Genomic DNA, 56,629 nt, shown 5'->3' on the forward strand with positions numbered 1-56,629 from the left:
GCGTAGGTAATACCATGGGTAGTTCGCTACCCATGCCCTGCAGAGGGAAACATCCCCTCTGCAGGGCAAAACAAAGACCCCGGTGCTGCAAAGTGCCGGGGTCTTTGTTTTGCCTGTGTAAAGACTCATGTCAAGTCCTGTATTAGCCTTGCATGGTCTGTATTTGTTATGATTTTGTGAAAGTCACCATCAAATTTTTATCCGGTTGATAATGAAATGAAAAAAATCAGTCGCAATGATTCTTGTCCTTGCGGTAGCGGCAAGAAATATAAGCAGTGTTGTATGCTTAAAGATGAAATGGCACATGCACAGGCTGAGCAGCAAAAAAAGCAATCGCAAGCTCAGGTGAACAAATACTTTGCTGAAGCTTTGATTCTGCATCGTCGGGGGAAACTCGATGATGCCTGGCAGCTTTATCGGCTGGTATTGCAGCAAATTCCATCACATGCCGATGCCTTGAATATGTCTGGCGTGGTCGCTTATCAAAGAGCAGATTTTCCCCAAGCTGAAGAGCTGATACGCCGGTCTTTGCAAAGCAATCCGGATAATGCGCACGCTCTCAATAACCTGGCTTCAGTACTACTTGGTTCCGGTCGACTGGAAGAAGCGCATATCTGTGTACAAGAGGCGTTAAAACGCAAATCTGACTATGCTGAAGCACATAATAACCTTGGCAATATTTACAAAGAGCAGAGTAGGCAGGACGAGGCTGTACATGCCTATCGGCAAGCGACTACCTTGATGCCCAATCTGGCTGAAGCATGGAATAATCTGGCCCTGATTTATCAAAAGCAAAAGAAGCTGGATGCAGCGACTCAGTGTGCAGAGCGTGCGGTAGTTCTGCAACCGAATCTGGCGGACATCCACAACAGCTTGGGCAATATTTATAAAGATGCAGGGCGGACAGCACAGGCTATCGCCAGTTATCAGCAGGCACTGACCCTGGACCCACAACTGGGGAATGCCCAGCATTTCCTCCATGTTTTGTCTGGTCAATTGAGTGCACAGGCACCTGTCAGTTATGTCAGCAAGGTATTTGACGACTATGCCGACCGTTTTGATCAGCATCTGCAGCAAGTGCTGGAATACAAGATTCCCTCATTGATAGCGCAAGAATTGAAGCCGGTTTTTGCCTCGTCACCTGTACCCTGGCGTGTACTTGATCTGGGTTGTGGCACGGGCTTGGTTGGCCAAGAGCTTGCTCCCTTTATCTCCTATCTGGTTGGTGTCGATTTATCGGAAAAGATGCTGCTTAAAGCACAGGATAGGCAAATTTATCACAGGCTGGTGCAATCAGACTTGATAAGCATGACACACCAGGAACCTTCTACCAGCTATCACTTGGTGACCGCCGCCGATGTTTTTGTGTATCTGGGGCAACTGGACCAGATCATGGCAGAGATTAGCCGTCTATTGCCTGCAGGCGGGATATTTTGTTTTTCAGTGGAGGCTGATAATGACGTCGCACCCTCATCAGCAGGATATTGCTTGCGCGCGAGCGGGCGCTATGCGCACCAACTTGCTTATTTGCAAAAATTGGCCATGACAAATGGTTTTACGGAGGCAAGATGTTTGCCGCAAACCATCAGGATGGAAAATCATCAGCCCATTCCAGGTTATTTGCTGATATGGCAAAAGCAGGCATAACGCCAGGCACTTTTGTATTTAAGATGAATGTAGGAAAAAAACGCTGCTGTATCAGCCTGCTGATACAATATTGAACTTGATTTTTTATCGAATGCCTCTATTTACATTGTACTAATCACTGTCATGTCGATTGTTTTTAAATCGGACATGAAAGAATTCTTTGCCATGGGACATCATTGGCGTTCAACCCACGTCGTCAACGGACTGGGCTTTTTCTAGTTATTGGAGTTTTACTATGTTTCAAAATGCTCAAACCCTGGACAAGAACCTGCATGGCTCTTTGCGCCTCAAACCGGCTGCAGATTTTGCTTTTGCCCGTGATTTGACTACCGCACCTCTGGCACCAGTAGAAATCGCTGAAGCAGCAGAATATTACCCTGTCCTGTTCACACAAAGTGGTGTACTGAACCTGATCGCCGTACTGGGCTTGAGAGAGCGTAATGTCTTTTTGAATGAAAAAAATCAATGGACAGACAGCTATGTACCTGTACATGTGCGTCGTTATCCTTTCATCCTGGGCCGCCTTGGCCAAACGGATGAATATGTGCTGGCTGCAGACATGGACGCCCCACAATTCAATCAAACTGAAGGTGAGTTGGTATTCACAGAGAAATCTGAGTTCAATCCCCATTTCTCCAAAGTTCTGGAATTGCTCAATAGCTACGAAAAGAACTTGCGCGAAGGTCGTGCGGTACTCAGCGAACTGGAAACAACCGGTGTGCTGGTCTCCAAAGATTTGCACTTCCAGGAAGGCAATGCAACACACTTGATCGGTGGTTTCCGTACAGTTGATCGTGAGAAGGTATTGGCGCTTGATGATGCAACATTGGCCCGCTGGGTGCGCAATGGCCTGATGGCTATCCTGGAATTGCACTGGGCATCTTTCCGTCATTTACCAAAAGTGGCGCTGGCTTCTTCCCGTCCGGATCAAGTCCAGTGATCTGTATTTGACTTGACATAGAATGCGCATGGAAAATGAGGCTGAGATGCCTCATTTTTCTTTTGGATCAAATTACAGGTGATACTTTGAAATTACTCCACGTAGGCTGCGGCCCCCAAAACAAGTCCGGTACCACGCCTTTCTTTCAGTCAGATGAGTGGGAAGAAATTCGCTTTGATATTGACCCTACCGTCAATCCCGACATTCAGGGCACCCTGACTGATATGAGTGCTGTTTCAACGGGCTCTATTGACGCTGTCTTTTCTTCGCATAATATCGAGCATCTGTATCCACACGAAGTGCCGGTTGCACTGAAGGAAATTTTGCGTGTGCTGAAGGATGACGGCATATTTGTTGTGACCTGCCCCGACTTGATTTCCGTTTGTAAACTGGTTGTCGAAGACAAATTGCTGGAACCTGCCTATGTGTCACCGGCCGGCCCGATTGCTCCACTTGATATTCTGTATGGTCATCGTGCCGCGATGGAAAGAGGAAATCTGTTTATGGCGCATCGCTGTGGTTTTACCCAGAAAGTGCTGATGAATACTCTGGCAGAATCCGGTTTCAAGACGGTTGTGGCGGCATCCCGGCCATCGGCTTTCGATTTATGGGCTGTAGGGACAAAAAATGCGCGAACCGCGGAGGAAGTCCAGAATCTGGTACTGGCGCAGTTAAAGTAACATCCACTATTTCACATATAAAACATGGGAGTACCTGCAAATTCATTCTGGATAAAACGCGTTCTGGTTAGAATCCGAGCAAGCACCGAGCAGCAGAGTCAACATGAAATTGCTGATCATATACCGTAGCAGGTAACATATTGAGGCTGGGGCCATGTTGCCTGTGTAATTAAGTGAAGAAGAATGATATCTGCCAATGAACAGGCATAGAGCTTATCCTGCTAAGCAGCAAAAAAAGACAACAAATCCCCAGGCGATACGTATTGCCGGTTTGTTGCAGCAAGCCATAGGCCTGCACCAACAAAGTAAACTGGCCGAGGCGGCCACGCTCTATGAGCAGGTACTGAGTCTGCAGGCGAATAATTTCGATGCCCTTCACTTGCTTGGTATCCTGCAGCGACGGCAGGGGCAATTTGCCTTGGCGCTGGACTTGATTAGCAGGGCTATTGCCGTTAATCCCAAACATGCTGCCGCCTATTCCAACCGCGGCAATGTTCTGCTTGACCTGGGACAGCATATGTCTGCCCTGCAAAGCTATCAGCAAGCCCTGGAAATAGAGGCAGGTTTTGTTGAAGCACTCAATAATCAGGGCTTGGCACTCGCCTCTCTCGGGCGCATGGATGATGCCTTGCAGTCATATGACCGGGCCATGCACGCCAAGCCGGATTATCTTGATGCCTTGTTCAATCGCGCCAATATTTTACTGGCACTCAAACGCTATCCAGAGGCTATCCGTGATTACGATGCGGTACTGTCGCTGCAGCCTGCGCATGTAGAGGCGCTCAACAACAAGGGTAATGCCTTGCAGGAAAGCGGCGATATACAGGCATCGGTAGCCTGTTATCTGAGCGCACTCACTCGTGCACCACAGCAGGCTGAAATCTATGTCTGCCTCGCCAATGCTTATAGTAAACAGGGCAAGGTAAATGAGTCTGCTGCACAGTATTACCGGTCTTTGCAATTGAAGCAGGACGGTTTTGGCGCACAGAATGCTGCCTTGCAACTGGCCATACTTCATTATTTGCATGGCGATGCCAACCAGGTTGCACCCTTGCTGCAATTGGCAAAAGGCATGCTGGCTTCTCCCACGCAACTGAGCGATGGTTCGAGGATATATTGCAGCTTCATGGTGAAGCTGGCGGACTGGTGGTCAACTGTTGGCATAAGCTGCTTCACTCAGCAGCCGCAAAACATCATGTACGTCATCGGTGAAAGCCATATGCTGTCCAGCCATAACAGCATAGTGACCTACCAGAGGCAACAGTGGCGCTGCAAAGGCAACTGGATAGAAGGTTGCAAACAATGGCATATCGGCAGCCCGGTGCATAATCACTACAAAGAACTGATGTATGCTTATCTGCAATCTTTTCCTGATGCGAGTACGGTCTTGTTGAGCATAGGCGAAATAGACTGTCGGCTTGATACTGGGATATTGCCCACGTGGAAAAAATCGCAGGATAAAAGTCTGATGGAGATTATTGATGCAACGATCAATGCTTATCTTCAGACACTGGTCAAGATGAATCAGGGCAAGCAACACAAATTTATCATCGCTGGTGTGCCGGCTGCCAATATCAGGTACGACCTGTTGCCAGAAGGCGAGCGTAAGGAATTTCTGGGTATGCTGGCAAGTTTCAATCAACGCTTGAAGAATTTATCCCTGGCTGCAGGAATGGATTTTCTTGACGTTTTTTCCATGACTGATGCTGGCGGAGCAAAATCTAATCAACAATGGCATATCGATGAACATCACCTAAGGCCAGATGGCATGGCTGCGGCCTTCGCAAACCACCTTGTTGCCAGCTAGAAATTACAACAGAGAAGCGCACAACTGACCGGGTTTTATCAAGCGGCTGGAAAATGCAATCGTCCACATGTGCGCAACGATGTGTTTGCAGAATATAAGCCTTGATTCAGGTTTATACTGTTGCAATTAAAATTGCACGCCATTATTTGAAATCAGTTCTATGAAAATCCTGTTCGTCCATCAAAATTTTCCCGGTCAGTTTGTTCATCTGGCACCTGCGTTGGCTGCTGATCGAGGCAATGAAGTGGTGGCCCTGAGCATGCACAAAGGAGCGCCTTCCTTATGGAATGGCGTCAAGATTTTTCCTTACCAGGCTACTCGTGGATCATGTGCGGAAATACATCCCTGGCTGGCCGATGCTGAACCTAAAGTTATTCGTGGTGAAGCGGCAATGCGTATGGCCTTGCAATTGCGTGAGCAAGGTTTTGAGCCGGATGTGATTATTGCCCATCCGGGCTGGGGTGAAAGCCTGTTTCTCAAACATGTCTGGCCCAAGGCAAAAGTCGGTATTTATGCCGAATTTTTTTATCATGTACGTGGTGCAGATGTTGGTTTCGATCTTGAATTTTCGGGCAACAGCATAGAGCAGGCGACCAAAGTGCAGCTCAAGAACATCAATAACTTGCTGAACATGGAGTTGGCCGATGCGGCGATCTCGCCTACCCACTGGCAAGCCAGTACATTCCCCTCTGCATTCCGTGATCGCATCAGTGTCATTCATGACGGCATCAATACCAACCTGGTTGCCCCCAATCCGGCAGTTGCGCTGAGTCTGGGGAGTGGTCTGACCCTGACCCGTGACGATGAGGTCATTACCTTCGTCAATCGCAATCTTGAACCATATCGCGGCTATCATATTTTCATGCGTGCTTTGCCGCAGATATTGACTGCCCGTCCGCATGCACAGATCCTGCTGGTTGGTGGCGACGAAGTCAGCTATGGCGCGAAATCTCCAGATGGCCAATCATGGAAAGATATTTTCTTTAATGAAATACGCCCCCAGTTATCTGAAAGTGCCTTGAAGCGCATACATTTCCTCGGAAATATCCCGTATCAACACTTCATTCCCTTGTTGCAGTTGTCACGCATCCACGTTTACCTGACTTATCCTTTTGTCCTGTCCTGGAGTTTATTGGAAGCAATGAGTGCAGGTTGTGCCATCGTGGCCTCTGATACCCAGCCTTTGCATGAGGCAATACGTCACAATGAAACTGGCAGGCTGGTCGACTTCTTTGATGCACAGGGCCTGGCAAAAGAAGTTTGTGATTTGCTTGAACAGCCCGAGGAAAGAGCGAGGCTAGGCGAGAACGCTCGCAAATTTGCCTGTGAATTTTATGACCTGGAGAAAGTGTGCTTACCTGCGCAACTTGAATGGGTTTACAGTTTGGCCAGAGATACACAAATTAACAAATCTGGTGATATATCTGCACAATCACTTGTAAACACGGTAGTAATTGAGTTAAAATAACACTGTAGCCAGCAAGACCATTAAGAACTCGGCGCCCCGCAACGGATATTGTGGGGCGTTTTTTTTGTTCCTGGCTCTTGCCTGAAGTCATACTGGCTATGACATAGTCGGTTGCTTCTCAAGGAAAGGCGCTTTGCCCAACATCAGCAGAATAGCTGACATCCGTATCTGATGTGATGGTCGCAGCAGATGTCGCACCCGATCATAAGAATCTGCCCCCCCTTGTTTTAGAAAAAGTTCTGTAAAAACAAAACCTTACCCAATTTCCTGTCCATGTGCGCTGCCATGAATGAATTGACAATATGGGGAGTACCTTGTTGATTTCAATAGTTGCCATAGCTAAAAAACAGGCAATATGAGGATACAGGTGGGGGTATATAAAAAATCCGCGTATTGATACACAAAACACGTTTTAAAAGCGTAAAACTTGTGTTACGCTTTCGAAAAATGTGACGTAGATCACATTTAATTGATTTGTGAACGGTGATAATGCCGCCTTGCTCTAAAAATGCATTTGAAACTGTCCTTGTCTTTATCTGCAAGACAGAATCACTCGGCGGCTACCTTTTAAATTGCGTTGTTTTTAGCACTTTAATGTGCAAAGAATACAAATGATCTCGAAACTAAAACTTCCACAATCTGAAATTGCCCAAGTCTTGCTGACTTTTAAAAGTGCATTCAGGACCGTTGGCATTTTCAGTGCCATCATCAATTTATTGATGTTAGCACCTTCCCTGTACATGTTGCAGGTTTATGATCGTGTTTTGCAAAGCCGCAACGAAATCACTTTGTTGATGTTGACAATGCTGATGCTGGGTGCTTATGGCTTGATGAGCGCGCTGGAATACATACGCAGCTTCGTTTTGATACGTCTTGGCGCCAAGCTTGATATGCAGATGAATAAGCGTATCTACACTGCCGCATTTGAGCAAAACCTGAAGCGCGGTGGCGGTAATGCCGGTCAAGCATTGCAAGACCTGACGCAGATACGTCAGTTCCTTACAGGTGCTGGCTTGTTCGCTTTCTTTGATGCGCCGTGGTTCCCGTTCTACCTGGCAGTTATCTTCATGTTCGACGCCTACCTGGGCTTGTTTGCCCTGGCTGCCGTGATCATCATGGTGATCCTGGCGTATGCCAATGAAGTGGTCTCCAAGAAGCCTCTGACCGAAGCCAATACCATGGCCATTATCTCCAGTAACCTGGCTACCAACAACCTGCGCAATGCAGAAGTGATTGAAGCCATGGGCATGCTGCCTAACCTGATGTCGCGCTGGTTCAAATTGCATGGCCGCTTCCTGCAATTGCAGGCAGAAGCGAGCGAAAAATCCGGTATTGTTACTGCTTTAAGTAAATTTGTACGCGTTTCCGTACAGTCCCTGGTGCTGGGCTTTGGTGCCTTGCTGGTTATCGAGGGCAAGATGTCACCGGGCATGATGATCGCCGGTTCCATTTTACTTGGTAAAGCGACTGGCCCTATCGATCAGCTGATTGGTGTGTGGAAGCAATGGAGTACTGTCAAGGGTGCTTATGGTCGCCTCAATGAATTGCTCGGCTCCAACCCACCACGCCAGGCTGGCATGGACTTGCCCAAGCCGCAGGGCGCCCTGTCTGTAGAAGGCGTGACTGCTGCGCCTCCGGGTTCTACCGTTGTTGTCTTGAAAGGCTTGACCATGGCCTTGCAGCCTGGTGATGTACTCGGCGTGATCGGACCTTCAGGCTCCGGCAAGTCCACACTGGCACGTTTGCTGGTTGGCGTATGGCCTTCACAGGTAGGTAAAGTCCGTCTTGACGGCGCTGATATCTACCAGTGGAATAAAGACCAGCTTGGCCCCAGTATCGGTTACCTGCCGCAGGACATAGAATTGTTTGCAGGTACCGTAGCAGAAAATATTGCACGTTTTGGTGAGGTTGATTCGGAAAAAGTCATTCTGGCATCCAAGCGTGCTGGTGTGCATGACCTGATCCTGCACTTCCCGCAAGGTTACGACACTCGCCTGGGTGACGGCGGCGCCGGTTTGTCCGGTGGACAGAAACAGCGTATAGGCCTGGCTCGCGCCATGTATGACGATCCGTCCCTGCTGGTACTGGATGAACCGAACTCCAACCTGGATGACGCTGGTGAGCAGGCACTGGTCATGGCAATCAATGATCTGCGCCAACGTGGCAAGACCATCGTCCTGATCACCCACCGTACGACCATACTGGGCGCAACCACCAAGCTCTTGCTGTTACGTGATGGTATAGGCCAGGCCTTTGGCCCGCGTGACCAGGTACTGGCTGCCCTGAACCAGGCAAATCAACAGCAAATGCAACAAGCACAGCAAGCGGCAGCGGCTCAGCAAGCTGCCCAGGCGGCACAGCAGGCACAGGCGCAAAACGGCCTGCAATCAGCTTCATCTGAACCGCCGGCAGATACCCAGGCAAGAATTAACGCCAGTGTCGATGAGCAGGCAAGTGCGACAGCCGAAGAACAGGAATAATCATGAAAAACGCATTGGTTAAAAAGAGCAATGTCACTGACGTGGCAACGCAGAACGTAGAAATTCTGGAAGTCAATACAGATGCCCGCGTGTATTCCAGAATGGGCTGGGCCATCGTCATTATCGGCGTGCTTGGTTTCCTGATATGGGCATTTACAGCACCGCTGGACAAAGGCGTGCCCATGAGTGGCAATGTCGCCGTTGCATCCAGCCGCAAGGTAATACAGCATCAGACAGGTGGTACCGTTGACGAAATCCTGGTCAAGGACGGTGATGTCGTCAAGGCAGGTCAGACCTTGTTGAAAATGAATAGTGTTTCAGCAAAAGCAGCGGCAGAAGTAACCCGTGTGCAATTGTTCACCGCCAAGGCCGTTGAAGCCAGGCTGCTGGCTGAGCGTGATGGCGCCAAGAGTATCAATTTTCCGAAAGAGCTGAACGACGCAAAAACGGATGTTCGTGTTGCCAATAGCGTATTGCTGCAACAGCAGTTGTTTTCCAGCCGTCAGATTTCCTTCCAAAGCGAAATTGGCGCGATTGATGAAAATATTGCCGGCCTGAAGTCGCAATTGAAAGGCCTGGAAGATTCCATGGTCAGCAAAAAGCAGCAACAACAGTTCCTGAAAGAGCAACTCGATGGTTTGCGTGACCTGGCCAAAGATGGCTATATCGCCAGAAACCGCCTGCTTGACCAGGAACGTACCTATGCCCAGGTGAATGGCAGTATTTCTGAAGACCTGGGTAATATGGGTCGTGTATCGCGTCAGGTCATGGAATTGAGCCTGCGTAAGTCACAGCGTCTGCAGGATTACCAAAAAGAAATCCGTACCCAGCTGACCGATATCCAGAAAGAAGCAGAAGCCTTGCAAAATCGCATGACAGCGCTTGATTTTGACCTTAACAATATCGCCGTGAAGGCGCCGGTGGACGGTACTGTTGTTGCACTCAATGTATTTACCAAAGGCGCTGTTGTGCCGGGTGGTTTTAAACTGATGGAACTGGTGCCGCAGGATGACGCGCTGATCGTTGAGGCCAGCCTGCCAGTCAACCTGGTTGACAAGGTGCATGCCGGCCTGAAAACTGAATTGATTTTCTCCGCATTCAACACCAACACTACACCGCATATCCCAGGCGTCATTACCCAGGTATCAGCTGACCGTACTGTCGATGAAAGGACAGGTCAGGCTTTCTATAAAGTGCGCGCCGAAGTGGCCCCTGAAGGCAAGAAGATGATTGCCAACCTGAACATCCGCCCTGGTATGCCGGTTGAGATGTTTGTCAGCACCGGTGGTCGCACCATGATGAACTACTTGCTCAAACCAGTGATTGACCGCGCCCATTCTGCCATGACCGAGGACTGATCATGAAAAAATCATGGAAACGCCTTAATGTGATTGCTGCTGCCTGCGGATTCTTGATGGCTACCGCAGGTCAGGTACAAGCCATGGGACTGTTACAGGCTTATGAAGCAGCACTGATGAATGATCCAGCCTATCGTGCGGCAGTATCTGAAAATATAGCTGGCAAGGAATATAGAAACATAGGCCGGGCTGGATTGCTGCCAACGATTCAATATAACTATGGGACATCAAAAAACAGGGCGGAACAAACACAACCTAATCCCTTTGTTGTTGCTCAACCTGACAGGCCTACGATTACTTCGGATTATGATTACACCAGCCTGACCAATACGTTGTCGCTACGTCAGACTTTGTTTAGCCTGGATACAACAGCCCGTTACAGGCAAGGTATTGCACAGACCAATTACAGTGATGCGATCTTTTCAGCTCGGAGCAAGGACCTGATCATACGTTTGGTCAGTGCTTATGCTGACGCAAAATATGCAGAAGATCAGCTTGATCTGTTCCGTGCACAGCGTGATGCCTATGCGGAACAAAAGCGTATCAATGAGCGCATGTTTGAAAAGGGTGAAGGTACCAAGACCGATATGCTGGAAACACAGGCAAAACTGGATATCGCGGAGTCACAAGTCATTGAAGCGCAAGACAATCTGCTGAATGCCAGAAATACTTTTTCAGCAATTGTTGGTAAGGACGTGACGCAGTTGGATGGCTTGCGCCCGGAGTTCAAGGTTATGCCGGGTTCACTGTCCGGTTTTGATGAATGGATGCAAGTGGCAATGGATAATAATCCTGAAATATCTGCTGCCCAATATACGGTTGAATCTGCGGAACAAGAGATCAGCAAGAGCAAGGCCGGACACACTCCGCGCCTGGAACTCAATGCTAGTTACAACCGCGCTATTGCTGATAGCCTGACCAATCGCACGCAGGACCAGACAATAAAAAGTATAGGCGTGAGTTTGATTATCCCAATTTACTCTGGAGGATATGTCAACGCAATCAGCAATCAGGCCGTGGCAAATCGCGATAAGGCCAAGGCGGATCTTGAGTCGACACGTAACCGCATATCGATAGAATTGCGTAAACAATATAATGCGGTACAGACAAGTGTGACCAAGATTGGCGCTTTGCAGAAATCCGTTGATTCCTCGACATTGTTAGTTGAGGCGACAAAGCAAAGTGTCAAGGGTGGAGTGCGTATTAACCTGGATGTCTTGAGTGCAGAGCAGCAACTAGTAGCAGCCAAGCGTGATTTGGCTCAGGCTAAGTACAATTATTTGATTAGTTTCCTGAAGTTACGAGTTGCTGCTGGTACGGTAAACATGGATGATATGCAGGCTGTAGCGAACTATTTTTCACCAATGAATTAATCCGGGGAAAATTTTCAGTAAAAAGGCAGTCATTTGACTGCCTTTTTCCGTTTTAAGTCCTGCGACTTCTTTTCATTTAGCCTGCCAGTTTCTTCTTCAGCAATTCATTGACCTGAGCCGGGTTGCCTTTGCCCTTGGTCGCTTTCATCGCCTGGCCAACCAGAGAGTTGAATGCTTTCTCTTTACCCGCACGGTATTCATCAACGGATTGCTGGTTGGCGGCCATGACTTCGTCAATGATTTTTTCCAGAGCGCCGACGTCAGAGATTTGTTTCAGGCCCTTGGCATCGATGACCTGATCAGCCAGATTCGCGTCAGCAGAGGGTGCTTCCCACATTGCCGCAAACACTTCCTTGGCGATCTTGTTGGAGATCGTGCCATCAGCGATACGCTGCAACAATAACGCCAGTTGTGCTGCCGTCACAGGGATGGCGCTGATATCGAGGCCTTCACGGTTCAGGGTGGCTGATACGTCCCCCATCATCCAGTTGGCGGCAGGTTTGGCTTGTGCCGCACCTGCGGCGGCAACTACCGCTTCAAAATAGGTTGCCATGCCCTTGGATTGGGTCAGGACGGTTGCATCATATTCGGGCAAACCCAATTGTTCAATAAAGCGCTGGCGCATGGCGGATGGCAGTTCAGGCATGGTGGCGCGTACCTGCTCCACCCATTCGCGGCTGATTTTCAGCGGTGGCAGGTCAGGGTCAGGGAAGTAGCGATAGTCCATCGAATCTTCCTTGTCGCGCATTTTTACAGTGACCTTTTTATCCGGGTCATAAAGGCGTGTTTGCTGCACGACCTTGCCACCGTCTTCTATTAGCTCTATCTGACGGCGCACTTCGTAATTGATCGCTTCTTCGAGGAAGCGGAAAGAGTTCAGGTTTTTGATTTCGCAACGCGTGCCAAATTCCTTTTGTCCGACAGGGCGTACAGAAACGTTGGCATCGCAACGGAAAGAGCCTTCCTGCATATTGCCGTCACAGATATCGAGCCAGACGACCAGCGAATGCAGGGCCTTGGCGTAAGCAACAGCTTCGGCAGCACTGCGCATGACTGGTTCGGTCACGATTTCCAGCAAGGGTGTGCCTGCACGGTTCAGGTCTATGCCTGTCATACCCTGGGCTGCACCGTGAGTGGATTTGCCAGCATCTTCTTCCAGGTGGGCACGTGTCAGTTCTATATTCCTGAATTCAGTCTTGCCATCTTTTTCAAACACGCAAGGCACGAAACCACCCTGTACTACCGGGATTTCAAACTGGCTGATCTGATAGCCTTTGGGCAGGTCAGGGTAGAAATAATTTTTGCGGGCAAAGATGGACTCAGGCGCGACTACCGCACCGATAGCCAGGCCAAACTGTATGGCTTTTTCGACGGCGCCCTTGTTCATGACTGGCAATACGCCAGGCAGTGCCAGGTCAACCGGGCTGGCCTGGGTATTGGGTTCAGCACCAAACTGTGTTGAAGAGCCGCTGAAAATTTTTGAGTTGGTCTTGAGTTGCGCATGCGTCTCAAAACCGATAACGACTTCCCATTGCATAATATTTCCTCGTCTTATCTTATTGTGCCTGCTGATTGACATATTTACAGAGCAGGCGGCACATCATTTCATTACTCGTATGTACAGAGCCCGGTCCTGGTATTTACCGTCAGCTCTGAAAAATTCCTGCGTGAGCCGCATAGCGCAGGGCAAGTGGGCTTGATACGCAGGGCATCACCTTCACGTTCCAGGCGTATGCTGCATTGTGAGCCTCTGTCCACATCATAACCGCGCTTTTGTCTTGCTGACTGCGCATTCTTGAGTCGTATGCGCCAGCCCTTTTCTGTCAGTTCTGCTTCCAGGCCATCTTCAGTATCTATGCTGCAGTCATGTCCGCGATTACTGCGAAATACTGAAGACTCCCATTGAAACTCAGTGATCTCAGTACCATGCAATTGCATGCGTGCCTGATCGCTGTAAATCAGGCGCTCGCCGCTCGCATCTTCCTGCAGCGTTTGTGTGCAGGCGATATGCGTGTCCAGTGTCTGTGCCGACAAGGTTCCGCCTATCAGCAACATGGCTACACCCAGGAAGTTTTTCAAGCTCATACAGGGCTGCGCGTATGCCAGTCAGTTGCTTGCTGGAATTGGTGAGCGACATTGAGTAATTTCGCTTCATCAAAATAATTGCCGATCAACTGCAAACCTACCGGACGCTTGCCATTCTTGTCACCCTGGCCGAAACCGCAAGGGATGGACATGCCAGGCAAGCCAGCCAGGCTGGTTGACAGGGTAAAGATGTCAGCCAGGTAGTTGGCTACCGGGTCGTCGGCTTTGGAACCCAGATCCCACGCAACGGTTGGCGCCACCGGTCCCATGATGACATCACACTTTTCAAAGGCAGCGGCAAAATCCTGGGCGATCAGACGGCGTATTCTTTGTGCCTGCAAATAATAAGCATCGTAGTAACCGTGCGACAATACATAAGCACCGACCAGGATACGGCGTTTGACTTCGGCACCAAAACCTTCGGCGCGTGACTTCTTGTACATGTCTTCGAGGTCTTTGTAGTCGGCGGCACGATGACCATAACGCACGCCGTCAAAACGGCTCAGGTTGGAAGACGCTTCTGCCGGCGCAATCACATAATATACAGGGATGGACAGCTCGGTTTTTGGCAGGGAGATTTCTACCAGCGTTGCACCCAGTTTTTCGTACTCTGCCAATGCAGCGCGTACCGCCTGTTCCACATCTGCGGCCAAACCAGCAGAGAAAAATTCCTTGGGTACGCCTATGCGCAGGCCTTGCAGGGATTTGTTCAGGTCACGGTTGAAATCTTCTTTTTTGCGTTCGAGAGAAGTTGAATCCTTCTCATCGAAGCCTGTCATCGCATTGAGCAAAATACCGCAATCTTCGGCTGTCTGGGCGATCGGGCCACCCTGATCGAGTGAGGAGGCAAAAGCGATCATGCCATAACGCGACACGCTGCCATAAGTTGGTTTAATGCCCGTGACGCCACAAAACGATGCTGGCTGGCGAATGGAGCCGCCGGTATCGGTAGCAGTCACTGCAGGCGCCAGGCGCGCCGCAATCGCTGCGGCCGAACCACCGGAAGAACCGCCGGGCACTGCAGTTTTGTCCCAGGGATTTTTGACGGCGCCAAAATATGAATTTTCATTGGCAGAGCCCATGGCGAATTCATCACAATTCAATTTGCCCAGAGTGACTGTACCGGCTTTATTGAATAACTCAACCACGGTTGCATCGAAAGGGCTGACATAATTTTCAAGCATGCGCGAACCGGCAGTGGAACGCCAGTCACGGGTGACGAAAATATCTTTATGGGCGATAGGTACGCCCGTCAATACACCGGCATCGCCACTGGCCAGACGGGCATCTGCTGCTGCCGCCTGTTGCAAGGTCCATTCAGGATTCACATGCAGGAAGGCATTGAGGTCACTGGCAGCAATACGGTTCAGATAATGCTGCGCAAGTTCGGTGGCGGAAACCTGCTTGCTTTGCAACAGGGCGGATAATTGCGAAATTGTCTTGGTATGCATAAGTGGAATATGACTTATTCAGTCTCAATAACCTGGGGTACGAGGTAAAGGCCATCCTGGGTTGCTGGCGCTGGTTTTTGATAGTCTTCACGACGATTGCTTTCGCTGACCACGTCTTCACGCAAACGCAAGGCCATCTCTGGCAGCAGGGCGGCGATAGGGTGGCTCAAGGGGGCTACACCAGTGGTGTCGACAGCCTTCAGCTGCTCAACCAGGGAAAAAATACCATTGAGTTTTTCCAGCGTGGAAACTTGTTCCTCTGCCGAAGTCTCCAGCTTTGCCAGATTGGCAATTCTTTTCACATCTTCAAGTGTCAGTGACATAGTTCAAGGGCGCTGTTAAGGCGCGAAAAATAGTGTCAAAAAATACAAAATTCGACGGCTCACCAAAAGCTTGTTTTTAGGTGTTGGTATCGAATAAATTTAAACAGATTATAAGGTAGAATGGCGGGTTAATGCCCTAAATGGCTTGCTAAATCCCCTAACTTGCCCGGAGTCTGGCTAGCTGGCTGGTTTCCGGCGGAGTCGGGTAGGGGTAAAAATTCGGTCGCGCAGCCCTATGACAGGGTTGTGCCCACAATCAGTTAAATACAGGACAATACATGTTTGGTTTTTTACGTAGTTATTTTTCAAATGATCTGGCGATCGATCTGGGGACGGCCAACACACTGATCTACGTCCGCAGCCAGGGTATCGTGCTTGATGAACCATCCGTTGTGGCCATCCGCCAGGAAGGCGGCCCTAACGGCAAGAAAACTATCCAGGCCGTTGGTAAAGAAGCCAAGCAGATGCTGGGCAAGGTGCCGGGTAATATTGAAGCTATCCGTCCTATGAAGGACGGTGTGATTGCCGACTTTACCGTCACCGAGCAGATGCTCAAGCAATTCATCCGCATGGTGCATGATACCAAGTTCTTCAAACCTTCACCGCGCATCATTATCTGCGTACCTTGCGGCTCTACCCAGGTAGAACGCCGTGCGATCCGTGAATCAGCGCTGGGCGCAGGTGCATCCCAGGTATACCTGATTGAAGAACCGATGGCTGCAGCAATCGGCGCTGGTTTGCCGGTATCTGAAGCAACCGGCTCTATGGTGGTTGATATTGGTGGCGGTACCACGGAAGTCGGCATCATTTCGCTTGGCGGCATGGTCTACAAAGGTTCTGTCCGTGTTGGTGGCGACAAGTTTGATGAAGCCATCGTCAACTACATCCGTCGCAACTACGGCATGTTGATCGGCGAACAGACTGCCGAAGCGATCAAGAAAGCCATCGGCTCTGCCTTCCCCGGTTCTGAAGTCAAGGAAATGGAAGTCAAGGGACGTAACCTGTCAGAAGGCATTCCACGTTCATTCACCATCTCCAGCAATGAAATCCTGGAGGCATTAACTGATCCTCTCAACAACATCGTCTCAGCAGTCAAGAATGCGCTGGAACAGACTCCTCCAGAACTCGGTGCTGACATTGCCGAGAAAGGCATGATGCTGACCGGTGGCGGTGCACTCCTGCGTGACCTTGATCGTTTGCTGATGGAAGAAACCGGCTTGCCAGTGATTGTGGCTGAAGACCCTCTGACTTGTGTGGTGCGTGGTTCAGGCATGGCATTGGAACGCATGGATAAACTGGGTTCGATTTTCTCTTACGAATAAAAAGCTGCAGGTTTACAGGGACGCCTGGTGCTGCATCTGTGCCCGGCCCCCTTGGCTGATGTCGCATTCATCCGGTCATGCTGACTGGAAAAGAGTATATTGATTCGCTGATTGAGCCGTTTATTGAGAAACACCGGTAAAGTATGGACTACAGCCCGCCACCACTCTTCAAGCAAGGCGCATCTGCGCGTGCGAGGGTGGTTTTCTTTGCCGTTCTGGCGATTTTTATATTAGTCGTTGATGCCCGCCTTAAGTCATTGACCCTGGTCAGACAGGTGCTGGGCAGCATCCTGTATCCGATACAGATGGTTGCCGTCATGCCACGTGACGCCACCATGCGCATGGCAGATTATTTTGTCTCAGTGAATGCGCTGGAAAAAGAGAACCTGCAACTAAAGCGACAGCAGACCCAGAATGCCATCACCCTGCAGCAATCAGGGCAACTGCTGGCAGAAAACACTCACCTGCGCAATTTACTCGAGGCGCGTGAACGTCTGCAGGTGAAATCCGTCATGGCAGAAATCATTTACGATGCCCGTGACCCGGCGACCCGTAAGGTAATTATTGACCGTGGCATCAAGCATGGCTTGACTGTCAGTCAGCCGGTCATTGATGACAAGGGTGTGGTCGGGCAGGTCACCAGGGTTTTCCCACTGACTGCCGAAGTGACGTTGCTGACTGACAAAAACCAGGCCATACCCGTACAGATTTTACGTAACGGCTTGCGTAGCGTTGCTTACGGACGTGGCCAGTCGAGTTACCTGGACATGCGCCTGACCGCCAATGCCGACATACAAAACGGTGATCAACTGGTGACCTCAGGCATAGACGGCGTGTACCCGTCTGGTTTGGCCGTAGCCAAGGTCGTGCAGGTAGAAAACAAGGCAACGACGACGTTTGAAAGCATCTTGTGTGTGCCGACAGCCGGCATAGATCGCAACAAGCATTTGCTGGTCTTGCTGGTCGCGACCGACAATCTGTCGCGTCCGGATACCGAAGATGTGCGTGCCAAAAAAGAAAAAATCAATCGCAAGGTGACGCGTGATGCAGCTGCACCGACATCGGACATCAAACCGGTCGATCAGCCCATGAAAGACTTGCCGGTGACTGACAGTCCAGCCAGACCTGTTGCGCCGGTGACGGCTGTACCTGCATCCACGGCCAGGGAGAAAAAACCGTGAATAGTCCCCATTACATCCTGTTGCCAGTTAATCCGGTATTTATTGCCGTCAGCTTTGCAATTGCCTTCTTCCTCAATTTCCTTCCCTGGGGCAACTGGATGGCGGTACCGGACTTTGTCGCGCTTGTCCTGGTGTTCTGGACCATACACCAGCCACGCAAGGTCGGTATAGGTGTGGCTTTTGCAATGGGCTTGCTGATGGATGTCCACGATTCCATCAATCTCGGTGAAAATGCCCTGGCCTATACCCTGTTGTCTTATTTCGCCATCATGATACACAGGCGTGTTTTGTGGTTTCATCCACTGACTCAATCCCTGCATGTGTTCCCTCTGTTTCTGTTTGCCCAGGCGGTCCAGTTGCTTGTTCGTTTGCTGGTGGCACCAGATGCCCATTTCCCTGGCTGGACCTATTTCACGGTCAGCCTGGTAACGACAGTGCTGTGGCCGGTCGCAACACTGTTATTGCTGGCTCCCCAACGGCGGGCGATAGATAAAGATGACACGCGTCCTATCTAAGAGCCTGTTCGGGATCTTACTGCGCGAGCGCGGGTTGTGGCTTATGCGGGGCTCATGTGCTGCTCAAAATGCTCATGTACTACAGTACATTCCGCTTTTTGCGCTGCTCTTCACCCTGCTGACGCTCGCTCGCTACAGATCCCAAACAGGTTCTAAGCTGCCGCTACGCTATCGCTGCCTGCTTCAATTTTTTTGCTATGACTGAACTCAAGAACACGGAACGCGAATTGCATCATTTCCGCATGCGCCTGTTATTCATAGGCACATTCGTCTTCCTTTGTTTTGCAGCCCTGATTACCCGTTTTGTCTGGCTACAGATCATCAAGCATGATGACTATGCCCTGCTGGCAGACGAAAACCGCATAGACATCGTGCCGGTGGTTCCTAACCGAGGTTTGATCATGGACAGGAACGGTGTCATCCTGGCGCGTAATTATTCTGCCTACACGTTGGAAATCACGCCTTCCAAGATACGCCAGGACATGGATATTCTGATCGATCAACTGGCCTTGCTGGTTGATATACAGCCCAAGCATCGCAAGCGTTTTCGCAAGCTGCTGGAGGATTCCAAGAATTTTGAAAGCCTGCCCATACGTACGCGCCTGACTGATGATGAGGTTGCCCGTTTCACGGCGCAACGCTTCCGCTTTCCTGGCGTTGACATCCAGGCGCGCCTGTTTCGCCAGTATCCGCAAGGGGATTCTGCTTCACACGTCATTGGCTACATAGGCCGCATTAGTCCCAAGGATGCTGAAGTCATCGATGAGATGGAAGATGCCGCCAACTATAACGGTACCGATTACATCGGCAAGGAAGGCCTGGAAAAAAGTTACGAAAAAATCCTGCACGGAAACACCGGCTTTGAAGAAGTCGAAGTGTCTGCTGGTGGGCGGGCCGTGCGCGTACTGTCACGTTCTGCGCCGACTTCAGGCAAGAACCTGATCCTGTCAGTTGACATAGAATTGCAAAAAGTCATAGAAGAAGCATTTGGCGACAGACGTGGCGCCCTGGTGGCCATTGAACCGGCAACCGGTGATGTGCTGGCCTTTGTATCCAAGCCGACGTATGACCCGAATCTGTTTGTTGAGGGTATCGATCAGCAGAGCTGGAATGAACTCAATACTTCGGAAGACAAGCCATTGCTGAACCGCCCTCTGACGGGGGCCTACCCGCCAGGCTCTACTTACAAGCCTTTCATGGCGCTGGCTGCGCTGGAACTGGGGAAACGCACCACGACACAGGCAATTTCCGACCCTGGTTACTTCACTTTCGGTAATCATACCTTCAAGGATGATAAAGCAGGCGGTCACGGCATGGTCGACATGTACCGTTCCATCGTGCATTCCTGTGACACGTATTATTATTCCCTGGCAAACGACCTGACCGTTGATGTCATGCACGATTTCATGGCGCCCTTCGGGTTTGGCCAAAAGACAGGTATAGATCTTGAACATGAGCGTACCGGCCTGTTGCCTTCGACGGAATGGAAGCGTACTGCCTTCAAGAAGCCTGAACAAAAACGCTGGGTGCTTGGTGATACGATTTCCCTTGGTATTGGTCAGGGGCAGAACACCTTTACTCCCTTGCAAATGGCGCATGCCATGGCGACGCTGGCAAACAATGGCGTGATCATGAAACCGCATCTGGTCAAGATGACGGAAGACCCGCAGAGCAGGCAGAGAACGCTGACCGTACCTAAAGAAAGCGGACGCATTCCACTGAAGCAGGAAAATGTCGACTTCATCAAGAACGCCATGGTGGGCGTGACCAAGGAAGGTACCTCGGCGCGGGTTTTTGCCAATACCGAATATGTTTCTGGCGGCAAGACCGGTACAGCCCAGGTCGTGGGTATTAAAAAAGGGGAGAAATACAACGCCAAAACCATCGCGGCACGGCATATAGATCACTCGCTGTATATCGCTTTTGCACCTGCTGACAAGCCCAAGATAGCGCTTGCCATCATTGTCGAAAATGGCGGCTTTGGTGCTGAAGCAGCGGCACCTATCGTGCGCAAGGCCATGGATTATTATTTGCTGGGCAAGCGTCCGCAAGACAAAGACAAGGACCATGCACCACCGCAGCCCAAGCCGCAAAGCGACATGGCCCTGTTCCGCTCCGACGCGGAAATCAAGGCACCTGCCGAGCCTGACCCAGGTCCAAAACCCGGCGGCGAAACCACAGGCAACAAGGATTGATCATGCAAAAACGTCACATCAACTGGCATTTTATCCGCTCACATATCCTGGTGTTTGATGCCACCCTGGCGATCCTGATCTTCCTCATCATGTCCATAGGCATTGTGACCATGTACTCTGCCGGTATGGATTTCCCTGGTCGGGTCGAAGATCATGTCAGGAATATCCTGGTGTCTTTCTTCATCATGTGGGTAGCCGCGAACATACCGCCGCAAACCCTGATGCGCTTTGCCATCCCTATCTACACCTTTGGGGTGGCGCTGTTGATTGCCGTGGCCCTGTTCGGACTGGTCAAGAAAGGCTCGCGCCGCTGGCTGTATGTCGGCATGCAGATACAGCCGTCAGAGATGATGAAGATCGCCACGCCCCTGATGCTGGCCTGGTATTTCCAGAAACGTGAAGGTGCTCTGCGCTGGCGGGATTTCGTTGTCGCTGCCGTGATACTTGGCATTCCGGCTGCTCTGATTGCCAAGCAGCCCGATCTGGGTACCGCCATGCTGGTGGTGGCGGCAGGTTTTTCCGTGGTGTTCCTGGCGGGGCTGTCCTGGAAGTTTCTGGTTTCACTGGGTGCGGCGGCGGCGGTCATCATTCCCACCGTGGTCTGGCCCATGCTGCACGACTATCAGCGTGACCGTGTACTGACCATGCTGGACCCGAATCGGGATCCGCTCGGCAAGGGTTTCCACATCATACAGTCAACCATTGCCCTGGGTTCTGGCGGCCTGCATGGCAAGGGATTCCTGAAAGGGACGCAGGCGCATCTTGAATTTATCCCGGAGCATACGACAGATTTTATTTTTGCCGTGTTTTCAGAAGAGTTTGGTTTTGTCGGTAACGTCATCCTGGTGGTATTGTACTTCCTGCTGATCCTGCGCTGCCTGATGATCGCCTCCAACGCCCCCACCTTGTTTGCGCGTTTGATGGCTGGTGCCGTGACTATGATATTCTTTACCTATGCCTTCGTGAATATGGGCATGGTCAGCGGCATCGTGCCGGTAGTTGGGGTACCCTTGCCTTTCATGAGCTATGGGGGTACCGCATTGGTAACCTTGGGTATGGGATTGGGATTCATGATGAGTGTACAGCGCAATCGAAAACTGGTGCAGACATGAGCCCGTCGCAGAAGAACGCGCGACTGCTGATGCTGGGAGCAATTGCCAGCCTGCTGGCTGCCTGTGGCAGTGCCCCCAAACAGCCCGTCATCATTGCCGATACCCAGAAACCATCGACGACCAGCAAGCCGGGTAATGGCCAGACTCCGGCACTGCCTAAGGCCAGTTCCGGGCGCGGCGCCTATTACAAGGACGACGGCCCCGGCGATAACCCGCCCGAAGGCCTGGAAAATACCGTAGACCCTATACCGATGGTGGAAGATTTTTCCCGGTCCGGCAACAAACCGTATGTTGTATTTGGCAAAACCTATACACCGATTGCAGACAATACCACGCCATTCATACAGCGCGGTGTCGGCAGCTGGTATGGTAAGAAATTCCACGGGCAAAAGACGTCGTCTGGCGAGCTGTATGACATGTACAAGATCACGGCTGCCCACCCTGTTCTGCCGATTCCCTCGTATGCGCGGGTGACCAATACCAGTAACGGCAAACAGATCATCGTGCGTATTAACGACAGGGGGCCTTTTCATTCCAGCCGTATTATCGACCTGTCTTACACCGCCGCCCTGAAACTTGATGTGATCGGCAAGGGCAGCAGCCAGCTCGAAGTGGAGCGCCTGTTACCATCCGACATAGAAAGAATGGCGGAAAACCGCAAAAATCAGCCGGTGCAGGCAAGCAGGCAAGAGGCGGCAGTGACTACCATGCCGGTTGCAGCGAAATCTGCCCCCGTAGTGCGTAGTCTGGAGCGCAGCAGCGACAAGCCGCAGGCAGGCATGAGCATGGAAGAACTGCTTGCCGCACAAGACAGCAAACCTGTTGAGAAATTCACTGCTCCTGCAGCCGGCCCGGTGAATGCTGTTGCCAGTAACAATGCTGCCAATAATACGACCAACACTACCAGTATCCCTGCTACACCAGCTACCCCAGGCTACTACATACAGTTTGGCGCGTATGCGATCAGGGCCAATGCAGAAGCCATCATGAATCACCTCAAGGGCCGGGCTACCAGCCAGCTGCCTGGTTTTGACATTGTCCAGCAGGGCAGCTTGTACAGGCTGGTCAGTGGTCCGTTTGCCAATCGTTCTGAAGCCAGCGCAGCGATTGCCCAGGCAGGGGAGCTGGGCATAGGCAAGCCGCTCGTCGTGCAGCGCTAGCATCTGACCCAGGTCGTCCCGGTTTTGTCAGTCCTGGCTGTCTGTGGCTTTCATTTCAAGCGCCAGTTGATACAGGGCGTTTTTCTTTTGACCGGTCAATTGGGCTGCCAGTGACGCTGCCTGTTTGACTGAGCATTCTTCCAGCAGGATGGACAATACTCGCCTGGCTTCCAGGCTTTGCTCGTCTTCAGCGGCTGCGGCGGCTTCGACAAGGATTACATACTCGCCTTTTTCCCTGTGATTGTCGGCAGCCAGCCAGGATTGTGCTTCCACCAGGCTGCATCGATGAATTTCTTCAAACAATTTGCTGACTTCACGCGCCAGCACGACGCGGCGGACTCCGCCAAACACTTCGCACATGGCAATGATAGTCTCTTGTATGCGGTGTGGCGCTTCGTAGAAAATCAGGCTGGCGGGCAAGGACTGTACTTCACGCAATACGGTTTCACGTTGCCCTGCCTTGGCTGGCAGAAAACCGACAAAGTAAAAGCGGTCATGGATCAGACCACTGGCTGACAGGGCGCTGATGGCCGCCGAAGCACCGGGCAGGGGCGTGACCGGCATGTGGGCAAGTTTGACTGCATCGACGATTTTGGCACCAGGATCGGAAACGCCCGGTGTGCCGGCATCTGACACCAGGGCAATACGCTCACCGGCTTGCAGGCGGGCCAGGATTTTTTCTGCCACCTCACGTTCATTATGTTGATGAGCCGCGATCAAAGGCTTGCTGATACCATAGCGTGCCATCAACTGAGCGGTATTGCGGGTATCTTCACAGGCAATCGCATCGACCAGTGACAGCAGATGCAAGGCACGCAGTGAAATATCCGCAATATTTCCAATTGGCGTGGCGACTACATATAATGTGCCGGCCGGATAATTTTGCCGGGTGACTGCTTCCATGATGCTGGCATTGGTAAATAATGCGTTTTCAGCTGTACTCATGCCTTTTCCTGATGTTGTAGATGAATTAGCCGAGATTGTACGCCAATGAGAACCACAGATAGCGCTGAAGCAAATACCGGTCCGTCACGCAATGATACCCGCACGGCAAAGCGTCGCAGTGGTGATGATGCAGAGCAACTGGCCTTGGTCTATTTGCAACAGGCCGGCTTAAAGCTGGTTCAACAGAATTTTCTCTGTAAAGGCGGGGAAATTGACCTCATCATGCAGGATGGCAAGGTTTTGGTGTTTGTTGAAGTCAGAAAGCGCAGCTCCATGCAATTTGGCGGCGCCATTGCCAGTATCACACCTGCCAAACAAAAACGCATGTCACATGCTGCCCAGGTCTATTTATTGAGCAAGAAAATACAGCCGGCTTGCCGTTTTGATGTGATTGCCATTGATCAGGGGCACATCAACTGGCTGAAAAACGTGATTCTCTATTGAAACTGAGGGGGAACAGCCTGATATCTGAGCCATATCTGCCTGATTTTGTCAGGTCAGGCCCGGGCTACCGTATAATCTGTGGCATCTTCACTAAGCAAGCATTATGACAAATCAACGCATACTTGCGCACTTCCAGGAAAGTGCCGAACTCAAAATGCGGGCTGCGACCGAACTGGCCGAGCCTATTTCGCAAGCCGTGGAACTGATGTTCTCGGCACTGTCTAATGGTAACAAGATACTTGCCTGCGGGAATGGTGGATCGGCTGCCGATTGCCAGCATTTTGCCGCCGAGCTGGTAGGACGTTTTGAACGTGAGCGCCTGCCCTTGCCTGCCATGGCGCTGACGACCGATACCTCCATTCTGACCGCTGTCGCCAATGACTATAGTTTTCAGGAAGTATTTGCCAAGCAGGTGCAGGCATTTGGCCAGTCTGGCGATATCCTGCTGGCTTTGTCGACATCCGGCAATTCAGTCAGCGTGGTGAATGCCATCAATGCCGCCCTGGAGCGCGACATGCGTGTCGTCGCGCTGACTGGCAAAGGAGGGGGGGAAATTGCGAACCTGCTGAGCGACGTTGATGTCCACATATGCGTACCGCATGACAGGACTGCTCGCATACAGGAGGTTCATTTGTTGACCATACACTGTTTGTGTGACGGCATAGATGCCGCATTATTCGGAGGTGATGCAGAATGATAAAGAAATCCTGGAGCAAGCTGACCAGACCTGTGGCAATAATAGGCCTGTGCTGCGCAACGGCACTGAGCCTGCAAGGCTGTGTGGAGATGGTGGTGGGGAGCGCGGTGATAGGTACTTTTGCCGCAACCGACCGTCGTACTTTTGGGGCGCAAACCGATGACAAGGCGATCGTCATCAAAGGTGAAACCCGTGTTTCGCGCCTGCTGGGAAAAAATGGTCACGTTGACGTGAACTCTTTCAACCGTCGCGTCCTGTTGACAGGTGAAGTGGTCGATGAAAATGCCAAGCAGGCTGCAGAACGTGAAATGCGCGCGATAGACGGCGTGGTTTCAGTGACCAATGAATTAATGATTGCTCAGGCTTCTGATCTGTCCTCACGCTCCAACGACGCCCTGTTGACCACCAAGGTCAAGGCCACTTTTGTCGACGCCAAGGATGTTTCCGCCAATGCTTTCAAGGTTGTCACTGAAGCCGGTGTGGTCTACCTGATGGGCCGTGTCACGCAAGGCGAAGGAAGCCGTGCTGCCGACCTGACCAGCAGCATCAGCGGCGTGCGCAAGGTAGTGAAAGTATTTGAATATATCAGCGAGGCTGAATTAAAGGAATATCAGAGGACGCCAAGCAAGCAGACAAACAATAGTGATAATTAATAGTAAAAATTAAACCAGCAAGACCGACAAATTGTCGGTCTTGTTTTTTCTGGAGAAATCATGATTGCATTGATCGTTTTTTTAATTATCATCGTTGTCATCGGGTTCTGGGTCGTCGGTGTTTATAATCGTCTGGTCAGCCTGCGTAATCGCTTCAAGAATGCGTTTTCGCAAATCGACGTGCAACTCAAGCGGCGCTACGACCTGATCCCGAATCTGGTCGAAGTCGCCAAGGGTTACATGAAGCATGAGCGCGAAACCCTTGAAGCCGTGATTACCGCCCGCAACACTGCCGTACTGGCCAGCAGCAAGGCTGGCTCAGATCCGGCAGATGCCGCCGCAGTCCAGCAACTGGCGGCAGCAGAAGGTACGCTGACGGCTTCACTGGGCAAAATGTTTGCCTTGTCAGAAGCTTACCCGGACCTGAAGGCCAATCAGAACATGATGCAACTGACAGAAGAGCTGACCGGTACCGAAAACAAGATAGCCTTTGCCCGCCAGGCGTATAACGATAGCATCATGCAATACAACACCGGTATAGAGCAATTTCCCGGTTCGTTGATTGCCAACATGTTTGGCTTCCGTATGGGCGAGCTATTGCAGGCAACCGAATCGGCCGAAGAACGCAAGGCAGTCAAGGTAACGTTCTGATCGGGCCAGACAGTTAATTTGCCCCATGAATTTTTTTGAACAACAGGACCAGGCCCATCGCGAGAGCAAAAAATTATTGCTGCTGTTTTTTCTGGCGGTGATAGCGATCGTCCTGGCAGTCAATGCTGCTGCGGCTGGTCTATGGTTGTGGGGATTTGGCGGACGTTTTTTTACCCTGCGCGATTATCCGCCCATCTATTTTTTTTATTGTACGGCAGCCACCCTGTTGTTCATCGGCAGCGGGACACTGTATGAAATGTACCGCCTGCGTGACGGTGGTGATGCTGTTGCACAAATGGCCGGTGGTCGCCTGGTGATGCCGGCATCACAGGACCTGCAAGAACGTCGCCTGCTTAATATTGTCGAAGAAATGGCGCTGGCCGCCGGCATTGCCTGCCCTCATGTGTATATCCTTGATCATGAAGAGGCCATCAATGCGTTCGCTGCCGGTTATCACCAGAACGAAGCGGTAGTCGCCGTCACCCGTGGCACCCTGAACCGTCTCAGTCGTGATGAACTGCAGGGTGTCATCGGGCACGAGTTCAGCCATATACTGAATGGCGACATGCGCATGAATATTAAGCTGATTGGAATCCTGTTTGGCATACAGATGCTGGCAAGTTTGGGCCAGGAATTGCTGTACTGGGGGTCGCGTTTTGGCGGTTCTCGTAGCCGTAATGACAAGGGACCACCGGTGCAATTGATCATGCTGGTGTTCGGTGTTGCCTTGTTTGTCATTGGTTATGTAGGCATATTCTTTGGTCGTCTGATCAAATCGGCAGTATCACGCCAGCGTGAGTTCCTGGCCGATGCCAGTGCCGTACAGTTTACCCGTAACCCGGACGGTATAGGCGGCGCCTTGCGCAAGATAGGCGGCTTGAGTCGGGTGAATGAATGTGGTTCACGTATAGAACATCCCAGGGCCGAGCAGTTTTCCCATATGTTCCTTGGTGCGGCCAAAGTCAGTCTGATGTCAGGCCTGTTTGCCACCCATCCCCCATTGCAAGAGAGGTTGCGCCGTGTTTATGGAAAAAGCATGCCTTTCATCGAAGTCTCTGCCGCACGTGAATCTGTGCCAGACCCGACAGACACAGATGCCAGTGGTTTCGGTTACGGCAATGCGATGCCTGGTCAGTTTGGTGTGGCCAGCTCCGGGCAGGGAGTACCTGTGCAGCCTGTCATGGGGACGACCGACAGATTTGCCGATACGGGTCTGCCGATGAGCGTAGATGTACCGCAAATACCAGCCATAGCCCCGGCATTGGGAGCGGCCATCAGACAGGCTGCACGTGACACCTCTGGCGCCTGTTCCCTGGTCTATGCATTGCTGCTTGATCGCCAACAGGCTGGCCCCTATGCCTTGCAATTACAGTTATTGCAGCAGGCGGCACCGGCTCAGGCTGTGCTCGCAGAAGCGCTGTTGTCAGAAGTGGAGGCCATGCCGCGCAGCATGCGCCTGCCCATGCTGGATATGGCAATGCCAGCCCTGCGCCTGCTCGATGCTGCACAGAAGGCGCAATTACTGGGGCTGGTCAGTCGTTTGATCGCGGCCGACCAGCGCGTGACGCAAGCAGAATTTGTGTTGCAAACCGTGCTGGAAAGGCGCCTCGGCGTCAGGGCGGGGCGGGTTGTTCCCATCAGCTTTGGCAGCTTGTCTGCATTGCGGGCGGAAACAGTATTGCTGTTTTCGCTTGCTGCACATACGCAAACAGACAGCGAGGCTATACTGTCTGCCTTTCAAAGGGCTGCGATGAGTGTGCCTGAACTGGGGTTGACGACAGCAGATTTGCACGCTGCCGACAGTCTGGATTTCTCTGCCGTACGGCAGGCGTTGTTGAGGCTGAATCAACTGGCGCCGCTGGCCAAGCCTTTTTTGATACGTGGTTTGCTGGCGGCGTTAATGGCCGCTCCGGCAGAAAAAATGCAGCCTGAATCAGCGGACCTGTTACGCGGTATCTGCGCCGCGATTGATGCTCCGGTACCAGATCAGGTATCAGCAACGTACACAAGTTGAGCTGCCGTCAGCCTGTCTGTGCTTGCGCCTATAGTGTTCAGGTGCGTGCTCAGGTGCGACCGACTATCGATGCCGTCGCCATTAGTTCATCAATCAGGGCCAGCAGGGTCTTGCCTGGCATGCCATGCGGGTCGAGCACAGGCAAGGGCGAATACTTGAGCAGTATCGATGGATTGATCTTGCTCATATTGGCTTGCCCCATGGTCCAGCCTGCATAGCGGCGCTCAAGTATTTCTTCATAGTCGAGCAGGATGACATCAGTGTGCCGCGTGTCACGCAGGATCTGGCCATACAGGGTATTGACCGCTTCCCGCCCGCCTTCGAGAACCTGCATGAATACCTGATCACTGTGGCACAGCACACCAGTGATGCCATGGGCGGGATTGTGGGACCGTGACTGGTTGACGATGGCCTGCACGACATCACAGATTTTATCGTCGACGGCACGGCTGGCATAAAGTAGGCGGACTAGCATGGTCTATCCCGGTTAGCGTTTGATCAGAGATAAAAATTCACGACGCAGATTCGCATCCTTGAGGAAGGAACCGTGCATCACGCTGTTAATCATGGCAGCATCCATGTCTTTCACACCGCGCCAGTGCATGCAGAAGTGGTCGGCTTCCATCACCACGGCCAGTCCATCGGGCTGCATTTTTTCTTGCAGGGCATCGGCCAGTTGCACAACTGCCTCTTCCTGAATCTGCGGGCGGCTCATCACCCATTCGGCGATGCGTGCATATTTGGACAGGCCGATCAGGTTGGAGTGCTCATTGGGCATCACACCTATCCAGACCTTGCCGATAATCGGGCAGAGGTGATGTGAACAGGCGCTGCGCACCGTTATCGGGCCGATGATCATCAATTCATTGAGGTGCGAAGCATTCGGGAATTCGGTGACAGAAGGCATGGGCACATAACGGCCCTTGAAGACTTCATGCAAAAACATCTTGGCGACACGACGGCCCGTGTCCTGGGTATTGTGATCGCTGTCGGTATCGATGACCAGACTTTCCAGCACGGCGCGCATTTTTTGTTCAACTTCGGCCTGTAATTCATCAAGTTCGCCAGCTTCGATGAAACGGGCGATATTGTCATTCGCATGAAAACGCGTGTTGCTGGCAGTGATGCGTTCACGTATGCGTTGCGAGACGGGGATGTTGACAGCTTTATAAGCAAGGGGCGTATCGTTGGACATGCTATAAACCGGGATGTAAAAAGCTTATGGTAACTGAATTACCGGACTGGTGTTGTCGGCGGCATTGTTCAACGCTTCGCGTTCGGCTTTCCAGACAGGCAGACAGTGCGGGCAGAAGCAAAGCGCCTCTGATTTCAATTCACCACCTGGCAGATTGGCAAAAGATATCGGTGGCAGGGCCGTGCACCAGCAGGCCTGGCCGGTATTGTCCGCCATGGCGCAGGTAAATTCTGTCTGACAGCGCGGGCAGATGCTCATGGATTGTCCTCGTGCTTGCCGCGCTGCTGATTGTTCTGTGCCGGCAAGCCTTCACGGGCCGTTTGCTGCATAGCCTTGCGCAAAAATGACATCTGACCGTTAAAGCCGGTACAGGCGCGACAGATCGCCAGGTGCATTTTTAATTGCGCGCGTTCAGACGCACGGAGTGGACGATCCAGGCCTTCGGAGATAAGCTGATGTGCCTGTTTGCAAACGATAAAGATACTCATATTTCCCCTTTAGCTACATTGCCTGCCAAACCAGTTCAGATCCAGGCATTCACGTAACCGCAGTCGTGCACGATACAGTACTACCCAAAGATTAGACGTAGTCAGTTCCAATTCCTTACAGATTTCTTCGGTTTCCAGTTCCAGCCATTCGCGCATCATGAACACCCTGGCAGTTTTTGTTGGCAGATTTTCCAGACAAAGCTCAAGGACACGAAAAAAATCCTTTTGCTGCAAAGTGGCTTCCGGCGCACCCCATGCTGTCGGGACATTGATCACATGACCGTTGGCATTGAATAAACTGTCTATCAAGTCATCTTCGGATTCGTCATCGCTGATTTCCAGCGGTTTTTCACGTTTCAGGGAACGCAGATGGTCGATGATCTTGAACTTCAGGATGCCCGTGACATAGGTGCGCAAGGAAGAGTTGCCTGCAAAACTGTCAGGCTTTTCCAGCACGGCGAGCAGGGCTTCCTGCACAGCATCTTCGGCCGCAGATTCATTCCGTAATTGCAATTGTGCAAAGCGAAACAGGCCGGGACGCAGGTTTTCCAGTTCTAGGTGCAAATCTGTGATCGATGTCATAAGTCTCGTGCTGAATTGAAAAAGCTTTCGCTGCAAATCCTGTAAAATTCGGGTTAGCTGAAGTAACCCCCTATATGATACCTTCTGGACACCGTCATTATGAGTGATTTGAACGCAAACCCGGCAGAAACTGCTGAACACCAGGACAGACTGGCAGGCGTGGAGCCGGCAATCAAGGCCGAGATCCTGGCGGAAGCCCTGCCTTATATCCGTAAATTCCATGGCAAGACCATCGTCGTCAAATACGGCGGCAATGCCATGACAGAAGAGCGCCTGAAACACGGTTTTGCCCGCGATGTCATTTTGCTCAAGCTGGTCGGCATGAACCCTGTGGTAGTTCATGGCGGTGGTCCGCAAATTGACAATGCACTCAAGAAAATGGGCAAACAGGGTACCTTCATCCAGGGCATGCGTATTACCGACGAAGAAACCATGGAAGTGGTGGAATGGGTGCTCGGTGGCGAAGTCCAGCAGGATATCGTAATGTTAATCAATCACTACGGCGGCCAGGCAGTCGGTCTTACCGGCAAGGACGGCGGTCTGATCCGCGCCCGCAAGATGATGATGCCGGACCGAGAAAACCCGGGCGAAATGCTCGATATCGGTTATGTCGGTGAAATCGATGCGATCAATCCTGCCGTGGTCAAGGCTTTGCAGGACGATGCGTTCATCCCGATCATCTCTCCTATTGGTTTTGGTGAAGATGGTCAGGCTTACAACATCAATGCTGATCTGGTCGCCGGCAAGATTGCTGAGATCCTGAAAGCTGAAAAGCTGATCATGATGACCAATATTCCTGGCGTACTTGATAAACAGGGCAACCTGGTGACCGACCTGTCGGCGCGCGAGATTGATGAAATGTTTGCCGATGGCACGATCTCTGGCGGCATGTTGCCAAAAATTTCATCGGCACTTGATGCTGCCAAGTCTGGCGTGAACACCGTACACATCATTGATGGCCGTATCGAACATTCGCTGTTGCTGGAAGTGCTGACCGAGCAGGCTTTCGGTACCATGATACGCAGTCATTGATGGAGCAGGGTTTGAATAGCGGAGCTGCTGCCTGATGCAAAGACGTTCCGCACCCTTGTGGCTGTTTGATCTGGACAACACGCTGCACAATGCTTCACATGCGATTTTTCCCGCCATCAACCGCAACATGAACGCCTTCCTGGCACGTGTGCTCGGTGATGGTGAGACACCGGCAGATGCCGATACCGTGAACGCCATCCGACAGGAATATTATCAGCGCTATGGCGTCACCATGCTGGGCATGGTCAGGCATCATGGTGTCAGCGCCGACGAATTCCTGCATGAGGTCCATGATTTCCATGACCTCAGCAGCATGATACGTTACGAGCGCGGCTTGAAAAAACTACTGGACCGACTGCCGGGCAAGAAAATATTGTTGACGAATGCACCACGAGCATACTCAGGCAAGGTGCTCAGGCACATGGGTTTGCACAAACATTTTGATGCGCACATCCCGGTGGAGGCCATGCGTGTACACGGGCAATTGCAGCCCAAACCGTCGCGCCCCTACCTGCGCAAACTGCTGGCCAGTTATGGCGTGCAGGCGGGTGACTGCATACTGGTCGAAGACAGCATAGATAATTTACTTGCTGCCAAGCAAGAAGGGCTGCGCACAGTCTGGGTCACAGGGTATACTCCTGCCCATCAGCGCAAAAGGGCGGCGGCCTGTGCCGATGTAAAAGTGCAGTCGGTCTTGCAGCTCGCCGGCCAGCTTCATCGTCTGTGCTCCTGAGATCCGGGTTTCTGCAGCGGCAAATGGCCTGATACAGGGATTGCGCAGTAGCGGCACGGTCTTTACAATCTCGCCGCGTACGCGATCAATTTATGCCCGCACTTATTTTTTCTTCCTATTCTTGAGACTATGGCCAGCACCAAACCCGGCGAACGCAAATTACAGATACTCCAGACGCTGGCGGCGATGCTTGAGCATCCCAAAGGTGAGAAAGTCACGACCGCAGCCCTGGCTGCCAAAGTGGCCGTGTCCGAGGCTGCCCTGTACCGTCATTTTGCCAGCAAGGCTCAGATGTTTGAAGGGCTCATAGAGTTCATCGAAGCTTCCATCTTCGGCCTGATCAACCAGATCAATGAAAGTCAGGAGGATGGCCTGGTGCAGGCGCAGTCCATCATCAACATGCTGCTCAATTTTGCCGAGCGCAATCCTGGCATGACGCGCGTATTGATAGGTGATGCCCTGGTCAATGAAGATGAACGCCTGCAACTGCGCATGAATCAACTCGCAGAAAGACTGGAAATGGCCTTTCGTCAGTCCCTGCGTCTGGCGGCAAGCCAGGGGCATTTTGCTGAAGAAGAAGCACAGGCCAGGGCCAGCCTCCTGTGCAGTTTTGTCATGGGGCGCTGGCTGCGTTTTGCCAAGACCGGTTTCAAACTGCTGCCTACCGAACAGGCTGCCATGCATATCGCTTTGTTGTTGCGTTAGCGGACTGTTACATTCCGCTGTCGTAAAAGTTGCCTTGATTTGCGCTTATCCGGGTCCTGGCGCATCATAGCCATTTGCGCAAACTGGGGCTGTAGCAATCAATGAAGCTAGCTCAACAACCTGGACGTTTATTCTTGTGGCGCGGGTCAGCACTGGTGATTTCGCCAGGCATCGATTCCAGTCTGCACACACATTTTGCCCTGCAACTGACTTATGGCTTGCAGCGGCCATTCCGAGTCCGTCTCCAGACAGACCAGCCATGGGAAGTCACACGCAGCGCCTGTTTTGCACCGCACCAGGCCCACCAGATAGACAGCGACGGCGGCCTGCTTGCCCATCTGTTCGTGGAAATGCCGGAAATGCTTAATGCCGACTGTACTGCAGTGCCAGCGGCTTTTGCCGGGGTGCCTGCTTTTCAGCGCATGGCAGACAGCTTGCAGGATGGACGGCATCAGATGCTGGACATGGCGGTGGCCACGCAGTTGCGGCACACCTGGCTGTCTTGCGCATTGCCCGAAAGCCAGCTTAAACCTGCACTGGATGGCAGGATAACAACCGTGCTTGAGCAAATTGCAGCAAGCCGCGGCCTGGACTGTAATGGCGAAAACCTGGCCAGATTGGTGCACCTGTCCGAAAGCCGCTTCACTCATCTGTTTCGTCAGCAAACCGGCATGTCCCTGTCACGTTACCTGCTATGGTCACGCATGGTGGACGCGGTAGCCAGTGTAGCAGCCGGCAATAATATGACGGCAGCCGCCCATGCTTCCGGCTTTGCCGACCTGGCGCACATGAGCCGCACCTTTCGCAACATGATGGGGGTACCACCGTCAGAATTACAAAGAATGGCGATTGCGTTCAAGCAGGACCAGTCGGCATGAATTAATCTGAGGGTATAACAACACCCAAGGAGATATGTCATGGAGCAGGCAAAGCAAAGACCAATAGAGCAACTTCTGGCGAAATACAGCGAAAGCCACCTCAACCCCACCAATGAGCTTATTCACTTCGTCTGCGTGCCGGTGATCGTCCTGTCATTTCTGGGCATGATCTGGGCAGTGCACCCGCTGGCGGCGCTGGCGACGACCGTGATTTCCCTGCTGTATTACATCACTCTGTCGGTGCCGTTTGCTTTTGGCATGCTGGCGATGTCGGGTACGATGCTATGGATATTGTCGCAATTGCCACAGCATCTGATGTGGCAGATTTCCCTGGGGATTTTTGTGGTTGCCTGGATAGGCCAGTTCATCGGTCACAAGATAGAAGGCAAGAAACCTTCATTTTTTGAAGACCTGCGCTTCTTGCTGATAGGCCCTTTGTTTGTGCTGAGCTTTTTGTATCGCCGCCTGCATATTGCTTACTAAACTGTTTGATTGTACTTGTCTGATCACTTTGCCTGACTCGTAAAGTTTCAAATACTCAGTTGCACAGCTTGTGAAGTCTTGGGCAAGTCCTTGCTATAGAGCCGCCAGGTATTGCGTCCACCAGCCTTGGCGGCTTTCAGGGCGATGTCGGCATTATGCAGGAACAACCGCTGTTCTTTGGCATGCAGCGGACAGCAGGCTATGCCTATGCTGGCGCTGAGCAGTATCTGCTGGCCGCGCAGGGTCATCGGCTGGTTGATAGCCTGCACCAGGCGGTCCGCCAGGTTCTGTACGACTTCTATACTGCCTACCCTGGGCATGATGGCAGCAAATTCATCACCATCGACGCGGCATAGGGTATCGGTGCTGCGCAATACACCACACAGGCGGTTGGCCATGGTGGACAGTATCAGGTCACCGGCATCATAGCCAAAGGTTTCGTTCAGGCCCTTGAAATGATCAAGATCGATGAACATCAGGGCGGCCAGCTCATTGTTGGCAACCGCATCTTCCAGGCAGTTGCTGAGCAGCCTGTGGAAATAATGCCGGTTTGGCAGTTTGGTCAGACTGTCATGATTATTGAGTATGGCCAGGCGGCTGTCGGCTTCGCGTCTCTCACGCGCTTCGCTTTGCATGTCGTTTTCCCAGGCTTCCATGCGCGCCAGCATCAGGTTGAAATGCATGTTGAGGCTGCCAAACTCATGCTCAAGGTCTTGTGGTGCACGCAGACTATAATCACCCAGGGTGGCGACTTTTTCTGCGACGACACTTAAATCCATGATGGTATGCATGGAGCGTAATTGCCGGTTGGTCAGCCAGTAAGTCGCTGCGGCGGTGATAAAGGCAAAGATGAAACCGGCAATCAGCAGATACAGCAGGATATGCTGATACATGGGCCAGGCACTGATCTGCAGTTGCACTTGTCCGATCACGGTGGTGCCACTCAGGATAGGGGCAATCGCCAGCAGCTGGCTGATATGCAGTTCCAGCGTGCCATGCCTCTGCAAGGTGGTTGATACGATGCCACTGGTCTTGATCAATTGCCCCTGGGCACTCCAGGCTAATATGGGCTGCCCGGTCTTGTCATAGATGGTGGCGGCCTGTATATCCGGTGTGCCGGTAGCATTGAGCAGCAGGCTTTGCAATTGCCTGGCATCACTGGCAATCATGGCATCAGCCATATTGCCGGCCAGTGTTTCGGCCTTGTACATGGCTTCATTATGCAGATTCTTGTACATCAGACAAAAAGACAATACCAGCCCCAGCAGCAAGGCTGCCAGCATCGCCACCGACATGCCGAACAAGTTATGACGGAAAATCCGTCTTGCCATAGGTAATCTGAAATATGTATTTTGCATGAAGATTTGTGGGAACTGCTTCGGTAATGAGCTATTGTGTATCAATAGTGGATCAATAAGTCATCAATGGTGACCAATATGCAGCGACTATACCTTTGTGCCTGAATGATGTCATGAAAAAATGCCGTGATTCAATTGCCCGCGCTTTTATGCATACTTTCTTTACCCGGGTATGCAGATTCCGGCATCTGCGGGTAAACTGCGGCACATCTTCCTGTTTGCCTGAATACGCGTGTCAGATTTTTCCAACAATCCGGTGTTGAATTTTCCTCTACCCCAGCCCGGGGACTGCTTTGCCCTGCTTGATGATGCTCATGCCGATGCGACACAATCACGCCTGTACTGTGATTTGCAAGCCATGCTGGAATGCCGCTCTGCTGAAGACTGGCCGGTATTCTGGAAGAATGCAGAAAATGCCTTGCAGCAAGGTTGTTATGCCTTGTCCCTGCTTGACTATGAAAGTGGTGCACAACTGCAAGGGATAGCGGCGCGAGAAACACCGCCGCTGTCACGTATCCTGCTGTTTCGTTCCTGCCACCTGCTCGATAGCGGGCAGGTCCAGACCTTTCTTGAAGCGTTGACAGACTTGCACGCTCAAACGACAACAGACGGCATGGCTGATATTGCCGGTATTGCCAATCTGCGTGCGAATGTTGATGTGACTGACTTTGAAACCGGCATCAATCGCGTCAGGGAATATATTGCGGCGGGCGACACCTATCAGGTGAATTTCACCTATCGCCTGCATTTTGAAACCTATGGCACGCCCCTGGCGCTGTACCGGCGTCTGCGCCAGCGCCAGCCCGTACCCTATGGTGCGTTGATTTGCCTGCCGGATGGCGAAGCCATTCTTTCACTGTCACCAGAACTGTTCGTGCGCCAGCAACAAGGCAAGCTGTTGGCCAGGCCCATGAAAGGCACAGCCGCTGCCACCGGCGTTGCGGATCAGGATCAACGTCTGGCAGCAGAATTGCAGGCCGACACAAAAAATCGTGCAGAAAACCTGATGATCGTCGACCTTCTGCGCAATGACCTTGGACGTATCGCCAAAACCGGTACGGTCAAAGTCCCCAAGCTGTTTGAAGTGACACGTTTTTCCAGTGTGCTACAGATGACCTCGACGATAGAGGCACAATTGCAGGATGGCCTGGGGCTGGGCGAGATTCTGACTGCCCTGTTCCCATGTGGCTCCATCACTGGCGCGCCCAAACGCCGCACCATGGAAATCATTCGAGAGCTGGAAATTGAACCGCGTGGCCTGTACACCGGTGCCATAGGCTGGTTTGATCCGCCTGCACAGCCCGGTGTATTGGGAGACTTTTGCCTGTCTGTCCCCATACGTACCTTGCAGCTGAAAGCGGAAGCCCAGCTTGCCCCAGATCAGCAAATCGCCGGTTTGCGCCAGGCTGTTCTCGGCGTGGGGGCTGGCATTGTTCATGACAGTGTGGCGCAGGAAGAATTTGCCGAATGCCAGTTGAAAGCCCGCTTCCTGACGGGCCTGTTACCCCAGTTCGAACTGTTTGAAACCATGCATGCAACACGGGAAGAGGGCTGCCGCTACCTGGGGCGACATTTGCATCGTCTGCAAGAGTCTGCCCGCTATTTTGGTTTTACCTGGAATAAAGAGCAGATACTGTGCAAACTGGGGCAGATATGCGACAGCCTGCCAGAACTTACGCCTCACCGGCTGCGCCTGGCACTGAAGCCTGACGGGGAGCTGGACATCCGCACAGCGCCACTGAGCCCTTTACCGGCCATGCCCAAGCTGATGCTGGCAAAAGCGATCAGTACCAGCCAGAACCTGTTTCTGAGACACAAAACCAGTTTGCGCCAGCAATATGATGACGCCTGGCAGGCCGCTGAGCAGCAAGGTGCTTTTGATATGTTGTTTTTTAATGAACACGGAAAAATCAGCGAAGGCGGACGCAGCACGATATTGCTTAAATTGCATGGAAAATGGCTGACACCGCCGCTGGCAGATGGTGTATTACCCGGCGTCATGCGCGCCGCGCTGCTGGAAGACAAACGTTATCAGCTGACCGAGCAAAGCCTGGGCATGGACGACCTGCTGGCAGCAGAGCAGATCATGTTGTGCAATGCCCTGCGTGGCGCCTTCCCGGTGGAGCTGGTACGCTAGCTTGCCTGCACCCCTGGCGCTTGCCCTGTCGGCAAGAAAATCTGCCAATTCCTGCTTATCTGAAGTATAAAGATGGATTGTGCGTCAGGCATGGTCGTGCTGAAATGTTGTGCCCATGCAGAGGAAGGGTTACACTAAAAAAATTAACCGACTGACCGGTCGGGAAATCGCTCAAGTCATCATCCAGAACTAAATCTTATTTTCGTCCGCTTTTTCGCGAAAATACCGCAAAACAGGAGACTATCAATGAAGAAAAAGTTTTTACTGGCAGTATTGCCAGCCATGTTGTCGCTGGCCCTGACCAGTAATGCTAATGCACAGATCAAGGTTGGTGTGAATGTGTCAGCCACTGGTCCTGCTGCTTCACTGGGTATTCCTGAAAAAAACACCTTTGCTTTATTGCCAAAAGAAATTGCCGGCAAAAAAATTGAATATATCGTTCTTGATGACGCCTCTGACACGACCACTGCTGTCAAGAACGCCCGCAAGCTGATTGCAGAAGACAAGGTCGATCTCCTGATCGGTTCTACCATTACGCCCAATTCCCTGGCCATGGTCGACGTTGCGGCCGAGAACGAAACACCGATGATTTCCATGGCGGCGTCTGCTGCCATTGTTTCGCCTATCGATTCCAAGCGCTTCTGGGTTTTCAAGACACCGCAAAATGATTCACATATGTCGACGGCGATTACCGGCCATATGACCGACAGTGGCATCAAGACGGTGGCTTTTATCGGCTTTGCCGATGCCTATGGTGAGGGCTGGTTCAAGGAATTTTCCAAGATCGCAGAATTGCGCAAACTCAAGGTCGTTGCCAATGAACGTTTTGCCCGCAACGACACGTCAGTGACTGGTCAGATACTGAAAATTCTGGCGACCAATCCTGATGCGGTGCTGATCGCCGGCGCCGGCACACCTGCCGCCCTGCCACAGAAAACCTTGAAAGAGCGCGGCTACAAGGGCAAGATTTACCAGACCCATGGTGTTGCCAATAACGACTTCCTGCGCGTTTGCGGCAAGGACTGCGAAGGCACCTGGTTGCCGGCCGGCCCATTGCTGGTGGCTGAACAATTGCCAGCCGATAATCCGGTCAAGAAGTCGGCCATGCGTTATGTCAAAGCCTATGAAAAAGAGTATGGCGCAGGCTCAGTGTCCACCTTTGGCGGCCATGCCTGGGATGCCAGCCTCTTGCTGGAATCAGCAGCACCCATTGCCCTGAAAAAAGCTCAGCCGGGTACCAAGGAATTTCGCGCCGCCCTGCGTATGGCGCTGGAAAATATCGTCAACCTGCCAGTCTCGCATGGTATCGTCAATATGAGCGATACCGATCATCTGGGCCTGGACCAGCGTTCACGCGTGATGGTGCAGATTGTCAATGGCAAATGGAAATTGATTGGTCAGGCCAACTGATGCAGTCGTGAAGAAAAGAAGGGAGCTGCGGCTCCCTTTTTCTTCGCAAATCGTCAGGACGGATAAATACTTGGCTATTAGTTCAGTTATTCAATAAAAACCAGCAGTTCCGGTCAGCAAGCCGGGTGAGAAAGTCAGGTCTACATGGATTTTTCAATTGCCGCCATCCTGGCCCAGGATGGCATAACCAGCGGCGCCATCTATGCCTTGCTGGCATTGGCGCTGGTACTGGTATTTTCAGTCACGCGTATCATCTTCATACCGCAAGGTGAATTCGTTGCCTTTGGCGCGCTTAGCCTGGCTGCCATACAGACGGGCAAGTTTCCACATTCTGCCACCCTGCTGCTGGTCCTGGGTCTGCTTTGCATGTTGAAAGAGGTCGTCCTCAGCCTGCGTAGCAAACAAGCCGTCGATAGCAGGGTACTGGCCATGTCTGCCTTGAAACTGGTGCTGCTGCCTGTGGCTGTCTGGTTGCTGGCACGCAACGTCAGTGCGCAGGAATGGGCGTTGTTTCCCCAGGTCTTACTGGCCCTGGCAATTGTTATCCCCATGGGGCCGATGATTTACCGCCTTGCCTATCAGCCACTGGCCGAGGCGAGCACGCTGGTGCTGCTCATCGTTTCCGTTGGCGTGCATTTTGCCCTGACGGGACTGGGCCTGGTGATGTTTGGTGCAGAGGGTTCGCGTACTACGGCTTTCAGTGATGCCCGTTTTGAGCTGGGTGCCATGCAGATTTCAGGCCAGAGCCTGGTAGTGATCGCCGTTTCAGCCCTGCTTATCGCTACGCTGTATTTTTATTTTGAACGCAGCCTGTCCGGCAAGGCCCTGCGGGCCACAGCGGTCAATCGTCTGGGCGCGCAGCTGGTAGGCATAGGTACTACCCAGGCTGGCCGCCTGGCGTTTACGCTGGCGGCTGCCATGGGCGCTTTGTGCGGTGTGCTGATCGCACCCATGACGACCGTATATTACGATGGCGGTTTTTTGATTGGCCTCAAAGGTTTTGTCGGCGCCATTGTCGGTGGCCTGGTGTCATACCCGGTTGCTGCTGCAGGCGCCCTGCTGGTGGGTTTGCTGGAATCCTATTCTTCTTTCTGGGCCAGTGCCTACAAGGAGGTCATCGTATTTACCCTGATTATTCCCGTGCTGCTGTGGCGTTCACTCAGCAGCAAACACAGTGATGAGGACGAAGAATAATGAAGACACTCATCACACATGGTATCAAGCATGGCAAATGGGTACTGCTGGTACTGGTGCTGCTGTTTCCTTTGGTACCCGTACCTGAATTCTGGATCACGCTGGCCAATTACATTGGTCTGTATGCCATCGTTGCGCTGGGCCTGGTCCTGCTGACTGGTGTAGGCGGCATGACTTCATTTGGCCAGGCTGCCTTTGTTGGCCTGGGCGCGTATTCCACGGCTTACCTGAGTACGGCTTTTGGTTATTCGCCCTGGCTGGGGCTGCTGCTTGGTCTGTTATTGACGATGGCAGCGGCTTTCACCATAGGCCTGATCACCATGCGCCTTTCTGGTCATTACCTGCCGCTTGGCACCATCGCCTGGGGGCTGTCACTATTCTTCCTGTTCGGTAATCTGGAATTCCTGGGCAAGTATGATGGCCTCAATGGCATACCAGCAATAGAAATCATCGGCTTCAAGCTCGATAGCGGCCGCAGCATGTTCAGCCTGATCTGGATCATTCTGCTGCTGGCCATCGTCGCTGTCCAGAACCTGTTGCAGTCACGGCCGGGTCGCGCCATCCGTGCGCTCAAGGGTGGTGGCCTGATGGCTGAAGCCATGGGCGTGAACACCGCCAGGATGAAGGTCATCATCTTCGTCATCGCCGCCATGCTGGCCAGTGTTTCCGGCTGGTTGTATGCGCACCTGCAACGCGCTGTCAACCCGACACCGTTTGGCCTCAATGCCGGTATTGAATACCTGTTCATGGCCGTTGTCGGTGGTGCCGGTCATGTCTGGGGCGCCCTGCTGGGTTCCGCCATGCTGACGCTGCTGAAAGACAAGCTGCAAAGCATTTTGCCAGCCTTGCTGGGGGCGAACGGCAATTTTGAAGTTATTGTCTTCGGTATATTGCTGGTCCTGTTATTGCAAAGCGCCCGCGATGGCGTCTGGCCTTATCTGGCACGCTGGAGCCGTCGCGTGTTTGCCGCCTGGCTGCCTGAACAAAAACGCATACAGGTCAAACTGGATGCTGCCCCCCTGGCAACGCGTGACAAGCCGCCAGCTGGTACTGTCATCCTTGAAATCGACAAGGCACGCAAGCAGTTCGGTGGTCTGGTTGCTGTCAATGACATGCAGTTTACCGTCAGCGCTGGCCAGATCGTCGGCCTGATCGGTCCGAACGGCGCCGGCAAGTCAACCATGTTCAATCTGGTGACCGGCGTACTGCCGCTGACCAGCGGCGCTGTCCGTTTTTATCGCGATGGACAATTGCAGGATATCGCCAGTCTGCCCTCACGTGAAATCGTTCGGCTGGGCATAGGCCGCAGCTTCCAGCATGTGCGCCTGCTGGCTGGCATGACGGTACTGGAAAACGTTGCCATCGGTGCCCACTTGCGGGCAAAAGGCGGGGATGTGATGGAGGTCATTGCCAGTATCTTGCGCCGTGACAGCCAGATAGAGAATTCCCTGCTGGCCGAAGCTCAGCGTCAGCTCGAACGTGTCGGCCTGGCACATCTGATCAATGAAGAAGCGGGCAGCCTGGCCCTGGGCCAGCAACGCATACTCGAAATCGCCAGGGCATTATGCTGCGACCCCAGCCTGCTCTTGCTGGATGAGCCGGCTGCCGGTTTGCGCTATAAAGAAAAGCAGGAACTGGCCGAACTCTTGCGCAAATTGCGCGCAGAGGGCATGAGTATTCTGCTGGTTGAACATGACATGGACTTTGTCATGAACCTGACTGATCAACTGGTGGTGATGGAATTCGGCACCAAGATTGCGGAAGGTTTGCCGCAAGAAGTCCAACAGCATCCAGCCGTACTGGAAGCTTATCTGGGTGGGATAGATTGATGATGACCGACACGACTGAAATTGCTGCAACCGCAGCGGTGACCTCCCTGGCGGAAGCCCCCTTGCTGCAAACCGCTGGCCTGCAAGTTTTTTACGGCAAGGTCGAAGCCTTGCAGCCTGCCAATATCCGCGTCGGCGCCGGTCAGATCGTTACCGTCATCGGCCCCAATGGGGCCGGCAAATCAACCATGCTCAATGCGATAGCAGGTGCCTTACCCGCCAGTGGCAGCATGCGTGGCGAGATACTGTTGGCTGATAAAAACCTGGCCAGTGTCAGCATAGAAAGCCGTGTTGCCCAGGGCATGTCACTGGTGCCGGAAAAACGTGAGCTGTTTGCCAGCATGAAGGTGGAAGACAATCTCTTACTAGGGAGTTACCGCCGTTACCAGGCGGGCGAGAAAAATTATGCTGACCAGCTGGAGGTGGTTTTCGACCTGTTCCCGCGCCTGAAAGAAAGGCGTACACAGGAAGCCGGTACCCTGTCCGGTGGCGAGCGCCAGATGCTGGCCGTGGGCCGCGCCCTGATGGCCAAGCCGCAATTGCTGATGCTCGATGAACCCAGCCTGGGCCTGGCGCCCCTGATCGTCAAGGAAATCTTCCACATCATCCAGCGCCTAAAGCAGACTGGTGTTGCCATTTTACTGGTTGAGCAAAATGCCCGCGCTGCCTTGCAGGTGGCCGATTATGCCTATGTGCTGGAAACCGGCCAGATTGCCCTGGAAGGCGATGCGGCTGAACTGGCCAATGACCAGCGCGTGATTGACACCTACCTGGGCCTGGCCAGGAAAAATCATTGATGCTGCGCGTACTGGTAACAGGGGCGACGACCTGGAATAATGAGGAAGCCATCAGGCGTGAGTTTGCGCAATTGCCAAGTGGCAGCGTCATCATCACCGGCGATACGCCAGGTATCGATGCCTTTGCCAAAACGGTTGCCGTCGAATTTGGATTTGCCGTCGAAGCGATGAAGAAGAACAATGCCGACTATCGCAGCTTCCCTGGTGAAGGCTGGAAAGGCTTGAATGTCAGGATGCTGGCGACCGGGATAGACCTGGTGCTGGCTTTTCATGCCGACTATGGCAAACCCGGTTGCGCCAGGGGAACCGGGCATATGCTTGGCCTGGCGCAAGAGCAGGGTCTTGCAAGCAGAATTTTCACACGATAATTCAAACGATACCACGCAACAAATAAGGCAGCCTGTTTCATCGTCTGGTTTTACAGGCTGATTTCATAGACTGATTGATGGTAAGGTTCTTGCCAATAAGGGAAGCCATGATTTCACATGTTTTTGTTGGTGTTCGCGATTTCACTATTGCATTCAATTTTTATTCTGCAGTAATGAAGGAGCTGGGCCTGGTGATCAAATTCCAGGATGCAGAAAAGGGCTGGGCAGGCTGGATGGCTGCCGACCAGCCACGCCCCTTGTTTGTCATAGGCCTCCCCTACAATGGTGAGCTTGCCACACCAGGCAATGGACAGATGACAGCCTTGCTGGCGAACAACCGGGCCAGCGTGCAGCGCTGTTTTGATGTGGCGATGGCGAACGGTGCCAGCAGTGAGGGTGAACCAGGTTTGCGCCCGCATTATCACCCCAATTACTTTGGCGCCTATTTTCGCGACCCGGATGGCAACAAGATATGTGTCTGCTGCCATCAAGCAGATCAGTGAATGTGGCAGCTTGAATCCCTTCCAGTTTGCCGGCGAAAGCTGCGTATAATCAATTCTTAAATTTTTCTGAAAGAGGGGATATGAAGGTATTACTTTGTGCGTCAGTGCTGCTCGTTGCTGGGTGTGCTTCGAATTCCAGTGTTCTGTCGATAGGCAAAGATACCTACATGGTGTCTCGCCAGGCTGCTACCGGATTTTCTGGTTCCGGGACCTTGAAAGCAGAAGCATTTCAAGAGGCAACACAATATTGTGAAAAAATAGGGAAATCATTTCAGGTAGTAAACACGCATGAAACGAGTCCACCCTACATATTCGGCAATTTTCCAAAAGCGGAAATACAGTTTATGTGCCTGAATGCAAATGATGCTGAATTGAACCGGCCGAAACTGAAAAAGGAAGCGAATAGTGTCGTTGAAATCAAGAACAGTGCTCCGGTCAAAAGTGAGCCTGTTCAATCAAAAGATGTTTACAACGAATTGATGAAACTCGATAGCCTGCGCAAGCAAGGCATTATCACTCAGGCTGAGTTCGACGTACAAAAAGCAAAAATATTGAATTCGAATTGACGCTTGCGGTAGTGCCGGTTCATCAAACACTGGCACGACCAGTCACAAGAAAGAGTCGGGATATTTGCAAGGTAGGCACATGCAAAGCTGATCCAGGCCAAGTTTGCACCAAAACAGGGCAAAGCATTTATACTACTTGTTCTTTGCCCACTTATTCTGTCTTTATGCGTAGAAAATGGTCTTTCCTGGATGCTGGCGTCGCCTGGTTGCAGACTTTTTTACCCGCGCAAGTCAATATTGATTTCACCGAACGCATGCGTGCCTGCCTGGGCATGCTGGCCGGTTTGTTGATTACTGGTCTGGCAACGCGCTGGATGCTTGGTACGGCGATGGACTTACCGATGTTGCTGGCGCCGATAGGCGCCTCGGCGGTCCTGCTGTTTGGCGTGCCAGCCAGTCCTCTGGCGCAACCCTGGGCTATTGTCGGCGGCAATATGGTCTCTGCCCTGGTCGGCGTTACCTGTGTCTATTTTTTGGGTGTGTCCATGGCTACGGCGGCACTGGCCACCAGTGTGGCGGTTGCTGCCATGTTCCTGCTGCGTTGCCTGCATCCACCTGGCGGTGCCGTGGCCTTGAGTGCCGTACTCGGCGGGCCGCTGATCGTCGCGCTTGGTTATCGTTATGTGATCTTCCCGGTGGCGATCAATTCTGTCTTGCTGATGCTGTTTGCCCTGCTCTATAACAACCTGACCGGGCGGCGCTATCCCCATGCAGCTCAGCCTGACCATGGCAGCAAGCATAACACCACCGACTTGCGCCCCATAGACAGGTTGGGCTTCAAGCCGGAAGACCTTGACGAAGTGCTGCAACAATACAACCAGGTACTTGATGTCAGTCGTGATGATCTGGAATCACTGTTCCTGCAGACAGAAATGCATGCCTACCGCAGACGTTTTGGTGAAATCACCTGTGCCGACATCATGTCCAGGGACGTCGTTGCTGCTGAATTTGGCACCACCCTGGAAGAAGCCTGGACGCTGTTGCGGCAACATCGTATCAAGGCCCTGCCCGTTATCGACCGGGCCAGACGCGTGATTGGCATCGTCACCCTGGTTGATTTCATGAAGAATGCCAATCTGGATGTGTATGCCAGCTTTGATGAAAAATTGCGTCAACTGATAAGGCGTACGCGGACAGACCATTCCGCCAAGCCCGAGGTGGTCGGCCAGATCATGAGCAAGCCTGTGCAGACGGCAGGTCACGACGTGCACATTGTCGAACTGGTCCCGCTACTGTCAGACCAGAGCTTGCACCACATCCCCATTGTCAATGATGAACGCCGCCTGGTGGGTATGGTGACACAATCGGATTTGATCGCTGCCCTGTATCGCGGACGTTTGTCCGATGTGGCTGTTGCAAGCCAGGCCTGATTTTCGCCAGCCTGGTGCCGGGCCTATAGATGTTCTGCCATCCAGGCCTTCAGCCCGTTGACCCACTTTGCTGCCGGCAGCTTTGTCTGCAGACGGATGCTCGTGGCCCTTTCATACAGATCATCAAAATCGACGGATGGCGCCTGTTTGAAAGCAATGGCAACCGTATTGGCGTCATGTACCAGCGGTAGCCAGACCACAGCATCGAAGGCTTGCTGCAAGGCGGCCAGGTTACTATTGCAGTTGGCCCTGTAGTTTTTGGGATTGCCGAACAGGTTGACAGTCAACATGCCATCCTCACTGAGACAATTGGCACAGGCCTGGTAGAAGGCGATGCTGCCCAATGCCGGCGCTTCGGCAGCGGCATCATAGAGATCTACCTGCAAGATATCAAACTGGCCGTGGTTGGCAGGGTTGCCAACAAAATCCATGGCATCCATCTGCAATACCTGCAGGCGTTCATCATTGACCGGTAATTTGAAATGTTCGTGGCAGGCAGCAATCACATGGGGATTGAGTTCTATTGCCGTGACAATGGCATCAGGGAAGTTCTTGTAGCAGAACTTGGTCAGTGATGCGGCCCCCAGCCCCAGTTGCACGATATGCCGTGGCGCCGGGTTGAACAGCATCCACATCATCATCTGCTGTACATATTCAAGCTCGATCTGGAATGGCATGGCCTTGCGCATCGCACCCTGTATGGCATCCGACGACAGGTGCAGGGTGCGTACGCCCTGGTGTTCGGCAATGGTAACAGCAGGCAGTTCAGGCTTGTGCATGCCTGCTGCCTGGTTGGCCTTGTATAGATTCAGGGCGGGTTTGTTCAATTTGTCCTGGACTTCGGCCATGCTTCTACACCTTCGATTTCCACCATTTTCTTCCAGCTGTCGCGGGCTGTGACCAGGTGTGCCAGATTTTCCAGTGCCGGCCAGTTGGTGGCAGGGCGTGGCATATTGCGCGACCAGCGCATCAGCATGGTCAGGTACAGGTCCGCACCGGAACAGCCTGCCCCCAGCAAATAGGGGCCGTTCTTGCCCAGGTGCTGGTCCAATTGATCCCAGATTGCCGCAATGCGCTCCTGCAAGGCTCTGCTGACTTCTTCCGGGTGCTTTACATAGCCAAGCCCTGATGGGTAAAACCAGTTGCGGAAATTGGATTGCAGGCCATGGCTCAGGTAGATGATCCATTGACGCCACATGTCACGCTCTGCACCGGCCGCCGGCATCAGGCCTGATTGCGGATGACGTTCGGCGATCAGCATCAGCAGGGCGGCGGATTCCAGATAGGGCCGGCCATCAATGACCAGCGTAGGGACGACGCCATGGGGATTGAGCTGCAGATAGGCCGGGTCTTTCTGCTGGTTTTTTTCTACATCAACCAGTTTCAATTCATAGACCGCGCCAGCTTCGAGCAGCGCCAGATGCACGACCATGCTGGCGGTGCCGGGACAGTAATAGAGGGTGTACATGGGTCTCCTTGGGTGTTATACAGATGCGGGCAGATTTTTTCAGTGTGGCTGACCACACACCAGACATTGCAGATTCTTGCTGATACCTATGCTGGTCCATTCCATTTGCAGTGCGTCCAGCAGGAGCAGGCGGCCTTGCAGAGGAGCACCTATACCCATGATGACTTTCAGGGCTTCGGCTGCCTGACAGCTGCCTATAATACCCACCAGCGGTGAAAATACCCCCATGGTCGAACACAGAACTTCTTCAAATGGCTGGTCGGGCGGGAACAGGCAGGCATAGCATGGTGACTGGGTATCGCGCGTATCAAACACGCTGATCTGGCCGTCAAAGCTGATCGCCGCCCCTGATACCAGCGGCACGCGATACCTGACGCAGGCGGCATTGACGGCCTGGCGCGTGGCGAAATTGTCGCAGCAGTCGAGCACGATACTGGCCTGGCTGACCAGTTCTTCCAACCTGCCATCCTGCGCCCTTTCCTGCAGGGCAGTGATCCGGATGTCCGGGTTGATACGTTCCAGTGTCTGCTTGCCTGAACTGACCTTGGGCTGGCCTATCCTCGCCGTGGTATGCAGGATCTGGCGCTGCAAATTGGTCAGGTCTACCTCATCATTGTCGACCAGGGTGATGTGGCCGACACCTGCGCTGGCCAGGTAGAGTGCGGCCGGTGAACCCAGACCACCGGCGCCGATGATCAGGGCGCGGGCTTCGGTGATTTTTTGCTGGCCTTCTATGCCTATCTGCTCAAGCAGGATATGACGGGAATAGCGTAAGAGTTGCTGGTCGTTCATTGTCGTAAAAAAGGCCGCTTTATGCGGCCTTTTAGTCAGGTTTATTTTTTCTTGCTGTCGGTTTTGTGATCGGTTTTGTCGGCTTTATCTGTTTTACCGGTTTTGTCCGCGTCCTTGGTTTCTTTGTCTGCGACTTTGGGTTCAGTGACCTTGACCGGCAGGCCCTTCAGGTGATTCAGGGCCTGGGCCAGCTGGAAGTCTTCGCTGCCACCGTACTCCAGAGGTTTGCTCTTTTTCGCCAGGGCGATCAGACGCTGCTCTTCTTCGACTTCATCGACTTTAGGGCGTGTGACTTCTTTTTCCTTGTCATTGGTCAGATGTTTTTGCAGATCAGCTTCACGCTGACGCAAGCCATTGAAACCATCGCCGTCAGCTGTTTCTTCAACGTTCAGGTCGGGGACGATACCCTTGGCCTGGATGGAACGGCCATTCGGCGTGTAATAACGTGCCGTGGTCAGTTTGACTGCGGTATCGGCAGAAATCTGGCGTATGGTCTGTACCGAACCCTTGCCAAAACTCTGGGTGCCGATGATGGTGGCGCGTTTGTAATCCTGCAAGGCGCCTGCCACGATTTCAGAAGCAGAGGCAGAACCGGTATTGATCAGGACTACCATGGGGACGTTCTTGACGGCTTCCGGCAGTTTTGCCAGCGGGTCGCTCAGGGTGCGGCCAGAATAATACTCGCGGCGGGCATAGAAGGTCGCCTTGGAGTCAGGCAACTGGCCGTTGGTGGACACAACCGGTACATCTTTGGGCAGGAAGGCAGCAGAGACACCAATTGCCCCAGGCAAGACACCACCCGGATCATTACGCAGATCAAGCACCAGTCCTTTGATGGACGGGTCCTGCGCATACAGGGTCTGGATTTTCTTGGCCATGTCTTCCACGGTCGGTTCCTGGAACTGGGCTATTCTCACCCAGGCATAGCCAGGTTCAACGATCTTGGCCTTGACACTTTGCTGCTTGATCAGCTCGCGGGTGATCGTGACGATGATGGGTTTGTCTTCGTTTTTACGGGCGATGGTCAGGGTGATCTTGGTATTGGGTTCGCCACGCATTTTTTTGACGGCTTCATCGAGCGTCAGACCCTTGACCGGTTGCGAATCGAGGCGGGTGATCAAGTCACCGGGCTTGAGACCGGCGCGGTAGGCAGGCGAGTCTTCAATCGGGGAAATGATCTTGACATAGCCGTCTTCCATGCCGACTTCTATGCCCAGGCCGACAAACTTGCCTTGCGTCCCTTCTTTTAATTCTTTAAATGATTTCTTGTCCAGATAGGCCGAGTGCGGGTCCAGCGAAGACACCATGCCTGAAATTGCCTCGGTCAGCAATTTATTGTCTTCAACCGGCTCTACATAATCCGACTTGATCAGGCCGAAGACATCGGCCAGCTGGCGCAATTCTTCCACCGGGAGCGAATTGCCTGTCGGGGTTTTCTGGGCCACTGCAGAAAATTGCATGGAAACAGCCACGCCGGCAACCATGCCCAGGCCAATTAAACCAAAATTTTTGAATTTGCTGCTCATGATTCACCTAAAGCCTATTTAACTGCGATCCATTTCAAAGGATCAATTGGACGCGTCTGGTAACGTACTTCAAAGTATAAACCTGATTCCTCATTACCGCCGCTGTTTCCCGCGCTGGCGATGACATCGCCAGCTTTTACAACATCATCCTTGTGTTTCAATACTGCCTGATTGTTACCATACAGGCTCCAGTAGCCACCACCGTGGTCTACGATAATCATATTACCGTAACCCTTCCACCACTCGGCAAAGATGACTTTGCCAGGTGCGATGGCCTTGACTTCAGCGCCCTCGCTGGCCTTGATGAACATACCTTTCCAGCTGGGCCCACCTTCGCGGTTGGTGCCAAATCTGGCCAGAACTTCACCTTTTACCGGCAAACGCAAACTGCCTTTGAGTTTGTCGAACTCACCTGCCGGCGGTGTTTCTGCCCTGGCCTGTTTTGGTGGTTCGTCATCGTCTATGGCATCCGGCCTGGTGATTTTGCCTGGCTTCTTGCCTTGTGCCTGCTGTTTCGCCCGCTCTTTCTGTGCTGCTGCAATTCTTTCCTGGCGTTGTTTTTCTTCCAGTGCTGCCTTGGCTGCATCTGCCTTGGCCTGCTCTTCAATCAGTTTAGTCAATTGTGAGACCAGATTGGAGAGTCTTTGTTCATCTTTTTCGAGACTGTCCGCCTGTTTTTTTTGTGCGTGCAGTTTTTCTGCCAACTGACTTAATAAATTGGTACGGCGTTTCTTTTCTTTTTCCAGTGCCTGCTTATGACTTTTTTCTTCGTCAGCAATTTCGTCGAGATCAGCCTTGGCTTCTTTCGCATCATTGGTATTTTTTTCAACAGCCTGCAGGCTGACACGCAAGGCATCGATCATCTTGGCCTGGGTTTGCGATACATAACTCATGTATTGCAGTTCGCGGTTGATGCGGTTGGGATTGTCGCCGGACAGCAGCAGCTTGATGCGCTCACTGTCACCACGTACATACTGGCGGCGCATGAAGCTGGATAACTGGTTTTTCTGTTTTTCCACCCTTTCACTCAGGGCTTGCTGTTCCTCCGCCAATTTCTTGATTTTGGCTTCTGTCTGTTCCTGTTCTTTCTGCAAATCCCGCAGGGAACGGGTGGCTTCAGAAATCGATTGCTCCGATTCTGCCAGGGCATCGCTGGCCTGGTCCTTGGCTGTTTCAGTTTTGTTGATATCGTTTTTTAGCTGCTTGAGCTGGTTTTGCAATTCAACCCGGTCGGCTTCAGCCTTCTTTTTTTGTGCTGCGCGCGCTGTCGTGGCGGCCAGCGAACTGCCAGCTGTGCCCGCCATGGACAGGCACAGCAGCAAACTGCTCAGTAACTTGAATGACTTCAATTTAAATGGCATCAAATGCTTTTTGCTTATTTTGCTTTGCCCTGGCTGGCAACAGCTTGCAAGGCTGCATTGATGGCATCCTGGTCGCCCAGGTAATAATGCCTGATCGGTTTCAGGTCGGCGTCAAGCTCATAGACCAGGGGCTGACCATTCGGAATATTCAAATTAACAATATCATTATCACTGATACCGTCCAGCATCTTGATCAGGGCGCGCAAGCTGTTGCCGTGGGCTGAGATCAGGATGCGTTTGCCGGCGCGGATGGCCGGGGCTATGCTGTCATCCCAAGCTGGCATGACGCGGGCGACCGTGTCTTTCAGGCATTCGGTCAGCGGGATCTGGCTGCGTTCCAGGCCGGCATAGCGCGGGTCATTGAATGAAGTGCGGTCATCGTTTTCATCAAGCGGCATCGGTGGCGTATCATAGCTGCGACGCCATACCAGTACTTGCTCGTCACCGTATTTGGCGGCGGTTTCAGCCTTGTTCAATCCTTGCAGGGCGCCATAGTGGCGCTCATTGAGGCGCCAGTCATGGATCACTGGCAACCACATTAAATCCATTTCATCAAGCGTGCCCCACAAGGTGCGTATCGCGCGCTTCAATACCGAGGTATAGGCCAGGTCAAAAGTGAAGCCTGCCTCTTTCAGGAGCTTGCCAGCCTGGGTTGCCTCAGCCACGCCTTTTGCTGTCAGATCGACATCAGTCCAGCCGGTAAAACGGTTGTCCAGGTTCCAGGTAGATTCGCCGTGGCGCATTAAAACGATTTTATACATAGTGTGCGATAGGAAATGAAATGAGGATTAGTATGCGATTGCGGCATCTATTTTATAATGACGCGCTTCTGATAACCATTTTTACTACTGGAATCCTGTGAAATTCATTATTGATAATATATTCTGGATAGGTATTGCCATCCTGTCCGGTGGCGCACTGCTGTTACCTGTATTGCAAAGACGTGGTGCCAAAGTATCGCATTTTCAAGCGACACAATATATGAATCAGGGTAAAACCCTGGTACTTGATGTCCGCAGCGCAGAAGAATTTGCGACGGGTCATTTACCCAATGCAAAAAATATCCCGCTGGCCGAGCTTGGCGACAGGGTAAAAGAGCTGGAAAAGTCGAAAAGCAATGTGGTGATTACTGTTTGCGCATCAGGTGTGCGCTCGTCAAGTGCCGCCGGTATTCTGAGCAAGGCTGGTTTTGCCCAGGTTTTCAGTCTTGATGGTGGCGTTGACGCCTGGAAGTCGCAAGGCTTGCCGACAGTAAAGTAAAGCAGGAGAAGTCAATGAAACCCCATGTCGTCATGTATAGCACTGCCGTTTGTCCGTATTGCACAATGGCAGAACGCCTGTTGAAGTCCAAAGGTGTTGAAGAGATAGAAAAAATTCGCGTAGACCTTGAACCCGGTGTACGCGAAGCCATGATGCAAAAAACCGGACGCCGCACCGTGCCGCAAATTTATATAGACGACACCCATGTCGGCGGCTTTGATGACCTGTCTGCCCTCGACAGGGCGGGAAAACTCGATCCTTTGCTGAATCCACTTGACTAAAAACGGGCTTTTACCGGATTTTCTACGGGTTTTGCAGGTAAATTGCTGTTTTTGCAGACTACTTGCTACAATAGCGCGCTGCGATCTTGAAATGGCTGAAAACGGCCTTATCTGCCAGTCTCGCTGTTCATTATTAATCTTTTAGAATTTTAGAAAGTCTCACATGTCTGACGAAAATCTGCAGCCCGTATTCCAAATTCAACGCGTTTATCTGAAAGATTTGTCGCTTGAACAGCCTAACTCTCCAGCAATCTTCCTGGAACAGGAAGCGCCTGGTATTGAAGTGTCCGTTGACGTTGGCGCAGAAAAACTGGCCGACAGTATCTATGAGGCAACGGTTACAGTAACAGTTACAGCAAAAGTCGGCGAAAAAGTGGCTTTCCTGGTTGAAGGCAAGCAAGCCGGCATATTCGAAGCCCGCAATATCCCTGAAGATCAACTTGATCCTCTGCTCGGTATCGGCTGCCCTAACATCATCTATCCCTACCTGCGTTCCAACGTGGCGGATGCGATCACACGTGCTGGCTTCCCTCCTATTCATCTGTCGGAAATCAATTTCGAAGCTTTCTACGCGCAACGCCTGTCGATTGCAGCTGAACAGTCCAAAGTGCAAGACGGCGCCAACGCTGAAGCACCGGCAACTATTCAATAAGCAAAGCAAGCTCGATCCGGCACAAAACCTGTTGATGATCTGTAGCGAGCGGGTGTCGGCGGGCTCAGTGGCAACAAACAGCGCAGCGCAAAAAGCAGAATGTATTCAAGTATCAAGTACATGAGCATTTTGAGCAGCGCATGAACCCCGATCACGCACGCGCTGTAAGATCGGGAACAGGTTTTCAGGCAGGATCAGTTTTTTGAAGGATAACCATGCGAGGTCTGATGAAACCCTGGTCTTTGCTCCTGTTGTCATTGCTGTTTAGCGGTGCGGCACAGGCATTGGAATTTCGTTCCGTCGGTGCGACGCCTGTTATCATGTACGATGCACCGTCTGCCAAGGGTGGCAAGTTGTATGTTGCGCCGCGTGGCATGCCGGTAGAAGTGGTGTTCACTTCTGGCGCATGGAGCAAGGTGCGCGACATGTCCGGTGACTTGAGCTGGGTAGAATCCAAGGACCTGATCACCCGGCGCAGCCTGGTGGTGCGGGCCGCCAATGCCAAAATCAGGGCATCGGCCGATGACGCTGCTCCCCTGGTCTTCAGTGCTGACAAAAATGTCTTGCTGGAAATGGCCGAACCTGCGGTTGCCGGTTGGGTCAAGGTCAAGCACAGGGATGGACAACTGGGTTACGTCAAGGTCAATGAAGTCTGGGGCTTGTAATTCAATTAAACTGGCTAGCCAGTGCCGATTAAAAAAGGACAGTCTGCTGTCCTTTTTTTATATCCTGGTGCAGTCAGCTTGGCAAATTCAGCAAATTCAGGAAAGAGCATGAATATCAGTGTATTGGGTGCAGGTGCTTGGGGTACGGCCATGGCGATAGCCTTTGCAGCAAAAAATCCTGTCTTGATGTGGGGACGCAATCAGGCTGCCATGGCCGCGATGCAGTCTGCCCGGCAAAATGAGGAATACCTGCCTGGTTTTGATTTTCCTGATGGTTTGCAGGTAACGGCTGATTTTTCAGCTGCCATAGCACCCATGGCCCTGCCAGACAGTTTGCTGGTGATTGCCACCTCGGTCTCGGGTTTGCGCCCAACCCTGGAAGCCTGCCGGCCCTATCAGCCCAACAATGTCATCTGGCTGTGCAAGGGTTTTGAAGAATCCACGCAATTGCTGCCGCATCAGGTGGCTGAAGAAATTCTCGGGGACGGAGTCGCATTTGGCGCCTTGTCCGGCCCTTCCTTTGCCCAGGAAGTGGCCAAGGGCCTGCCTTGCGCCCTGACTGTTGCGTCTACATCGAGTGAACTCAGCCGCCAGGTTGTGCAAGCCCTGCATGGTAACGCCATGCGTGTGTATTCGAGCGATGATGTGGTCGGGGTCGAAGTGGGCGGCGCAGTCAAAAATATCATGGCCATTGCCACGGGTGTGGCTGATGGCCTGGGCATGGGCCTCAACGCACGTGCCGCCCTGATTACCCGAGGCCTGGCAGAAATCAGCCGGCTTGGTGTTGCTTTGGGCGGCAGGGCTGAAACCCTGATGGGGCTGACCGGTGTCGGCGACCTCATTCTCACCTGTACCGGCGATCTGTCGCGTAACCGCAAAGTCGGTCTGGCCCTGGCGCAGGGCAAGAGCCTGGCTGTCATCGTGCAGGAACTGGGTCATGTAGCCGAAGGGGTGCGCTGTGCCCAGGCGGTACGCAATCTGGCCCGGCATCTTGGTGTCAATATGCCAATTACCGATGCGGTTGCCGGTGTCCTGTTTGACGGGATTTCTTTACAGGACATGGTAGGCCGCCTGCTGTCACGTGACGCCAAACAGGAAAACCACTGATTCATTCATCCAGGGTCTGATAGCGACGCCGGTATTGCGGGAAACTCAGCACCCTTTGTATAACCATGTCAGGCACGTGGTGTTTGCGCAGAAAATGCATGGCCTTGTCCAGGCCCAGCACTTCCAGGTAATGGATGCCCAGGTCTACCATGAAACGCGTCAACACATCACGCCTGCGCAGAGGCGGCTTGTGCTTGCGTTGTAGTTTGCGGCGTCGGCACCCTGCCATGATGACCACCTTCTTCATGTTGCTTTAATGCAGTGTAGAACGGCAACAAAAAGACGGGTCTGTTTTTGACATAGCTTAACAAAAAAGACCAGGCGAACCGTGGTCTCTGTTTGTTGTGTGTGACAAGTCCGTGCTAACTGGTATCAGACTCAGCGGAAGTCGGTCACAGCTGCAAAGATGGACAGCAGGTTTTCCAGCCCTGACTGGTCTTCTGCACTGAAACGTTCCAGGCGTGGGCTATCGATGTCAAATACACCATATAACTCACCATCCTTGATCAGGGGGATGACGATCTCGGACTCTGAAGCAGAGTCACAGGCGATGTGACCAGGGAAGGCATGGACATCAGCCACCAGCACCGTGCGACGTTCTGCCGCTGCCGTGCCGCATACGCCACGCCCGAAAGGGATGCGGGTACAGGCGACCTTGCCCTGGAAGGGCCCAAGCAGTAAGTCATGGGCAAATTCTGCCGTTGGTTTGCTTGCATCCACACAAAAATAGAAGCCCGCCCAGTTCAGGTTGCTGATACTGCTATAGATGAAAGCGGAAAACTGCGCTGCATTGGTGATCAGGTTGCGCTCACCTTCCAGTATGCTGGCAAGCTGGCGGGCCAGCACAGGGTAGTCGGGTTTGTCGCTGGCATCGGGGCTGGTAAACATCGTTGTCTCTCTGGTCAGGATGGTGGATGTATCTGCCTTGCCAGGCTTGTGAGCCTGGGCAAGCGCAGTCTTCTTGTTTGCCGGGTTGCCACCCAAGTAGGTGGGCAGGGTGTTTCTGGTATTGCTGCCATACTTGTTGTGGCCACCCCGCTTATGCAACGGGGTTTGCGAGGGCTCAACACGGAACTGCATGCGTTGTCGTGTTGCTAATGCCTTGTTTGCCATGTCAGATTCCGGGGAAGCCTGATCTTAAGTCAATCACAAGACATAGCGTGACAGGTCTTCATTGATGGAAACGGCTTCCAGGCGCTCGTTGACATAGGCGGCATCAATGACGATGGTCTGGCCGGTTTTTTGATGGGCGTCAAAGGAAATTTCTTCCAGCAGTTTTTCCATCACCGTGTACAGGCGACGCGCACCGATGTTTTCCGTGGTTTCATTGACGGAGTAAGCAATGCCGGCCAGACGTTCAACCCCTTCAGGTGTGAATTCTATCTGCA

At 52.4% G+C, this 56,629-nt stretch carries 58 protein-coding genes (1 of these 58 cut by a window edge); 38 read left to right on the top strand and 20 right to left on the bottom strand.

The genetic code is table 11. The annotated features are described in order from the left end of the window. The first annotated feature begins 216 nt into the window (after window positions 1-216). The 8 genes from LZ463_RS18645 to LZ463_RS18680 all read left to right on the top strand — a co-directional run bounded on the left by LZ463_RS18645 (window position 217) and on the right by LZ463_RS18680 (window position 11,753). The gene (locus LZ463_RS18645) at window positions 217-1,647 is read left to right on the top strand and encodes a tetratricopeptide repeat protein (protein WP_277624107.1); all 1,431 of its coding nucleotides are present in this window, start codon (window positions 217-219) and stop codon (window positions 1,645-1,647) included. A 235-nt stretch (window positions 1,648-1,882) separates the two neighbouring features. Next, window positions 1,883-2,587 (top strand): SapC family protein, encoded by a 705-nt coding sequence (locus tag LZ463_RS18650; RefSeq protein ID WP_241457329.1) that lies wholly within the window; start codon window positions 1,883-1,885, stop codon window positions 2,585-2,587. Between the two features lie 86 nt (window positions 2,588-2,673). Next, window positions 2,674-3,267, top strand: a complete 594-nt coding sequence (locus LZ463_RS18655) for a class I SAM-dependent methyltransferase (RefSeq protein WP_241457330.1) — start codon at window positions 2,674-2,676, stop codon at window positions 3,265-3,267. Between the two features lie 196 nt (window positions 3,268-3,463). After that, on the top strand, window positions 3,464-5,074 hold the full coding sequence (locus tag LZ463_RS18660; RefSeq protein ID WP_241457331.1) for a tetratricopeptide repeat protein: 1,611 nt from the start codon (window positions 3,464-3,466) through the stop codon (window positions 5,072-5,074). Window positions 5,075-5,234: 160 nt separating this feature from the next. Then, window positions 5,235-6,542: a glycosyltransferase family 4 protein gene (locus tag LZ463_RS18665; RefSeq protein WP_241457332.1), complete on the top strand. Its 1,308-nt coding sequence runs from the start codon at window positions 5,235-5,237 to the stop codon at window positions 6,540-6,542. 611 nt (window positions 6,543-7,153) lie between these two features. Beyond that, window positions 7,154-9,022 carry a type I secretion system permease/ATPase gene (locus tag LZ463_RS18670; RefSeq protein WP_241457333.1) on the top strand — a complete coding sequence of 623 codons (1,869 nt, stop codon included), beginning with the start codon at window positions 7,154-7,156 and terminating at the stop codon, window positions 9,020-9,022. Between the two features lie 2 nt (window positions 9,023-9,024). Then, the gene (locus LZ463_RS18675; RefSeq protein WP_241457334.1) at window positions 9,025-10,380 is read left to right on the top strand and encodes an HlyD family type I secretion periplasmic adaptor subunit; all 1,356 of its coding nucleotides are present in this window, start codon (window positions 9,025-9,027) and stop codon (window positions 10,378-10,380) included. 2 nt (window positions 10,381-10,382) lie between these two features. Next, window positions 10,383-11,753, top strand: a complete 1,371-nt coding sequence (locus tag LZ463_RS18680; protein WP_241457335.1) for a TolC family outer membrane protein — start codon at window positions 10,383-10,385, stop codon at window positions 11,751-11,753. A 76-nt stretch (window positions 11,754-11,829) separates the two neighbouring features. Here the strand turns inward: LZ463_RS18680 and gatB are convergent, their stop codons facing one another. The 4 genes from gatB to gatC are packed head-to-tail and all read right to left on the bottom strand — an operon-like array spanning window position 11,830 to window position 15,612. Then, window positions 11,830-13,332, bottom strand: a complete 1,503-nt coding sequence (gene gatB, locus LZ463_RS18685) for an Asp-tRNA(Asn)/Glu-tRNA(Gln) amidotransferase subunit GatB (protein WP_277624108.1) — start codon at window positions 13,330-13,332, stop codon at window positions 11,830-11,832. A 29-nt stretch (window positions 13,333-13,361) separates the two neighbouring features. Continuing rightward, window positions 13,362-13,838, bottom strand: coding sequence for a hypothetical protein (locus tag LZ463_RS18690; RefSeq protein WP_241457337.1), 477 nt, complete (start codon window positions 13,836-13,838; stop codon window positions 13,362-13,364). Further along, on the bottom strand, window positions 13,835-15,289 hold the full coding sequence (gene gatA / locus LZ463_RS18695) for an Asp-tRNA(Asn)/Glu-tRNA(Gln) amidotransferase subunit GatA (RefSeq protein ID WP_241457338.1): 1,455 nt from the start codon (window positions 15,287-15,289) through the stop codon (window positions 13,835-13,837). The genes LZ463_RS18690 and gatA overlap by 4 nt, the downstream gene beginning before the upstream one ends. Before the next feature lie 14 nt (window positions 15,290-15,303). Continuing rightward, on the bottom strand, window positions 15,304-15,612 hold the full coding sequence (gene gatC / locus LZ463_RS18700) for an Asp-tRNA(Asn)/Glu-tRNA(Gln) amidotransferase subunit GatC (RefSeq protein WP_241457339.1): 309 nt from the start codon (window positions 15,610-15,612) through the stop codon (window positions 15,304-15,306). 278 nt (window positions 15,613-15,890) lie between these two features. On the opposite strand from gatC, the gene LZ463_RS18705 reads away from it, so the two are divergent. From LZ463_RS18705 to LZ463_RS18730, 6 genes are all read left to right on the top strand, one after another. Next, on the top strand, window positions 15,891-16,934 hold the full coding sequence (locus LZ463_RS18705; RefSeq protein ID WP_110256286.1) for a rod shape-determining protein: 1,044 nt from the start codon (window positions 15,891-15,893) through the stop codon (window positions 16,932-16,934). Window positions 16,935-17,077: 143 nt separating this feature from the next. Further along, window positions 17,078-18,115, top strand: a complete 1,038-nt coding sequence (gene mreC / locus LZ463_RS18710) for a rod shape-determining protein MreC (protein WP_241457340.1) — start codon at window positions 17,078-17,080, stop codon at window positions 18,113-18,115. Beyond that, window positions 18,112-18,630, top strand: coding sequence for a rod shape-determining protein MreD (mreD, locus tag LZ463_RS18715; protein ID WP_241457341.1), 519 nt, complete (start codon window positions 18,112-18,114; stop codon window positions 18,628-18,630). The genes mreC and mreD overlap by 4 nt, the downstream gene beginning before the upstream one ends. A 197-nt stretch (window positions 18,631-18,827) precedes the next feature. Further along, window positions 18,828-20,825, top strand: coding sequence for a penicillin-binding protein 2 (gene mrdA / locus LZ463_RS18720; RefSeq protein WP_241457342.1), 1,998 nt, complete (start codon window positions 18,828-18,830; stop codon window positions 20,823-20,825). Between the two features lie 2 nt (window positions 20,826-20,827). Then, entirely contained in the window at window positions 20,828-21,937 is a 1,110-nt protein-coding gene (gene rodA / locus LZ463_RS18725) for a rod shape-determining protein RodA (protein ID WP_241457343.1), read from the top strand. Beyond that, entirely contained in the window at window positions 21,934-23,097 is a 1,164-nt protein-coding gene (locus LZ463_RS18730; RefSeq protein ID WP_241457344.1) for a septal ring lytic transglycosylase RlpA family protein, read from the top strand. The genes rodA and LZ463_RS18730 overlap by 4 nt, the downstream gene beginning before the upstream one ends. Window positions 23,098-23,124: 27 nt before the next feature. Here the strand turns inward: LZ463_RS18730 and rsmI are convergent, their stop codons facing one another. Further along, window positions 23,125-24,042: a 16S rRNA (cytidine(1402)-2'-O)-methyltransferase gene (gene rsmI, locus LZ463_RS18735; RefSeq protein WP_241457345.1), complete on the bottom strand. Its 918-nt coding sequence runs from the start codon at window positions 24,040-24,042 to the stop codon at window positions 23,125-23,127. Between the two features lie 45 nt (window positions 24,043-24,087). Between rsmI and LZ463_RS18740 the strand changes: the two genes are divergently transcribed. The 5 genes from LZ463_RS18740 to LZ463_RS18760 all read left to right on the top strand — a co-directional run bounded on the left by LZ463_RS18740 (window position 24,088) and on the right by LZ463_RS18760 (window position 28,501). Then, a complete protein-coding gene (locus LZ463_RS18740; RefSeq protein WP_241457346.1) occupies window positions 24,088-24,486 on the top strand; it encodes a YraN family protein in 399 nt (132 codons plus the stop codon). Between the two features lie 103 nt (window positions 24,487-24,589). Continuing rightward, entirely contained in the window at window positions 24,590-25,183 is a 594-nt protein-coding gene (locus LZ463_RS18745; protein WP_241457347.1) for a phosphoheptose isomerase, read from the top strand. Next, on the top strand, window positions 25,180-25,836 hold the full coding sequence (locus tag LZ463_RS18750; protein ID WP_241457348.1) for a BON domain-containing protein: 657 nt from the start codon (window positions 25,180-25,182) through the stop codon (window positions 25,834-25,836). Before LZ463_RS18745 ends, LZ463_RS18750 begins: the two co-directional genes overlap by 4 nt. Window positions 25,837-25,896: 60 nt before the next feature. After that, window positions 25,897-26,487 (top strand): LemA family protein, encoded by a 591-nt coding sequence (locus tag LZ463_RS18755; RefSeq protein ID WP_241457349.1) that lies wholly within the window; start codon window positions 25,897-25,899, stop codon window positions 26,485-26,487. 25 nt (window positions 26,488-26,512) lie between these two features. Beyond that, the gene (locus tag LZ463_RS18760) at window positions 26,513-28,501 is read left to right on the top strand and encodes a M48 family metallopeptidase (protein ID WP_241457350.1); all 1,989 of its coding nucleotides are present in this window, start codon (window positions 26,513-26,515) and stop codon (window positions 28,499-28,501) included. A 49-nt stretch (window positions 28,502-28,550) separates the two neighbouring features. Here LZ463_RS18760 and LZ463_RS18765 read toward each other — a convergent pair whose 3' ends face one another. From LZ463_RS18765 to LZ463_RS18785, 5 genes are read right to left on the bottom strand one after another with little or no spacing between them, the layout of a single operon-like run. After that, window positions 28,551-28,976 carry a BLUF domain-containing protein gene (locus tag LZ463_RS18765; RefSeq protein WP_241457351.1) on the bottom strand — a complete coding sequence of 142 codons (426 nt, stop codon included), beginning with the start codon at window positions 28,974-28,976 and terminating at the stop codon, window positions 28,551-28,553. Between the two features lie 12 nt (window positions 28,977-28,988). Further along, the gene (gene folE / locus LZ463_RS18770) at window positions 28,989-29,696 is read right to left on the bottom strand and encodes a GTP cyclohydrolase I (protein WP_241457352.1); all 708 of its coding nucleotides are present in this window, start codon (window positions 29,694-29,696) and stop codon (window positions 28,989-28,991) included. A gap of 24 nt (window positions 29,697-29,720) precedes the next feature. Beyond that, window positions 29,721-29,954 (bottom strand): cysteine-rich CWC family protein, encoded by a 234-nt coding sequence (locus LZ463_RS18775; protein ID WP_241457353.1) that lies wholly within the window; start codon window positions 29,952-29,954, stop codon window positions 29,721-29,723. Beyond that, on the bottom strand, window positions 29,951-30,184 hold the full coding sequence (locus tag LZ463_RS18780) for a zf-HC2 domain-containing protein (protein ID WP_241457354.1): 234 nt from the start codon (window positions 30,182-30,184) through the stop codon (window positions 29,951-29,953). Before LZ463_RS18780 ends, LZ463_RS18775 begins: the two co-directional genes overlap by 4 nt. Window positions 30,185-30,193: 9 nt before the next feature. Beyond that, window positions 30,194-30,766, bottom strand: a complete 573-nt coding sequence (locus LZ463_RS18785) for a sigma-70 family RNA polymerase sigma factor (protein WP_241457355.1) — start codon at window positions 30,764-30,766, stop codon at window positions 30,194-30,196. 99 nt (window positions 30,767-30,865) lie between these two features. Here LZ463_RS18785 and argB point away from each other — a divergent pair, with 99 nt between their 5' ends. From argB to LZ463_RS18810, 5 genes are all read left to right on the top strand, one after another. Next, entirely contained in the window at window positions 30,866-31,798 is a 933-nt protein-coding gene (gene argB / locus LZ463_RS18790; protein WP_241457356.1) for an acetylglutamate kinase, read from the top strand. A 34-nt stretch (window positions 31,799-31,832) separates the two neighbouring features. Continuing rightward, entirely contained in the window at window positions 31,833-32,531 is a 699-nt protein-coding gene (locus LZ463_RS18795) for a pyrimidine 5'-nucleotidase (RefSeq protein ID WP_241457357.1), read from the top strand. A 129-nt stretch (window positions 32,532-32,660) separates the two neighbouring features. Then, window positions 32,661-33,236 carry a nucleoid occlusion factor SlmA gene (gene slmA, locus LZ463_RS18800; protein WP_241457358.1) on the top strand — a complete coding sequence of 192 codons (576 nt, stop codon included), beginning with the start codon at window positions 32,661-32,663 and terminating at the stop codon, window positions 33,234-33,236. 101 nt (window positions 33,237-33,337) lie between these two features. Further along, on the top strand, window positions 33,338-34,114 hold the full coding sequence (locus tag LZ463_RS18805; protein ID WP_241457359.1) for a helix-turn-helix transcriptional regulator: 777 nt from the start codon (window positions 33,338-33,340) through the stop codon (window positions 34,112-34,114). 39 nt (window positions 34,115-34,153) lie between these two features. Further along, window positions 34,154-34,597: an Mpo1 family 2-hydroxy fatty acid dioxygenase gene (locus LZ463_RS18810; protein ID WP_241457360.1), complete on the top strand. Its 444-nt coding sequence runs from the start codon at window positions 34,154-34,156 to the stop codon at window positions 34,595-34,597. 47 nt (window positions 34,598-34,644) lie between these two features. Here the strand turns inward: LZ463_RS18810 and LZ463_RS18815 are convergent, their stop codons facing one another. Then, window positions 34,645-35,928: a sensor domain-containing diguanylate cyclase gene (locus tag LZ463_RS18815; protein ID WP_241457361.1), complete on the bottom strand. Its 1,284-nt coding sequence runs from the start codon at window positions 35,926-35,928 to the stop codon at window positions 34,645-34,647. A gap of 259 nt (window positions 35,929-36,187) precedes the next feature. Here LZ463_RS18815 and pabB point away from each other — a divergent pair, with 259 nt between their 5' ends. The 9 genes from pabB to LZ463_RS18860 all read left to right on the top strand — a co-directional run bounded on the left by pabB (window position 36,188) and on the right by LZ463_RS18860 (window position 46,129). Continuing rightward, on the top strand, window positions 36,188-38,092 hold the full coding sequence (pabB, locus tag LZ463_RS18820; RefSeq protein ID WP_241457362.1) for an aminodeoxychorismate synthase component I: 1,905 nt from the start codon (window positions 36,188-36,190) through the stop codon (window positions 38,090-38,092). Window positions 38,093-38,374: 282 nt separating this feature from the next. After that, entirely contained in the window at window positions 38,375-39,502 is a 1,128-nt protein-coding gene (locus tag LZ463_RS18825; RefSeq protein ID WP_241457693.1) for an ABC transporter substrate-binding protein, read from the top strand. A 144-nt stretch (window positions 39,503-39,646) separates the two neighbouring features. Continuing rightward, entirely contained in the window at window positions 39,647-40,696 is a 1,050-nt protein-coding gene (locus LZ463_RS18830; protein WP_241457363.1) for a branched-chain amino acid ABC transporter permease, read from the top strand. Further along, the gene (locus tag LZ463_RS18835) at window positions 40,696-42,525 is read left to right on the top strand and encodes a branched-chain amino acid ABC transporter ATP-binding protein/permease (RefSeq protein WP_241457364.1); all 1,830 of its coding nucleotides are present in this window, start codon (window positions 40,696-40,698) and stop codon (window positions 42,523-42,525) included. The genes LZ463_RS18830 and LZ463_RS18835 overlap by 1 nt, the downstream gene beginning before the upstream one ends. Further along, window positions 42,525-43,322: an ABC transporter ATP-binding protein gene (locus tag LZ463_RS18840; RefSeq protein ID WP_489686132.1), complete on the top strand. Its 798-nt coding sequence runs from the start codon at window positions 42,525-42,527 to the stop codon at window positions 43,320-43,322. Before LZ463_RS18835 ends, LZ463_RS18840 begins: the two co-directional genes overlap by 1 nt. Further along, a complete protein-coding gene (locus LZ463_RS18845) occupies window positions 43,322-43,690 on the top strand; it encodes a DUF2493 domain-containing protein (RefSeq protein ID WP_241457365.1) in 369 nt (122 codons plus the stop codon). Before LZ463_RS18840 ends, LZ463_RS18845 begins: the two co-directional genes overlap by 1 nt. A 107-nt stretch (window positions 43,691-43,797) precedes the next feature. Further along, entirely contained in the window at window positions 43,798-44,193 is a 396-nt protein-coding gene (locus tag LZ463_RS18850; protein ID WP_241457366.1) for a VOC family protein, read from the top strand. 80 nt (window positions 44,194-44,273) lie between these two features. Beyond that, window positions 44,274-44,759, top strand: a complete 486-nt coding sequence (locus LZ463_RS18855) for an SHOCT domain-containing protein (RefSeq protein WP_241457367.1) — start codon at window positions 44,274-44,276, stop codon at window positions 44,757-44,759. A 164-nt stretch (window positions 44,760-44,923) separates the two neighbouring features. Continuing rightward, entirely contained in the window at window positions 44,924-46,129 is a 1,206-nt protein-coding gene (locus tag LZ463_RS18860) for an HPP family protein (RefSeq protein WP_241457368.1), read from the top strand. A gap of 23 nt (window positions 46,130-46,152) precedes the next feature. Here the strand turns inward: LZ463_RS18860 and LZ463_RS18865 are convergent, their stop codons facing one another. Genes LZ463_RS18865 through gpmA form a run of 6 tightly spaced genes read right to left on the bottom strand, consistent with a single transcriptional unit; the run spans window position 46,153 to window position 52,037 of the window. Then, window positions 46,153-46,977: a spermine/spermidine synthase domain-containing protein gene (locus LZ463_RS18865; protein ID WP_347176282.1), complete on the bottom strand. Its 825-nt coding sequence runs from the start codon at window positions 46,975-46,977 to the stop codon at window positions 46,153-46,155. Next, window positions 46,953-47,597: a glutathione S-transferase family protein gene (locus LZ463_RS18870; RefSeq protein WP_241457369.1), complete on the bottom strand. Its 645-nt coding sequence runs from the start codon at window positions 47,595-47,597 to the stop codon at window positions 46,953-46,955. Before LZ463_RS18870 ends, LZ463_RS18865 begins: the two co-directional genes overlap by 25 nt. A 39-nt stretch (window positions 47,598-47,636) precedes the next feature. Continuing rightward, window positions 47,637-48,389 carry a HesA/MoeB/ThiF family protein gene (locus LZ463_RS18875; protein ID WP_241457370.1) on the bottom strand — a complete coding sequence of 251 codons (753 nt, stop codon included), beginning with the start codon at window positions 48,387-48,389 and terminating at the stop codon, window positions 47,637-47,639. Between the two features lie 41 nt (window positions 48,390-48,430). After that, the gene (locus LZ463_RS18880; protein WP_241457371.1) at window positions 48,431-49,915 is read right to left on the bottom strand and encodes a S41 family peptidase; all 1,485 of its coding nucleotides are present in this window, start codon (window positions 49,913-49,915) and stop codon (window positions 48,431-48,433) included. 14 nt (window positions 49,916-49,929) lie between these two features. Beyond that, the gene (locus LZ463_RS18885) at window positions 49,930-51,276 is read right to left on the bottom strand and encodes a murein hydrolase activator EnvC family protein (RefSeq protein ID WP_241457372.1); all 1,347 of its coding nucleotides are present in this window, start codon (window positions 51,274-51,276) and stop codon (window positions 49,930-49,932) included. A 14-nt stretch (window positions 51,277-51,290) separates the two neighbouring features. Beyond that, window positions 51,291-52,037, bottom strand: a complete 747-nt coding sequence (gene gpmA, locus LZ463_RS18890) for a 2,3-diphosphoglycerate-dependent phosphoglycerate mutase (RefSeq protein ID WP_241457373.1) — start codon at window positions 52,035-52,037, stop codon at window positions 51,291-51,293. 97 nt (window positions 52,038-52,134) lie between these two features. On the opposite strand from gpmA, the gene LZ463_RS18895 reads away from it, so the two are divergent. The 5 genes from LZ463_RS18895 to LZ463_RS18915 all read left to right on the top strand — a co-directional run bounded on the left by LZ463_RS18895 (window position 52,135) and on the right by LZ463_RS18915 (window position 55,241). Then, window positions 52,135-52,536, top strand: coding sequence for a rhodanese-like domain-containing protein (locus LZ463_RS18895; protein WP_241457374.1), 402 nt, complete (start codon window positions 52,135-52,137; stop codon window positions 52,534-52,536). Window positions 52,537-52,550: 14 nt separating this feature from the next. Beyond that, the gene (gene grxC / locus LZ463_RS18900) at window positions 52,551-52,817 is read left to right on the top strand and encodes a glutaredoxin 3 (protein ID WP_241457375.1); all 267 of its coding nucleotides are present in this window, start codon (window positions 52,551-52,553) and stop codon (window positions 52,815-52,817) included. Window positions 52,818-52,980: 163 nt separating this feature from the next. After that, entirely contained in the window at window positions 52,981-53,469 is a 489-nt protein-coding gene (gene secB / locus LZ463_RS18905) for a protein-export chaperone SecB (RefSeq protein WP_241457376.1), read from the top strand. Between the two features lie 215 nt (window positions 53,470-53,684). Beyond that, window positions 53,685-54,134 (top strand): SH3 domain-containing protein, encoded by a 450-nt coding sequence (locus LZ463_RS18910; protein ID WP_489686133.1) that lies wholly within the window; start codon window positions 53,685-53,687, stop codon window positions 54,132-54,134. A gap of 108 nt (window positions 54,135-54,242) precedes the next feature. Continuing rightward, complete coding sequence (locus LZ463_RS18915; protein WP_241457377.1) at window positions 54,243-55,241, top strand: NAD(P)H-dependent glycerol-3-phosphate dehydrogenase; 999 nt, start codon at window positions 54,243-54,245, stop codon at window positions 55,239-55,241. A 1-nt stretch (window position 55,242) separates the two neighbouring features. Here LZ463_RS18915 and LZ463_RS18920 read toward each other — a convergent pair whose 3' ends face one another. The 3 genes from LZ463_RS18920 to hslU form a co-directional block, all read right to left on the bottom strand. Next, window positions 55,243-55,470, bottom strand: a complete 228-nt coding sequence (locus LZ463_RS18920; RefSeq protein WP_241457378.1) for a hypothetical protein — start codon at window positions 55,468-55,470, stop codon at window positions 55,243-55,245. Window positions 55,471-55,619: 149 nt separating this feature from the next. Beyond that, window positions 55,620-56,129, bottom strand: coding sequence for a GAF domain-containing protein (locus LZ463_RS18925; RefSeq protein WP_241457701.1), 510 nt, complete (start codon window positions 56,127-56,129; stop codon window positions 55,620-55,622). A gap of 258 nt (window positions 56,130-56,387) precedes the next feature. Beyond that, window positions 56,388-56,629, bottom strand: the final stretch of a protein-coding gene (hslU, locus tag LZ463_RS18930) for an ATP-dependent protease ATPase subunit HslU (RefSeq protein ID WP_241457379.1). The gene runs 1,096 nt beyond the window's last position; the window shows 242 of its 1,338 coding nt (coding positions 1,097-1,338); its start codon lies off the right edge, out of view — the gene reads right to left on this strand; the stop codon is at window positions 56,388-56,390.

This window comes from Undibacterium paludis, from assembly GCF_022568815.1.
GTDB lineage: Bacteria > Pseudomonadota > Gammaproteobacteria > Burkholderiales > Burkholderiaceae_D > Undibacterium.

Bases quoted from the DNA above. Each gene is read 5' to 3' on its own strand.
- LZ463_RS18785 (WP_241457355.1), bottom strand. From the start codon at position 30,766: ATGACATCGATCACAGATTTGCACCTAGAACTGGAAAACCTGCGTCCC.
- LZ463_RS18680 (WP_241457335.1), top strand. From the start codon at position 10,383: ATGAAAAAATCATGGAAACGCCTTAATGTGATTGCTGCTGCCTGCGGA.
- LZ463_RS18840 (WP_489686132.1), top strand. From the start codon at position 42,525: ATGATGACCGACACGACTGAAATTGCTGCAACCGCAGCGGTGACCTCC.
- gatA (WP_241457338.1), bottom strand. From the start codon at position 15,289: ATGCATACCAAGACAATTTCGCAATTATCCGCCCTGTTGCAAAGCAAG.
- LZ463_RS18910 (WP_489686133.1), top strand. From the start codon at position 53,685: ATGCGAGGTCTGATGAAACCCTGGTCTTTGCTCCTGTTGTCATTGCTG.
- LZ463_RS18815 (WP_241457361.1), bottom strand. From the start codon at position 35,928: ATGGCAAGACGGATTTTCCGTCATAACTTGTTCGGCATGTCGGTGGCG.
- LZ463_RS18730 (WP_241457344.1), top strand. From the start codon at position 21,934: ATGAGCCCGTCGCAGAAGAACGCGCGACTGCTGATGCTGGGAGCAATT.
- LZ463_RS18925 (WP_241457701.1), bottom strand. From the start codon at position 56,129: ATGTTTACCAGCCCCGATGCCAGCGACAAACCCGACTACCCTGTGCTG.
- LZ463_RS18830 (WP_241457363.1), top strand. From the start codon at position 39,647: ATGGATTTTTCAATTGCCGCCATCCTGGCCCAGGATGGCATAACCAGC.
- LZ463_RS18745 (WP_241457347.1), top strand. From the start codon at position 24,590: ATGACAAATCAACGCATACTTGCGCACTTCCAGGAAAGTGCCGAACTC.
- LZ463_RS18755 (WP_241457349.1), top strand. From the start codon at position 25,897: ATGATTGCATTGATCGTTTTTTTAATTATCATCGTTGTCATCGGGTTC.
- argB (WP_241457356.1), top strand. From the start codon at position 30,866: ATGAGTGATTTGAACGCAAACCCGGCAGAAACTGCTGAACACCAGGAC.
- LZ463_RS18670 (WP_241457333.1), top strand. From the start codon at position 7,154: ATGATCTCGAAACTAAAACTTCCACAATCTGAAATTGCCCAAGTCTTG.
- LZ463_RS18675 (WP_241457334.1), top strand. From the start codon at position 9,025: ATGAAAAACGCATTGGTTAAAAAGAGCAATGTCACTGACGTGGCAACG.
- LZ463_RS18855 (WP_241457367.1), top strand. From the start codon at position 44,274: ATGAAGGTATTACTTTGTGCGTCAGTGCTGCTCGTTGCTGGGTGTGCT.
- LZ463_RS18885 (WP_241457372.1), bottom strand. From the start codon at position 51,276: ATGCCATTTAAATTGAAGTCATTCAAGTTACTGAGCAGTTTGCTGCTG.
- LZ463_RS18765 (WP_241457351.1), bottom strand. From the start codon at position 28,976: ATGCTAGTCCGCCTACTTTATGCCAGCCGTGCCGTCGACGATAAAATC.
- rodA (WP_241457343.1), top strand. From the start codon at position 20,828: ATGCAAAAACGTCACATCAACTGGCATTTTATCCGCTCACATATCCTG.
- LZ463_RS18660 (WP_241457331.1), top strand. From the start codon at position 3,464: ATGAACAGGCATAGAGCTTATCCTGCTAAGCAGCAAAAAAAGACAACA.
- LZ463_RS18845 (WP_241457365.1), top strand. From the start codon at position 43,322: ATGCTGCGCGTACTGGTAACAGGGGCGACGACCTGGAATAATGAGGAA.
- LZ463_RS18760 (WP_241457350.1), top strand. From the start codon at position 26,513: ATGAATTTTTTTGAACAACAGGACCAGGCCCATCGCGAGAGCAAAAAA.
- LZ463_RS18875 (WP_241457370.1), bottom strand. From the start codon at position 48,389: ATGAACGACCAGCAACTCTTACGCTATTCCCGTCATATCCTGCTTGAG.
- LZ463_RS18705 (WP_110256286.1), top strand. From the start codon at position 15,891: ATGTTTGGTTTTTTACGTAGTTATTTTTCAAATGATCTGGCGATCGAT.
- LZ463_RS18795 (WP_241457357.1), top strand. From the start codon at position 31,833: ATGCAAAGACGTTCCGCACCCTTGTGGCTGTTTGATCTGGACAACACG.
- LZ463_RS18650 (WP_241457329.1), top strand. From the start codon at position 1,883: ATGTTTCAAAATGCTCAAACCCTGGACAAGAACCTGCATGGCTCTTTG.
- LZ463_RS18850 (WP_241457366.1), top strand. From the start codon at position 43,798: ATGATTTCACATGTTTTTGTTGGTGTTCGCGATTTCACTATTGCATTC.
- LZ463_RS18690 (WP_241457337.1), bottom strand. From the start codon at position 13,838: ATGAGCTTGAAAAACTTCCTGGGTGTAGCCATGTTGCTGATAGGCGGA.
- LZ463_RS18860 (WP_241457368.1), top strand. From the start codon at position 44,924: ATGCGTAGAAAATGGTCTTTCCTGGATGCTGGCGTCGCCTGGTTGCAG.
- mreC (WP_241457340.1), top strand. From the start codon at position 17,078: ATGGACTACAGCCCGCCACCACTCTTCAAGCAAGGCGCATCTGCGCGT.
- LZ463_RS18810 (WP_241457360.1), top strand. From the start codon at position 34,154: ATGGAGCAGGCAAAGCAAAGACCAATAGAGCAACTTCTGGCGAAATAC.
- gatB (WP_277624108.1), bottom strand. From the start codon at position 13,332: ATGTCAATCAGCAGGCACAATAAGATAAGACGAGGAAATATTATGCAA.
- LZ463_RS18920 (WP_241457378.1), bottom strand. From the start codon at position 55,470: ATGGCAGGGTGCCGACGCCGCAAACTACAACGCAAGCACAAGCCGCCT.
- rsmI (WP_241457345.1), bottom strand. From the start codon at position 24,042: ATGAGTACAGCTGAAAACGCATTATTTACCAATGCCAGCATCATGGAA.
- folE (WP_241457352.1), bottom strand. From the start codon at position 29,696: ATGTCCAACGATACGCCCCTTGCTTATAAAGCTGTCAACATCCCCGTC.
- LZ463_RS18740 (WP_241457346.1), top strand. From the start codon at position 24,088: ATGAGAACCACAGATAGCGCTGAAGCAAATACCGGTCCGTCACGCAAT.
- secB (WP_241457376.1), top strand. From the start codon at position 52,981: ATGTCTGACGAAAATCTGCAGCCCGTATTCCAAATTCAACGCGTTTAT.
- slmA (WP_241457358.1), top strand. From the start codon at position 32,661: ATGGCCAGCACCAAACCCGGCGAACGCAAATTACAGATACTCCAGACG.
- LZ463_RS18915 (WP_241457377.1), top strand. From the start codon at position 54,243: ATGAATATCAGTGTATTGGGTGCAGGTGCTTGGGGTACGGCCATGGCG.
- mrdA (WP_241457342.1), top strand. From the start codon at position 18,828: ATGACTGAACTCAAGAACACGGAACGCGAATTGCATCATTTCCGCATG.
- LZ463_RS18835 (WP_241457364.1), top strand. From the start codon at position 40,696: ATGAAGACACTCATCACACATGGTATCAAGCATGGCAAATGGGTACTG.
- LZ463_RS18645 (WP_277624107.1), top strand. From the start codon at position 217: ATGAAAAAAATCAGTCGCAATGATTCTTGTCCTTGCGGTAGCGGCAAG.
- LZ463_RS18780 (WP_241457354.1), bottom strand. From the start codon at position 30,184: ATGAGTATCTTTATCGTTTGCAAACAGGCACATCAGCTTATCTCCGAA.
- LZ463_RS18775 (WP_241457353.1), bottom strand. From the start codon at position 29,954: ATGAGCATCTGCCCGCGCTGTCAGACAGAATTTACCTGCGCCATGGCG.
- grxC (WP_241457375.1), top strand. From the start codon at position 52,551: ATGAAACCCCATGTCGTCATGTATAGCACTGCCGTTTGTCCGTATTGC.
- LZ463_RS18750 (WP_241457348.1), top strand. From the start codon at position 25,180: ATGATAAAGAAATCCTGGAGCAAGCTGACCAGACCTGTGGCAATAATA.
- LZ463_RS18865 (WP_347176282.1), bottom strand. From the start codon at position 46,977: ATGGCCGAAGTCCAGGACAAATTGAACAAACCCGCCCTGAATCTATAC.
- gatC (WP_241457339.1), bottom strand. From the start codon at position 15,612: ATGTCACTGACACTTGAAGATGTGAAAAGAATTGCCAATCTGGCAAAG.
- gpmA (WP_241457373.1), bottom strand. From the start codon at position 52,037: ATGTATAAAATCGTTTTAATGCGCCACGGCGAATCTACCTGGAACCTG.
- LZ463_RS18880 (WP_241457371.1), bottom strand. From the start codon at position 49,915: ATGAGCAGCAAATTCAAAAATTTTGGTTTAATTGGCCTGGGCATGGTT.
- LZ463_RS18665 (WP_241457332.1), top strand. From the start codon at position 5,235: ATGAAAATCCTGTTCGTCCATCAAAATTTTCCCGGTCAGTTTGTTCAT.
- LZ463_RS18805 (WP_241457359.1), top strand. From the start codon at position 33,338: ATGAAGCTAGCTCAACAACCTGGACGTTTATTCTTGTGGCGCGGGTCA.
- LZ463_RS18870 (WP_241457369.1), bottom strand. From the start codon at position 47,597: ATGTACACCCTCTATTACTGTCCCGGCACCGCCAGCATGGTCGTGCAT.
- LZ463_RS18825 (WP_241457693.1), top strand. From the start codon at position 38,375: ATGTTGTCGCTGGCCCTGACCAGTAATGCTAATGCACAGATCAAGGTT.